Annotated in this window: 63 protein-coding genes (2 of these 63 only partly in view); 34 read left to right on the forward strand and 29 right to left on the reverse strand. The window is 71.6% G+C overall.

The genetic code is table 11. The annotated features are described in order from the left end of the window. From QSJ60_RS17975 to QSJ60_RS18030, 12 genes are all read left to right on the forward strand, one after another. On the forward strand, positions 1-50 hold the end of the coding sequence (locus tag QSJ60_RS17975) for a hypothetical protein (RefSeq protein WP_285465005.1). Its footprint begins 301 nt before the window's first position; only the last 50 of its 351 coding nucleotides appear in the window; its start codon lies off the left edge, out of view; it ends in the stop codon at positions 48-50. A 3-nt stretch (positions 51-53) separates the two neighbouring features. Beyond that, complete coding sequence (locus tag QSJ60_RS17980; protein WP_285465007.1) at positions 54-473, forward strand: head-tail connector protein; 420 nt, start codon at positions 54-56, stop codon at positions 471-473. 8 nt (positions 474-481) lie between these two features. Beyond that, positions 482-748 carry a ubiquitination-like system serine protease family protein gene (locus tag QSJ60_RS17985; RefSeq protein ID WP_285465009.1) on the forward strand — a complete coding sequence of 89 codons (267 nt, stop codon included), beginning with the start codon at positions 482-484 and terminating at the stop codon, positions 746-748. Positions 749-757: 9 nt separating this feature from the next. Continuing rightward, positions 758-1,102 carry a hypothetical protein gene (locus tag QSJ60_RS17990; protein ID WP_285465011.1) on the forward strand — a complete coding sequence of 115 codons (345 nt, stop codon included), beginning with the start codon at positions 758-760 and terminating at the stop codon, positions 1,100-1,102. 9 nt (positions 1,103-1,111) lie between these two features. Beyond that, positions 1,112-1,468, forward strand: coding sequence for a hypothetical protein (locus tag QSJ60_RS17995; protein ID WP_285465013.1), 357 nt, complete (start codon positions 1,112-1,114; stop codon positions 1,466-1,468). Then, on the forward strand, positions 1,461-1,877 hold the full coding sequence (locus tag QSJ60_RS18000) for a hypothetical protein (RefSeq protein WP_285465015.1): 417 nt from the start codon (positions 1,461-1,463) through the stop codon (positions 1,875-1,877). The genes QSJ60_RS17995 and QSJ60_RS18000 overlap by 8 nt, the downstream gene beginning before the upstream one ends. Before the next feature lie 48 nt (positions 1,878-1,925). Further along, positions 1,926-2,678: an IPT/TIG domain-containing protein gene (locus QSJ60_RS18005; RefSeq protein ID WP_285465017.1), complete on the forward strand. Its 753-nt coding sequence runs from the start codon at positions 1,926-1,928 to the stop codon at positions 2,676-2,678. A 22-nt stretch (positions 2,679-2,700) separates the two neighbouring features. Further along, positions 2,701-3,273 (forward strand): hypothetical protein, encoded by a 573-nt coding sequence (locus tag QSJ60_RS18010; RefSeq protein ID WP_285465019.1) that lies wholly within the window; start codon positions 2,701-2,703, stop codon positions 3,271-3,273. A 183-nt stretch (positions 3,274-3,456) separates the two neighbouring features. Further along, entirely contained in the window at positions 3,457-6,381 is a 2,925-nt protein-coding gene (locus QSJ60_RS18015) for a phage tail tape measure protein (protein ID WP_285465021.1), read from the forward strand. Next, positions 6,378-7,217, forward strand: a complete 840-nt coding sequence (locus tag QSJ60_RS18020) for a phage tail family protein (protein ID WP_285465023.1) — start codon at positions 6,378-6,380, stop codon at positions 7,215-7,217. Before QSJ60_RS18015 ends, QSJ60_RS18020 begins: the two co-directional genes overlap by 4 nt. Next, positions 7,109-8,362 (forward strand): hypothetical protein, encoded by a 1,254-nt coding sequence (locus tag QSJ60_RS18025; RefSeq protein WP_285465025.1) that lies wholly within the window; start codon positions 7,109-7,111, stop codon positions 8,360-8,362. Before QSJ60_RS18020 ends, QSJ60_RS18025 begins: the two co-directional genes overlap by 109 nt. Beyond that, positions 8,359-9,078, forward strand: coding sequence for a tail fiber domain-containing protein (locus QSJ60_RS18030; protein WP_285465026.1), 720 nt, complete (start codon positions 8,359-8,361; stop codon positions 9,076-9,078). Before QSJ60_RS18025 ends, QSJ60_RS18030 begins: the two co-directional genes overlap by 4 nt. Here the strand turns inward: QSJ60_RS18030 and QSJ60_RS18035 are convergent. Next, on the reverse strand, positions 9,075-9,539 hold the full coding sequence (locus tag QSJ60_RS18035; RefSeq protein WP_285465028.1) for a hypothetical protein: 465 nt from the start codon (positions 9,537-9,539) through the stop codon (positions 9,075-9,077). The genes QSJ60_RS18030 and QSJ60_RS18035 overlap by 4 nt on opposite strands. Positions 9,540-9,603: 64 nt before the next feature. Between QSJ60_RS18035 and QSJ60_RS18040 the strand changes: the two genes are divergently transcribed. Genes QSJ60_RS18040 through QSJ60_RS18055 form a run of 4 tightly spaced genes read left to right on the forward strand, consistent with a single transcriptional unit; the run spans position 9,604 to position 12,503 of the window. Then, positions 9,604-10,734, forward strand: coding sequence for a hypothetical protein (locus QSJ60_RS18040; RefSeq protein WP_285465030.1), 1,131 nt, complete (start codon positions 9,604-9,606; stop codon positions 10,732-10,734). A 9-nt stretch (positions 10,735-10,743) separates the two neighbouring features. Continuing rightward, a complete protein-coding gene (locus tag QSJ60_RS18045; protein ID WP_285465032.1) occupies positions 10,744-11,562 on the forward strand; it encodes a M23 family metallopeptidase in 819 nt (272 codons plus the stop codon). Between the two features lie 22 nt (positions 11,563-11,584). Continuing rightward, complete coding sequence (locus QSJ60_RS18050) at positions 11,585-12,001, forward strand: hypothetical protein (protein WP_285465033.1); 417 nt, start codon at positions 11,585-11,587, stop codon at positions 11,999-12,001. 7 nt (positions 12,002-12,008) lie between these two features. Then, a complete protein-coding gene (locus QSJ60_RS18055; protein WP_285465034.1) occupies positions 12,009-12,503 on the forward strand; it encodes a hypothetical protein in 495 nt (164 codons plus the stop codon). 20 nt (positions 12,504-12,523) lie between these two features. Here QSJ60_RS18055 and QSJ60_RS18060 read toward each other — a convergent pair whose 3' ends face one another. Further along, on the reverse strand, positions 12,524-12,850 hold the full coding sequence (locus tag QSJ60_RS18060; protein WP_285465035.1) for a hypothetical protein: 327 nt from the start codon (positions 12,848-12,850) through the stop codon (positions 12,524-12,526). Continuing rightward, positions 12,837-13,115, reverse strand: a complete 279-nt coding sequence (locus QSJ60_RS18065; RefSeq protein ID WP_285465036.1) for a hypothetical protein — start codon at positions 13,113-13,115, stop codon at positions 12,837-12,839. Before QSJ60_RS18065 ends, QSJ60_RS18060 begins: the two co-directional genes overlap by 14 nt. A 100-nt stretch (positions 13,116-13,215) precedes the next feature. Between QSJ60_RS18065 and QSJ60_RS18070 the strand changes: the two genes are divergently transcribed. Continuing rightward, complete coding sequence (locus QSJ60_RS18070; RefSeq protein ID WP_285465037.1) at positions 13,216-13,479, forward strand: hypothetical protein; 264 nt, start codon at positions 13,216-13,218, stop codon at positions 13,477-13,479. Between the two features lie 4 nt (positions 13,480-13,483). Here the strand turns inward: QSJ60_RS18070 and QSJ60_RS18075 are convergent, their stop codons facing one another. The 3 genes from QSJ60_RS18075 to QSJ60_RS18085 form a co-directional block, all read right to left on the reverse strand. Next, positions 13,484-13,771, reverse strand: a complete 288-nt coding sequence (locus QSJ60_RS18075; protein ID WP_285465038.1) for a hypothetical protein — start codon at positions 13,769-13,771, stop codon at positions 13,484-13,486. A 31-nt stretch (positions 13,772-13,802) separates the two neighbouring features. Beyond that, positions 13,803-14,246 carry a hypothetical protein gene (locus tag QSJ60_RS18080; protein ID WP_285465040.1) on the reverse strand — a complete coding sequence of 148 codons (444 nt, stop codon included), beginning with the start codon at positions 14,244-14,246 and terminating at the stop codon, positions 13,803-13,805. Between the two features lie 70 nt (positions 14,247-14,316). Continuing rightward, on the reverse strand, positions 14,317-14,571 hold the full coding sequence (locus QSJ60_RS18085; RefSeq protein ID WP_285465042.1) for a hypothetical protein: 255 nt from the start codon (positions 14,569-14,571) through the stop codon (positions 14,317-14,319). Positions 14,572-14,637: 66 nt separating this feature from the next. Between QSJ60_RS18085 and QSJ60_RS18090 the strand changes: the two genes are divergently transcribed. Further along, positions 14,638-15,123: a YajQ family cyclic di-GMP-binding protein gene (locus QSJ60_RS18090; protein WP_285465044.1), complete on the forward strand. Its 486-nt coding sequence runs from the start codon at positions 14,638-14,640 to the stop codon at positions 15,121-15,123. 33 nt (positions 15,124-15,156) lie between these two features. On the opposite strand, the gene QSJ60_RS18095 is transcribed toward QSJ60_RS18090, so the two are convergent. The 5 genes from QSJ60_RS18095 to QSJ60_RS18115 all read right to left on the reverse strand — a co-directional run bounded on the left by QSJ60_RS18095 (position 15,157) and on the right by QSJ60_RS18115 (position 20,266). Beyond that, positions 15,157-16,152, reverse strand: coding sequence for an alpha/beta hydrolase (locus tag QSJ60_RS18095; protein ID WP_285465046.1), 996 nt, complete (start codon positions 16,150-16,152; stop codon positions 15,157-15,159). Further along, positions 16,149-16,847: a prepilin peptidase gene (locus tag QSJ60_RS18100; protein WP_230767749.1), complete on the reverse strand. Its 699-nt coding sequence runs from the start codon at positions 16,845-16,847 to the stop codon at positions 16,149-16,151. Before QSJ60_RS18100 ends, QSJ60_RS18095 begins: the two co-directional genes overlap by 4 nt. 58 nt (positions 16,848-16,905) lie before the next feature. After that, complete coding sequence (locus QSJ60_RS18105) at positions 16,906-18,285, reverse strand: FAD-dependent oxidoreductase (protein ID WP_285465048.1); 1,380 nt, start codon at positions 18,283-18,285, stop codon at positions 16,906-16,908. Positions 18,286-18,310: 25 nt separating this feature from the next. Next, positions 18,311-19,432 carry a polyprenyl synthetase family protein gene (locus tag QSJ60_RS18110; protein ID WP_230767751.1) on the reverse strand — a complete coding sequence of 374 codons (1,122 nt, stop codon included), beginning with the start codon at positions 19,430-19,432 and terminating at the stop codon, positions 18,311-18,313. Positions 19,433-19,537: 105 nt separating this feature from the next. Beyond that, positions 19,538-20,266 carry a demethylmenaquinone methyltransferase gene (locus QSJ60_RS18115; protein ID WP_285465049.1) on the reverse strand — a complete coding sequence of 243 codons (729 nt, stop codon included), beginning with the start codon at positions 20,264-20,266 and terminating at the stop codon, positions 19,538-19,540. Positions 20,267-20,337: 71 nt separating this feature from the next. Here QSJ60_RS18115 and QSJ60_RS18120 point away from each other — a divergent pair, with 71 nt between their 5' ends. Next, entirely contained in the window at positions 20,338-21,642 is a 1,305-nt protein-coding gene (locus tag QSJ60_RS18120) for an isochorismate synthase (protein ID WP_285465050.1), read from the forward strand. A 72-nt stretch (positions 21,643-21,714) separates the two neighbouring features. On the opposite strand, the gene QSJ60_RS18125 is transcribed toward QSJ60_RS18120, so the two are convergent. From QSJ60_RS18125 to QSJ60_RS18135, 3 genes are all read right to left on the reverse strand, one after another. After that, positions 21,715-22,572, reverse strand: coding sequence for a polyphosphate kinase 2 family protein (locus tag QSJ60_RS18125; protein WP_285465051.1), 858 nt, complete (start codon positions 22,570-22,572; stop codon positions 21,715-21,717). A gap of 88 nt (positions 22,573-22,660) precedes the next feature. Continuing rightward, positions 22,661-24,634 (reverse strand): 2-succinyl-5-enolpyruvyl-6-hydroxy-3-cyclohexene-1-carboxylic-acid synthase, encoded by a 1,974-nt coding sequence (gene menD / locus QSJ60_RS18130; RefSeq protein WP_285465053.1) that lies wholly within the window; start codon positions 24,632-24,634, stop codon positions 22,661-22,663. After that, positions 24,627-25,058 (reverse strand): PLD nuclease N-terminal domain-containing protein, encoded by a 432-nt coding sequence (locus tag QSJ60_RS18135; RefSeq protein ID WP_230767760.1) that lies wholly within the window; start codon positions 25,056-25,058, stop codon positions 24,627-24,629. The genes menD and QSJ60_RS18135 overlap by 8 nt, the downstream gene beginning before the upstream one ends. A 98-nt stretch (positions 25,059-25,156) precedes the next feature. Between QSJ60_RS18135 and QSJ60_RS18140 the strand changes: the two genes are divergently transcribed. Next, complete coding sequence (locus tag QSJ60_RS18140) at positions 25,157-25,465, forward strand: DUF4229 domain-containing protein (RefSeq protein WP_189085506.1); 309 nt, start codon at positions 25,157-25,159, stop codon at positions 25,463-25,465. Between the two features lie 32 nt (positions 25,466-25,497). Here QSJ60_RS18140 and QSJ60_RS18145 read toward each other — a convergent pair whose 3' ends face one another. From QSJ60_RS18145 to QSJ60_RS18155, 3 genes are read right to left on the reverse strand one after another with little or no spacing between them, the layout of a single operon-like run. Beyond that, positions 25,498-26,490, reverse strand: a complete 993-nt coding sequence (locus tag QSJ60_RS18145) for a 1,4-dihydroxy-2-naphthoate polyprenyltransferase (RefSeq protein WP_308085315.1) — start codon at positions 26,488-26,490, stop codon at positions 25,498-25,500. A gap of 23 nt (positions 26,491-26,513) precedes the next feature. Further along, positions 26,514-27,719, reverse strand: coding sequence for an AMP-binding protein (locus QSJ60_RS18150; RefSeq protein WP_285465056.1), 1,206 nt, complete (start codon positions 27,717-27,719; stop codon positions 26,514-26,516). Positions 27,720-27,744: 25 nt separating this feature from the next. After that, positions 27,745-28,695 carry a 1,4-dihydroxy-2-naphthoyl-CoA synthase gene (locus QSJ60_RS18155; protein ID WP_285465058.1) on the reverse strand — a complete coding sequence of 317 codons (951 nt, stop codon included), beginning with the start codon at positions 28,693-28,695 and terminating at the stop codon, positions 27,745-27,747. Between the two features lie 54 nt (positions 28,696-28,749). Between QSJ60_RS18155 and QSJ60_RS18160 the strand changes: the two genes are divergently transcribed. Beyond that, on the forward strand, positions 28,750-29,733 hold the full coding sequence (locus tag QSJ60_RS18160; protein WP_285465059.1) for an o-succinylbenzoate synthase: 984 nt from the start codon (positions 28,750-28,752) through the stop codon (positions 29,731-29,733). Here QSJ60_RS18160 and QSJ60_RS18165 read toward each other — a convergent pair. Further along, positions 29,723-30,085 (reverse strand): MerR family transcriptional regulator, encoded by a 363-nt coding sequence (locus QSJ60_RS18165; RefSeq protein WP_230767768.1) that lies wholly within the window; start codon positions 30,083-30,085, stop codon positions 29,723-29,725. The genes QSJ60_RS18160 and QSJ60_RS18165 overlap by 11 nt on opposite strands. A gap of 60 nt (positions 30,086-30,145) precedes the next feature. On the opposite strand from QSJ60_RS18165, the gene QSJ60_RS18170 reads away from it, so the two are divergent. Then, a complete protein-coding gene (locus tag QSJ60_RS18170; protein ID WP_285465062.1) occupies positions 30,146-31,375 on the forward strand; it encodes an MFS transporter in 1,230 nt (409 codons plus the stop codon). Between the two features lie 112 nt (positions 31,376-31,487). On the opposite strand, the gene ccsB is transcribed toward QSJ60_RS18170, so the two are convergent. From ccsB to QSJ60_RS18195, 5 genes are read right to left on the reverse strand one after another with little or no spacing between them, the layout of a single operon-like run. Continuing rightward, positions 31,488-32,531, reverse strand: a complete 1,044-nt coding sequence (gene ccsB, locus QSJ60_RS18175) for a c-type cytochrome biogenesis protein CcsB (RefSeq protein ID WP_285465372.1) — start codon at positions 32,529-32,531, stop codon at positions 31,488-31,490. Between the two features lie 54 nt (positions 32,532-32,585). Then, a complete protein-coding gene (resB, locus tag QSJ60_RS18180) occupies positions 32,586-34,337 on the reverse strand; it encodes a cytochrome c biogenesis protein ResB (RefSeq protein ID WP_285465063.1) in 1,752 nt (583 codons plus the stop codon). Then, positions 34,315-35,067, reverse strand: a complete 753-nt coding sequence (locus QSJ60_RS18185; protein WP_230767774.1) for a cytochrome c biogenesis CcdA family protein — start codon at positions 35,065-35,067, stop codon at positions 34,315-34,317. The genes resB and QSJ60_RS18185 overlap by 23 nt, the downstream gene beginning before the upstream one ends. 28 nt (positions 35,068-35,095) lie before the next feature. Next, complete coding sequence (locus QSJ60_RS18190; protein ID WP_230767775.1) at positions 35,096-35,692, reverse strand: TlpA family protein disulfide reductase; 597 nt, start codon at positions 35,690-35,692, stop codon at positions 35,096-35,098. Then, positions 35,692-36,345 carry a histidine phosphatase family protein gene (locus QSJ60_RS18195; RefSeq protein ID WP_285465067.1) on the reverse strand — a complete coding sequence of 218 codons (654 nt, stop codon included), beginning with the start codon at positions 36,343-36,345 and terminating at the stop codon, positions 35,692-35,694. The genes QSJ60_RS18190 and QSJ60_RS18195 overlap by 1 nt, the downstream gene beginning before the upstream one ends. A 77-nt stretch (positions 36,346-36,422) precedes the next feature. On the opposite strand from QSJ60_RS18195, the gene aspS reads away from it, so the two are divergent. Both aspS and QSJ60_RS18205 read left to right on the forward strand, forming a co-directional pair. Continuing rightward, entirely contained in the window at positions 36,423-37,793 is a 1,371-nt protein-coding gene (gene aspS / locus QSJ60_RS18200; protein WP_285465068.1) for an aspartate--tRNA(Asn) ligase, read from the forward strand. A gap of 141 nt (positions 37,794-37,934) precedes the next feature. Then, entirely contained in the window at positions 37,935-38,894 is a 960-nt protein-coding gene (locus QSJ60_RS18205) for a formylglycine-generating enzyme family protein (protein ID WP_285465070.1), read from the forward strand. A gap of 87 nt (positions 38,895-38,981) precedes the next feature. Here QSJ60_RS18205 and QSJ60_RS18210 read toward each other — a convergent pair whose 3' ends face one another. The 5 genes from QSJ60_RS18210 to QSJ60_RS18230 form a co-directional block, all read right to left on the reverse strand. Next, on the reverse strand, positions 38,982-40,613 hold the full coding sequence (locus QSJ60_RS18210; RefSeq protein ID WP_285465072.1) for a SulP family inorganic anion transporter: 1,632 nt from the start codon (positions 40,611-40,613) through the stop codon (positions 38,982-38,984). A gap of 4 nt (positions 40,614-40,617) precedes the next feature. Beyond that, positions 40,618-41,541 (reverse strand): HAD family hydrolase, encoded by a 924-nt coding sequence (locus QSJ60_RS18215; protein ID WP_285465073.1) that lies wholly within the window; start codon positions 41,539-41,541, stop codon positions 40,618-40,620. A 4-nt stretch (positions 41,542-41,545) separates the two neighbouring features. Further along, the gene (locus QSJ60_RS18220; RefSeq protein WP_285465074.1) at positions 41,546-43,888 is read right to left on the reverse strand and encodes an arylsulfatase; all 2,343 of its coding nucleotides are present in this window, start codon (positions 43,886-43,888) and stop codon (positions 41,546-41,548) included. A gap of 99 nt (positions 43,889-43,987) precedes the next feature. Next, entirely contained in the window at positions 43,988-44,254 is a 267-nt protein-coding gene (locus tag QSJ60_RS18225; protein ID WP_285465076.1) for a glutaredoxin family protein, read from the reverse strand. A gap of 219 nt (positions 44,255-44,473) precedes the next feature. Next, on the reverse strand, positions 44,474-44,572 hold the full coding sequence (locus tag QSJ60_RS18230) for a 30S ribosomal protein bS22 (RefSeq protein ID WP_003792170.1): 99 nt from the start codon (positions 44,570-44,572) through the stop codon (positions 44,474-44,476). 121 nt (positions 44,573-44,693) lie between these two features. Between QSJ60_RS18230 and QSJ60_RS18235 the strand changes: the two genes are divergently transcribed. Next, complete coding sequence (locus QSJ60_RS18235; protein WP_285465079.1) at positions 44,694-45,203, forward strand: GNAT family N-acetyltransferase; 510 nt, start codon at positions 44,694-44,696, stop codon at positions 45,201-45,203. Positions 45,204-45,376: 173 nt separating this feature from the next. Here QSJ60_RS18235 and QSJ60_RS18240 read toward each other — a convergent pair whose 3' ends face one another. Then, positions 45,377-45,796 carry an ArsR/SmtB family transcription factor gene (locus tag QSJ60_RS18240; protein WP_285465080.1) on the reverse strand — a complete coding sequence of 140 codons (420 nt, stop codon included), beginning with the start codon at positions 45,794-45,796 and terminating at the stop codon, positions 45,377-45,379. A 70-nt stretch (positions 45,797-45,866) separates the two neighbouring features. On the opposite strand from QSJ60_RS18240, the gene QSJ60_RS18245 reads away from it, so the two are divergent. The 9 genes from QSJ60_RS18245 to kdpB all read left to right on the forward strand — a co-directional run. After that, the gene (locus tag QSJ60_RS18245) at positions 45,867-47,312 is read left to right on the forward strand and encodes a TrkH family potassium uptake protein (RefSeq protein ID WP_230767800.1); all 1,446 of its coding nucleotides are present in this window, start codon (positions 45,867-45,869) and stop codon (positions 47,310-47,312) included. After that, positions 47,305-47,973 carry a potassium channel family protein gene (locus QSJ60_RS18250; protein ID WP_230767802.1) on the forward strand — a complete coding sequence of 223 codons (669 nt, stop codon included), beginning with the start codon at positions 47,305-47,307 and terminating at the stop codon, positions 47,971-47,973. Before QSJ60_RS18245 ends, QSJ60_RS18250 begins: the two co-directional genes overlap by 8 nt. A gap of 78 nt (positions 47,974-48,051) precedes the next feature. Then, positions 48,052-49,044 carry an ABC transporter ATP-binding protein gene (locus tag QSJ60_RS18255; RefSeq protein WP_285465082.1) on the forward strand — a complete coding sequence of 331 codons (993 nt, stop codon included), beginning with the start codon at positions 48,052-48,054 and terminating at the stop codon, positions 49,042-49,044. Beyond that, the gene (locus QSJ60_RS18260; RefSeq protein WP_285465083.1) at positions 49,041-50,660 is read left to right on the forward strand and encodes an ABC transporter permease; all 1,620 of its coding nucleotides are present in this window, start codon (positions 49,041-49,043) and stop codon (positions 50,658-50,660) included. The genes QSJ60_RS18255 and QSJ60_RS18260 overlap by 4 nt, the downstream gene beginning before the upstream one ends. A gap of 27 nt (positions 50,661-50,687) precedes the next feature. Then, positions 50,688-51,176 (forward strand): GbsR/MarR family transcriptional regulator, encoded by a 489-nt coding sequence (locus QSJ60_RS18265; RefSeq protein WP_230767807.1) that lies wholly within the window; start codon positions 50,688-50,690, stop codon positions 51,174-51,176. A gap of 215 nt (positions 51,177-51,391) precedes the next feature. After that, on the forward strand, positions 51,392-51,550 hold the full coding sequence (locus tag QSJ60_RS18270) for a hypothetical protein (RefSeq protein WP_285465088.1): 159 nt from the start codon (positions 51,392-51,394) through the stop codon (positions 51,548-51,550). Further along, positions 51,547-51,636 (forward strand): potassium-transporting ATPase subunit F, encoded by a 90-nt coding sequence (locus tag QSJ60_RS18275; protein ID WP_189085485.1) that lies wholly within the window; start codon positions 51,547-51,549, stop codon positions 51,634-51,636. Before QSJ60_RS18270 ends, QSJ60_RS18275 begins: the two co-directional genes overlap by 4 nt. Next, a complete protein-coding gene (gene kdpA / locus QSJ60_RS18280; protein WP_285465090.1) occupies positions 51,636-53,309 on the forward strand; it encodes a potassium-transporting ATPase subunit KdpA in 1,674 nt (557 codons plus the stop codon). The genes QSJ60_RS18275 and kdpA overlap by 1 nt, the downstream gene beginning before the upstream one ends. A 3-nt stretch (positions 53,310-53,312) precedes the next feature. Then, positions 53,313-53,881, forward strand: partial view of a potassium-transporting ATPase subunit KdpB gene (gene kdpB, locus QSJ60_RS18285; RefSeq protein WP_285465092.1) — the 5' portion only. The gene runs 1,537 nt beyond the window's last position; the window shows 569 of its 2,106 coding nt (coding positions 1-569); its start codon is at positions 53,313-53,315; the stop codon falls past the right edge of the window.

The following is a 53,881-nucleotide window of genomic DNA, read 5'->3' on the forward strand; positions in this document are numbered from 1 at the left end:
CGCAGTCGCGCCGGGAGTTCGATGACGCACCCGAGAAGGGGCAGGTGTAGCCGATGGCGATGCGCGTCTACGCGACCGCGGAGGAGTACGCGGGCCTCGCTGAGGAGCCGTGGGACGGCGCCCCGGAAGCGCTCGTGAAGCGTCTCCGCTCGGCGTCGATCGAGGTGGAGAAGCTCACCCGCCGCACGGTCTACGCGACCGACGCCGACGGGTACCCCACCGATCCGGACATCGACGACGCGTTCATGGAAGCGACGTGCGCGATCACCGAGTACTGGGCGGAGACGGACGACCCGGCCGGCGCCGCGCAGTACGAAGGCGCGGTGAAGATCGGCAGCGTCTCCCTCGGCACGACGTCGTCGAGCTCGGAGGGCCTCACCGAGCGGGAGAAGCTCGAACGCCGCATCGGCACGAAGGCGATCTCGATCCTGACCAACGCGGGCCTCATCGGCTCGGCCGTCGCGCACACGTAGGGATCACGGTGAAGGCCCACGAGACGGGCGGCCAGCCGTCGCACTGCTTCTGGTGCCCCGGCTGCGACATGGCCCACTGCATCAACGACACGATGTGGTCATTCAACGGAGACCTCGAGCGGCCCACGTTCCAGCCGTCGGTGCTCGTCCAGGGCGGCGCCGCCGACGTGCACTGCCACTCGTTCGTCACTGACGGGCGCATCCAGTTCCTCACCGACTCGCGGCATGCGCTCGCCGGCAAGACCGTCGATCTGCCCGACTGGCCGCTCACCTAGGAGGTCCCCGTGGCCCGCCTCCGCAAGAAGCACCTCCCCCACCAGGTCGACCTCGTGCGCTTCCTCGGCGACGGCGCCGAGGGCGACATCTGGGCCAGCCCGGTCCCTGATCGGCCGGCGTACGTCGAGCAGAAGTCCCGCCTCGTGGTCGACCGTCGCTCGACGTCGCCCTCGTCCGGCCAGGAGGTCACGTCGACCACGTTCGTCGTGCTGCTCCTCTCCGATGACGTGCAGCCCCGCACGAAGGTGACCGTATGGAAGGGCACCCCGCGCGAGCGGACCTCCGAGGTCATCGACTCCGCGTACTTCGAGTACCGCGGCACCCCATCGCACGTCGAGCTCTACCTCGAGTAGGAGGCTGCCATGGGCGTCAGCGCCTCAGTGACGATGTCCGGTCGAGGCTTCGCGGCCGCGGGCGCCGAAGCGCTGCAGCGTCTCGCGCGGGGCGAGACGCTCGCCGCCGAGCGTCTCCTCGCGCTCTCGGCGGAAGTCGTGCCTCTCGACCAGGGCACTCTCCTCGGGTCCGGATCGGTGACGCCCGCGACCGACCCCGAGGAAGGCGCGGCGGTGACGTACGACACGCCGTACGCGGCTCGCCTGCACGAGCACCCCGAGTACAACTTCCAGGGCGGCCGTCAGGGCAAGTACCTCGAAGGCCCCGCGCTCGAGCACCGGAAGGAGCTCGGCGACATCATCCGCAAGGAGGTGCGCGGTGGCTGACGCCCCCGAGACGATCCTCAACCGGGCGCTCGCCCGGCTACTCCACGACGCGGGCCTCGCGATCTACGCGACCGGGCCCGGCCCGATCCCCGAGCGCGGCATCCGCATCGACGGCGTCATGCCGACCGGCGTGAACGAGTTCACCCTCCTCACCCCGCTGCAGCCCGTCTCCGATGGTCGGGCCAACGTGATCTACCGCACGCAGTTCTACACGCGCCGCGCCGGGTCGCCGCTCGTCGCGCGCGCGTGGGCGGCTGGCCTGCGCGGCGTGCTCGACCAGGTCGAGTACACACCGAACGTGCTCGGCATCTCGTGGGCACAGGAGTTCTCCGCCCTCGACTTCGAACCCGACTCGCAGGGCCGCTCCGCGGTCGCCGCGACGTACACCTTCCGCGGCCGCCGGCCGTAGGAACCGCCGGAAGCGCCGGCACCCCCACCAACCAGAAGGAGACCGGCCATGGCCGACACCACCCTCTACGACACGACGGCGCCCTCCGAGGGTTCCCTCGCGCTCGCCCACCAGCGGCTCATCCGCCTCAAGCAGGCAGGCGTGTTCGCGAACATCACGGGCGACGTCAACAACCTCGCCATGAACCCGACGCCGATCACCGTGCAGCGAGAGGTGTACGGCCAGAAGGGCCGCACCTCGCAGGACATCATCGGCTACAACTTCGGCCCGACGTTCAACGTCGAGGTCGTCCGCGACCCGGTCACGAAGCAGATCGTCGCCGCACAGTCGTGGTTCAAGGACCTCGTGGTCGCGGCGTTCTCCGAGGGCGACGCGAACAAGCGCGAGTTCCAGCTGTTCACCGACGCGCTCGACGAGGACATGCCCGTGTTCGAGGGTTCGTTCTCGGTCGCGTACAGCGAGGCGAACACCGGCTTCTCCGACAAGGGCGTCGTCACCTTCACGCTCGCGAACGACGGCGTGGTGGATCAGATCCCCTCGCCGCTCGCGAGCGACGGCAAGCCGATCCTCGAGTCCGCCACCCCGGCCGGGCAGACCGTCGGGGACCTCATCGTCGTCCGCGGCTACAAGCTCGGCACCACCGTGTCCGCCACCATCGACGGCCAGAACGTCGCCGAGCTCCGCATCGTCGACGACTACACGGTCGTGCTGCTCATCCCCGCGACGGTCGCCGGTTCGGCGCCGATCGTGGTCACCAACGCCGCCGGCGCGTCGAACTCGCTGCCGTACACGGCCCTCTGATCCGAAGGAGTTGCAGGGACTCATGACGATCCACGCGGAGCAGGTCGGTCGCGACCTGCACATCACCCTGGAGGGGGTCGAGCAGCCGTTTGTTGTTCGCCCCCTCCCCGGCCGCGCCGGCCTCCAGGTGACGAGCACGTTCCTCGGCGTCTCTGGCGGGTTCGGATCGACCGAGCAGCTCGCCGAGATGATGATCATGTGCGTCGATGGCGCCGTCTACGACGCCGAGACCGACACGTGGTCACCGGTGCCCGAAGGGCAGCGCACGAACTACACCCGCCTCGGGTTCGAGCTGTCGCAGAAGGAAGCCGACGACGTCCTCTACCCGGCGTTCTTCTGGCAGTCGGTCCTCGGCATCGACGGCGTCAACGCCTACCTCGAGGCAGGTGGAGGGCTCCCCGGCGCCCTAAAAGCGACGGGGGCGCTGGCGGTCCGGTTGGGTCGCTTGCCCCGTCCGACATCGCCCAGTTCGGAATCGGGAAGCCCGACGAGCGGGGCATCTACCCCGAGTACGCCATCCCGCTCTGGTGGCGGCAGCAACGCGAAGAAGCCGCAGGACAGGCTGCCCAAGAAGGGCAAGAAGCGGAAGGGCTGAGCGCGCGCGAGCTGTGGCAACTCATCCACCCGGAGCTGTTCGGGCAGATCGAGATCGACCTCGCGCAGACCGGCCTAATCCCCGACCTCGACCAGGCGCTCGACGGCCGCCCGTGGCACTTCATCCGGGCGGCCGTTGAGCGGCTCACGACCATCGACAACACCTGGCTGAGAGGGGCTGTCCATGGGCGGGTTCGACGCGGGCGCACTGCTCTTCAAGATCCAGGCCGTCGGGGCGCAGATCTTCACCCGGGACATGGCGGAGGCCGACCGGGCGGTTGAGAAGACCGGCCGGTCTATGCAGGGCGCGGCGAAGCAGACCGACGAGCTAGGCAACTCGACCGATCAGACGGGCAAGAAGGCGCGCGCCGCGAAGGGCAGCCTCGACGAGCAGGCGAAGGCGACGAAGGGCGCCGGCGAAGAGGCTGCCCGTGCGAAGCCGAAGCAGGAAGACCAGGCGAAGGCGTCCGAGCGGCAGGCGGAGACCGCGCAGAAGCTCTCCGTCGCGCTCCTCGCCGCAGGTGTCGCTGTTGGGGCGCTCGTCGGACTCTCGGTGGCGAAGTTCGCCGAGTTCGACCAGGGCATGTCGCAGGTCGCCGCGGCGACCATGGCGACCGCCGAGGAGCAGCGCGACCTCGCCGACGCTGCGCTCGAAGCAGGCGCCGACACGGCGTACTCCGCCCGTGAGGCTGCCGGCGCGCAGGAGGAGCTCGCGAAAGCGGGCATCAGCACGTCACAGATCATCGGCGGCGCCCTCACCGGCTCCCTCGCGCTCGCAGCTGCTGGGCAGCTCGAGGTCGCCCGGTCCGCGACGATCATGGCGACCACGCTCAAGCAGTTCAAGCTGCCCGCCGAGCAGGCCGGCCACGTGTCCGACCTCCTCGCCGCCGGTGCAGGGAAGGCGCAGGGCTCGGTCGACGACCTCGCACTCGCGCTGCAGTACGTCGGCCCCGTCGCTGCCGGCCTCGGCCTCTCGCTCGAGGAGACGACGGGCACGCTGGCGCTGTTCGCGGAGCAGGGGCAGCTCGGCGAACGCGCGGGCACGGGCCTGCGCGGCGTGCTCATGGCACTCACCGCACCGTCCGCTCTCGCCGCGAAGACGATGCAGCAGTACAACGTCGAGATCTTCGACGGCCAGGGCCGGATGAAGTCGCTCGCCGCCGTCTCGCAGGAGCTCAAGCGAGCTTTCGGGAACCTCACCGAGGCGGAGCGGTCCGAAGCGCTCGGCCGGATCTTCGGCAACGAGCAGATCACCGCCGCCCGCGTCCTCTACGAGGGCGGCGCCGAGGCCGTGAACAAGTGGACCGACGAGGTCAACGACAGTGGCTACGCCGCCGAGCAGGCCGCGATGCGGCAGGACAACCTCGCCGGCGACATCGAGAAGCTCGGCGGCGCGTTCGACACCGCTCTGATCAAGACGGGGTCCGGCGCGAACGACGTCCTGCGCGACATGGTGCAGTCCGTCACTGCCCTCGTCGACTGGTACGGCGAGCTCCCGGACGAGGTCCAGTCGACCGCGCTCGGTATCGGCGTCGCCGCGGCGGCAGCGCTGCTGTTCTCGGGCACCGCGCTCGGTCTGATCGGCCGCTTCCAGGAACTCAAGAAGGTCCTCGACGGCGCGAACATGTCGATGGGCAAGACTGCGCTCATCGCGGGCGGTGTAGGCATTGCTCTCACCGGTCTGCTCGCGATCGTCGGCGCCATCGCGTCGGCTCAGGCGGAGGCGCAACAGAAGGCGAAGGGGTACGCGGACACGCTCGAGCAGTCGACGCAGAAGATCACCGACTCGACGCGGGAGATGGCGAAGGAAGCCCTCGCGACTGAGAAGTCGTGGCTGTGGATCTCACAGGGTTCCGCGTTCGACAACGCGGAGAAGCTCGGGTTCAGCCTCGACACGGTCACGGATGCCGCGCTCGGTCAGAAGGACGCCATCGACGCGCTGTCGCTCGCCTACCGGGCTGCCGCGCTCGACGGTGAAGCCATCGACGAGCTCGCGAAGCGGAACGGGATCTCGGCATCCGAGGCCGAGGTCGCGGCGCGCAACCTTACCGAGGCTCTGGGCGCGGAGAACAGTGCGCGCGAGCGCGGTGTCGAGATCTCTCGTCAGAAGAACGCCGCGACAGAGGAGGGTGTGCCGGTCACGAAGTCGGCCGCCGAGGCGTACCTCGAAGCAGCCGACGGCGCGGACGAGCTCACCTCCACGCTGGACCAGCTCATCAGCAAGATCAACGAGGCGAACGGGATCGGGCAGGACGCGATCTCCGCGAACCTCGACTACCAGAACGCCCTCGCGAAGGTCGATGAGCAGATCCAGTCCGCGCGCGACGGGGTTGAGGGGTACGCCCTCACGCTCGACACCAACACCCAGGCCGGGCGCGACAACATGGACATGCTCGTCGGTCTCGCCGAGCAGTCGCAGCAGGCCGCCGACAAGCAGTTCGCCCTCGACGGCAACACGGCGAACTACAAGGCGACGCTGGAAGCGGGCAGGCAGGCCCTCATCGACCGCGCGACCCAGCTCGGCATGAACGCGGACGAGGCTGCTGCGCTCGCGGACCAGATCTACCGCATTCCGTCGGCGACGGAGTGGGAGGCGATCATCCAGACGCGCGCGGCTCAGGATCGAGTCGACCAGTTCATCTGGAAGAACGACGGCCGCAGCCTCACGCTGAACGTCGACGTCGTCGGCCGCCGCAACACGGTCGGCAACTCCGGCGGCAGCGACGGTGGGTTTGGGTTCGCCGACGGCGGCCACTTCGACGGCCGCCGCCCGGTGCAGTACTTCGCCTCCGGCGGGGAGAACCACGTCGCGCAGTTCGCGCGCGCGGGCTCCTACCGAGTGTGGGCGGAGGACGAGACCGAGGGTGAGTGGTACTACCCGGAGGCCCCGTCGAAGCGGGCTCGCTCGCTGCAGCTCGCGGAGAAGATGCTCGCCGGGTGGGGGTACAGCATGGTTCCCGCCGGCGCGGGCTCGTCCCGCAGCAGTGGTGGCGGCCGGCCTGGCGTGTCCATCGAGCAGCACTTCCACGGAGTCGGTCTGAACGCCGACCAGATCGCCGACAAGGCCGCTCAGAAGGCAGTCGAAGCTGTGGAGGAGAGGCTCCGATGATCTCGATCACGCTTCCGACGCGGACGCTCGTCAACGTGGCATCCGCGTCGGAACCGTACCTCCGCAGCCTCGACGGCGTCCTCGACTCCTTCGGCGTCGTCGGCGCCTACGAGCAGCGCCCCAACGCGCGCGGGTTCTTCGACGACGACACCCCCGAGTCGCCCGGCCGACAGATCACCGTGTTCGGCGAGTACCGCGTGCACGGCGGCGACTGGATGGCTCTTCGGCGCGAGGTCACCGGGCTCGCCAGCCGCGGGATGTTCGCGATGCAGATTGCCGTGGATGGGCTCACCCGCACTGTCGAGGTCCGCATCGATGGCCGGGTAACGTTCGAGCTGATCGACGAGAACGGCTACGCCGACTTCTCGATCCCGCTCGTCGCTCCGGACCCCGTGCTGTACGGCCCGTGGCAGTCACGCTCGAACGGCCTGCCCGCTGCGGGCGGCGGGGTCCAGTCCCCGCTCACGTCGCCCCTGACGGAGCTTGGAGGCGGCAACCCCGGCCGGGTGACGCTCACGAACGCGGGGAGCACGGACACGGCGCCCGAGTTCCTCATCTCGGGAGGCGGCCTCGCCGGCGGGGTGGAGCTGACACGGATCGAAACCGGTCAGCGCCTCCGCCTCGAATGGCCGATCCTCCCGACGAACGTCGTCAGATTCGACAGCGCCGAGGGGCAGGTCTGGCTCGACGAGCAATCGCCGATCACAGGACGACTCACGCGCGGCGAGTGGTGGACGCTCGGCCCCGGGGAAACCGCGACGGTTCAGATCGGCGCGATCGGCACCGTGACCGGTGCCCCGCAGCTGACCGCACGATGGAGGGACAGCGACGCATGAGGTTCTTCCTGGCCGACGCGAAGACCGGTCGCAACCTGATCCCGATCACAGCCACCGGCGGGCGGTGGGAGGTCCGTCGAAACCGCGCTGGCGACACCGTGTGCACGATCCCGCTGTCGAACAAGGAGCACCGTCGCCTCAATCTCTACGAGACCGCCACGCCTGGCGCGACGATACTCGGCATCGGGGAGGGCTCGTGGATCGCAGAGGCGGGGCCGATCTGGGAGCACGACTTCGACGAGGACCGACAGGAACTCGTTCTCACCGCCGAGGGCATGTGGTCGATGCTGATGCGGCGGTACGTGCTGCCTCCCGCGGTGGAGACGACGAGTCTCCTCCTCACGTCGGGCGATGATTCAGGAAAACCGAACCCCGCCGTCGCAACGAGCTTCACCGGCAAGTCCTGGCCGTTCATCGTTCGCACCCTCCTGCAGCAGGGCATGAGCCGCACTGGGGGCGCCCTGCCGCTCGTGTTCGGCCCGGACGGAACTGGCGCGCACGACAAGACGTACGACGCGGCCAGCTTCAAGACTCAGGGCGAAGCGCTCCTCGACCTCACGGAGCTCGAGAACGGGCCCGAGATCGACCTCCGCCCGCGCTACACGGCAGACGGCCTCGGAATCGAGGTCCTCGTCCGTGTCGGCGACGATGCGAAGCTGCAGCTCTCCAGCGTGGGCGACCCACACGTCTTCGACTTCTCGGTACCGAAGCGAACCGTCCGCGGGCTCAAGGTGAAGCGCTCGGCGAAGATGCTCGCGAGCGAGGCGTGGGCGTCAGGCGGACGTCAGGCTGCGATTGCGCTGATCGCCCGGGCCGCGTCCTCGGTGCTGTTGGAGGCAGGCTTCCCCCGCATGGAGAGCCTGTCGAGCGCGCACTCGACGGTGACCGAGCAAGCCACGCTCGATGCCTACGCCGCCGGCGAGCTCTCCGCGTCGCAGAAGGCACACGAGTGGTGGTCGTTCGAGACGAACATCGACAAAGTGCCGAAGCTCGGCTCGTTCTGGCTCGGCGACTACTGCAACGTCATCATGCGGAACTCGTCCTACGTACCCGACGGCACCTATCGACGGCGGATCGCCGCGATCTCCGGCAGCCTGAGCAGCCGCTGGGTGCGCATCACAACTGACGAGGCGGTCGACGCATGAGGTCCCAGGTCCCTCCGTCGGAGCACTTCGGAAAGCAGAACGCGGAGCGCGAGCAGCAACGCCGCGACGTCGACGACGCACTCCGCATCGATGGCTCGCAGTTCGTCCGCCTCTACGAGAAGATGCAGGCCCTCATCGCGAACTTGCAGACCACCGTCACGGATCTCGTCAACGCGCTCACATACACCAAGCCGCAGATCGACTCGAAGATCACGAACCCCGGCAACATCAGCCCCGGCAATGTGTCCGCGAGCGGTCGCGGCACCTTCCCGGCCGGTGTGACGTCGACGGGCGTTTACAACACCCTCCTCACGTACGGTGGCCCCTACTCGTCACAGTACGTGCACCAGGACGGCACCATGGGCTTTGTGCCCTCGTCGCGCCGCTTCAAGCAGGACATCGAATCGTGGACGTTCGATCCCGCGACTATCAGCTACCTACGAGTCGTGACCTTTCGGTACATCGACGCTGTCGAGCGCCTCGGCGACGACGCCGCATCCGAGCTCGGCCTCATCGCGGAGGAGGTCCATGAACTCGGCCTGCACTGGCTCGTGGACTACAAGCTGATCTACACCGACGAGGGGGCGAAGGCCGTTCCTCCCTACCAAGGCGAACGCGCCATCCTGCCGTTCGGAGTGAAGATCGAGCGGATCTCGCTCGTTCTCGTCAGCTGGGCGCAGAGCATCGAGGCGCGCCTCGACGCCGCGGGTATCTAGCCGACGCAGATCGGGGTGCCGTCAGGGCCGCTCTCGAAGCGCCCGGATGCGCATCCGCTGGTGTCCCAGTCGCCCCCGTTGCGGTTGTTCGGATCTTCGGACGGAACCCAGGGCGCAGGCTCCCCCTCAGGGTCACCGCCGAGAACGCCGGGATCGGAATCCTCGCCGACCGGCTGTTGCTCAGTTGCGACGCGTGCCGCCTCGGCCGCAGCCGCCTGCGCCGCAGCCTGCTCAGCAGCGACCCTCGTGGCTTCGGCGACGCGGGCATCACGGTCCGCGGTCGACGTCGCAACGGCGGAGGCCCGGTCGTACTCGGCGCCGTAGTCGAGCGTCGCGACGGTCGCCGGCTCAGCGTCGGGCGTCTGCGCTGCACTCACAGCTGCGATCGCGCCGGCGGCGATCACGCTCGTCAGTCCGACCGCGACGACGGCGGCGACGGCCTTCCCCCAATTGATCCGCATACCGCGGATTTAAGCGCGACCCGGCGACGTTCCGCAACCGGGCAACCTCTGATTGGAGCAATCCATGGCTGCACGCCCTGGCTTCCCCGCGGTCTCCGGGGCCGCCACGTTCGACGACATCCGCCGCGCCATGGCAGGCGACTTCGCCCGCAACGCTGCCGGAGCGCTGCGCCCTGGCATCCTCCCCCACACCGATGCTCCGCTCATCACCGGCAAGGCATCGATGGCCGTCGACGTGGCGATGGTGAACCTTCTCATCGATCGGTCCGGTGCAGTCCGGCTCTCGAACGACGGCACCGTCAGCGTCACCATCTCGGCCGCGCCCGCCTCGGGCTCCCGGTGGTCCGTCATCTACGCCCGCCAGCGCGAAGCCACCAAGGGTGACGGGGCCGACGGCCCCATCATCGACAAGGTCGAGCAGACAAGCCTCTCCGCGGCTCGTGCGCTGCTTCCCGCGGGAGCCCTGGAGCTCGGACACGTGCAGGTGCCCGCCGGGTCGGGAACGACCAACGCCGCGGGCGTCATCATCACGCAGACAGCGCTCTACACGGCATCGTCCGGCGGTGTCGTGTGGCTTCGCAACCAGACGGAGGAGAGCGGCTGGACGCCGGCCGACGGCTCGCTCGCCTACCGGCTCGACACGAAGGCCCTTCTCATCCGCCGAGGCGGCGCCTGGGCCCGAGTAAACGACGGCCTGAACCTGATCACCACGGTGCAGATCGCTGCCGGTTCCACGGAGCTCGTGCTCGACAACATCTTCAGCGATCCGTTCTTCGACAACTACCTCGTCCAGCTCGACATCGAAGCAACCGCGTCCCGGAACCTGCAAGCGCAGCTTCGCGCCGGCGGCGCAACGAAGACCAGCTCGTACTGGACGCAGGTGTTCTACGGCGGCGGCGGGAGCGCGGCCGCAGCCGCGCAGGCCAACGTCGCACAGTGGCAGCTCACCGGCGTCGCCGGCCAGATCCACGGCATCGACCTCAAGGTGCGCCGCCCCTTCGATGCGGCATGGCGGACCATGGCGCTCACCGAAGGCACCGCGACCGACCTCGGAGGCCCCAGCCTCGGCAAGAACGAGAACGGCCACTGGTACGGCACCAGCGAGGCCCACGACGGGCTCCGGATCTCCCTCGTCGCCCCGTCCGGCGCCACCTTCAAAGGCACCGCCGCCGTCTACGGCTACTACAAGGGATAGGAGCCTGACGTGGTCACCATCATCAAGACCGCCCGCGGCCGCATCACCACCCGCCACGGCGAGGACATCGGCCGCGACGCATACACCGGAGCGAAGGGGCACGTCGGCATCGACATCGGCCACGGCGACGCCACAGCCGAGGATCTGCGACTCGTTGCCCCGGCCTCGGGCAAGATCACCGCGGCCGGCCGCTACGGCAGCTACGGGAACCGGGTCGTCATCGCGCACGGCGACGGGACGTGGTCCCTCATCGCGCACATGGCACGCATCCTCGTCTCCGCCGGCGACGACGTCGGCCAGGGGCAGGACATCGGCGTCATGGGAAACACCGGCACGGTGTTCGTCCACGCCCACCAGGAGTACCACCGTGCGGACGGGTCGGCCGTCGACCCGCTCGCGTACATGAGCACCACCGCCGGCGGACCCGGCACTGAGATAGGAGATGAGTTCGACATGGCAACACTCGATGACCTTCGGCAGATCGTCAACGGCGCCGTCCAGGAGGTACGCAACGACGTCGGCTGGATCAACAACGGCAAGGGGAACCCGAACTCGCTGCAGTCGATCCGCGGCGCGATCGACGGCGGGCGGGCGGATCTCGACTACATCCACCAGCGCTCGCCGTACTCGCTCAAGCAGGTGCGGCAGGCGCAGGCCAACGGACAGATCGCCCTGACGAAGGAGCAGCTCGGCGAGCTGAGCAACCAGCTCCTCGCATCGGTGCCCGCCGTGCTCCGCGACGCGCTCGAGGAGAACGAAGCCGCCGTGCTCGCGGCCATCAAGCAGATGCCGGCCGCGTTCCTCACCACCCTCAAGGCCGCGCTCTAACCCCGACTCGGAAGGGGCTGGAATGCCCGAATGGCTCTTCGGCGGTCTCGTCACCGCCGGTGTCGGGATCATCGGAACGATCGGCATCGTCATCGGCTACTTCGTGTCCGCGAAGACCGCGCGCACGACGGCCGCGACGCAGGCAGCGTCCCAGGTCGAGATCGCGAAGCAGACCGCGGCGACCACGGCTGCAGTGGCGGAGAAGTCGAACGAGCAGCAGCTCATCGACCAGCTGCAGGAGGAACTCACTGCCCACCGTGCCGAGCAGACCGAACGCACGGCCCGTCTCGAAGAGCGGATGCAGAAAGTCGACGACCGCAACCACGACCTCATGCGCGAGCGCGACGGGTACCGCACCCATGCGCACGAACTGCGCGCCCACATCTGGGACGGCAAACCCCCGCCCCCGCCCGAATGGCCCGACGGCCTACCCCGATAGGAGAACCATGAACGTCCTCGATGCCGTGGTGCGCACGCTCACGGCCTACATCGTCGGCGCCGTGTGCGCCGCTCTGCTGCTCGCCAACATCGCTGTGCCCGAGGAGGGTGCGGTCGGCCTCGCGGGCGTCCTCGCGATCGTGTTCGCGAACGCCTACTACCTGCTCGTCACGTTCCTCGCGAAGCTGTGGCCGCCGATCGGGTACCTGCTCGTCATCCCGACCGAACCGACCTACGGCGCCGGCGCCGACCTGCTGTGGGCCTTCCTTCGCACCCTGATCCCGTCGATCGTCGGCTACCTCCTCTCGCTCATCCCGACGAGCATCATCGTGATCGACCCCGCCCTGCAGACCACCCTCGTGCTCGGCATCATCGGCTCCACCCAGTCGGCCTACTACGCCGTGCTCAAGTGGGCCGAGACCCGCTGGCCGTGGCTGTCGATCCTTCTCGGCGGCAGACCCTCCGCCCAGCCCCGCTACGTCCCGCGCCACCGCGCCACCTGACGGCCTTGCAGCGCCCCCTCTCACCTTCGGGTGGGAGGGGGCGCGTTCGTCGTTCCTGGGGTCGCTGGCGGTGCCGACCACCCGATCGGGCCGCGGCTGCCGTGCGAGGCGACGTACGCGCGGTGCACACGCTCGCAGGATGCCCGCAGCGAGGTGAAGTGCCCGACGAGACGCACCGGCCCGTCGAGCGGCTTCACGTGCGCCTCGTAGCCTCGCTCGCCGCTGATCTCGACGAGTCGGATGCGCCCGTAGTCGCGGCCCGACGTGTCGACGAGGTACCACGTCCCGGGCTCGCGCTCGTCCGTGGCGAGGAGCGGGTGCCAGCGCGGCGGCTCAGGCTGCGGCACGGGCTCGGCCTCGGCTTTTCCGGGCGTCGATCGCGGCCTGGTACACCTCCCACACCATCTCCGCGGCCAGGCGGAGCTCGTCGACAGGGAAGTAGCCGAGGAACTCGCGCGCGAGCGGGTCGTCGGCCCAGGTGTCGGCGCGGAGGAGTTCGCGGGGCGGGTGGCCGGCGCCGATGCGGCGGATGATCGCGATGCGGCGCCCGCGGTCGAACTGGACCCATTCGCCGTCACGGACGGTTCGGAGCTTCGGGGTCCAGTAGCGCATCGGGGGAACCTCTTGACGGTCGAGCGGTGGGGCGTATGCTGCTTAACTCTCGAACACAACTTCGAATCATGCAAGCCCACTGAGCCACATGGAGATCATCATGCTGACCATGACCGACCACGTCACCCTCTGGCTCGAGCAGGACCGCCCGGTCCGCCTGTACTGGCGCGAGCAGCGGTGGCGCGTCACCGACACCCCGACCCCGATCTACGCCGACGCGGACGACGTCCCGCCGATGATCACCCACCCCGGGAAGGTGCAGGCCGGCTGGCGCTTCCAGGCCACGAGCGAGGCTGGGGAGTCGTTCGTGCTCGACGCGCTCCGCGACGGGTCAGGGTGGGCCGTCGTGCACGCTTACTCGTGAACGATCAGATGATGGTGCGGCCGAGCAGCACGTAGCCCTCGGGCACCTGTGCCTCGAGCGCAGCGTTCGCGGCCGCGTAGTCGGCGCCCTCGACTTCGATCGTCTCGGGCCGGTCGGGGCGGATGGTGCCGCGCACGGTCGTCACGCCGGCTTTCATCGAGAAGTGCGCCTGGATCAGCTCATGCCCGGCCGGGACCAGTGCTTCGAGTGCTTCGTAGGCGGAGCCTCGGTCGTGTCCCTCGGCGACGAGCTCGGTCCTCGCGGTGGGGCGGATGGTTCCGATAAGGCGCATGACTCGAGCCTAGGTCCGCGGGACGAGGGGCCTACTTCTGGACGAGGATGACGTCGAGGCCTTCATCAGGGTGGTACGTCCATGTCGCGGTGATGTCGTCCCACTCGGCGGTCTGCTTGCCGTCGAGTGCGCGCGTCGAGTCCATCTGCGAGAGCACAGCGTCGGAGACGTTCAGCTCGGCGAGGGCGCAGACCACATCCTCGATCGGGAGCCCGGACCCACCATCGACCTTCATGTCGAGGATGAGCGTCTTCCCCTCGTCACCGATCGCGAGCGCGGAAATCTCGCACTTCTCGGCAGCCGCCTCGAGCTTCGTGGGCTGGTTCGCAGCGATCGCGATCCACACCCCGACGAGGACAACGACGAGGCCGGCGGGCACGGCGAACTTGACCCAGAGTGGCACCTTCGACCAGAAGGACGGGGCTGGCACCTCAGTCTCGACCTCGGGTGCGGGGATGGCCTGCTCGTCGCTCATGCCCGCAGCCTATCCGGAGGTGGCGCACCGGTTCGGTGCCCCATTCGCGGGGCGCCAACTCCCGGGCCAATTAGTACAGCTCCCGCGGTGGGATGAGTTTGCCGTTCGGGAGGATCGCGAAGCCGCAGGCCGTGAGGGGCAGACCCTGGAACTCTGGCCGCATCGGGCGTGGCCACTCCGAGTCAGGGTCGATGCCGATATGGCACGGCTCGCACCACCGGCTCGGACGTTCGGGCGAAAGCACCGCCGCGCCAAAGCGGTCGCGGCCGAGATGCACCTGTTCAGTGCCGCGCTCGCGGCCGCAGTCGGGGCACGGGTTGCTCATGCCCGTGACCATAGCGGCAACGTCAGACACTCAGTCCGCCCATGCATCCGTGCTAGAAACGACGGTATGGACAGCACTTTCGACATCGTCTCCAAGGTCGACAAGATGGAGGCCGACAACGCGGTCAACCAGGCCCGCAAGGAGATCGAGCAGCGCTACGACTTCAAGGGCGTCGGCGCCTCGGTCGAGTGGAGCGGTGAGAAGATCCTGCTCAAGGCCTCCTCGGACGAGCGCGTCAAGGCCGTGCTCGACGTGGTGCAGTCGAAGTTCATCAAGCGCGGCATCACGCTGAAGAGCCTCGACGCGGGCGAGCCCTACGCCTCGGGCAAGGAGTTCCGCATCGAGATCGCCCTGAAGCAGGGCATCGATCAGAAGGCCGCGAAGGAGATCGGCAAGATCATCCGCGAGCAGGGCCCGAAGACGGTGAAGTCGCAGATCCAGGGCGACGAGCTCCGGGTGTCGTCGAAGAGCCGCGACGACCTGCAGGAGGTCATCCGCATCCTGAAGGCGGCCGATCTCGAGGTCGACCTGCAGTTTGTCAACTTCCGCTGACCCCGGGCCGCGCCTGCGTCCGGCGGGGGCGGCTCAGCGCGGCGCGTAGCCGCGCAGCCAGCGGCTGATCGAGGCGTAGGCGGCCGCGCGGGCGGGTTCCCGCGAGAGAGTGACGTCGTGCAGTGCGCCGTCGATGCGCGACACGGTGACCTCGGGGCCGAGCTTCAGCGCGCGCTCGGCGATCTCGTCGACCACGAGCACGCTGTCGCTGGTACGCATCGACTCGTCCCAGCGGGTGAGGATGCTCGACCTGGCCGAGAGCAGGGTCAGCGCCGGCGAGCCGACGTCGATGCCCGCGGCGACGCGCGCGTGGCCGGCGAGGATCGCGTTCAGCCAGACGGGGCTCGTCGCGAAGCCCCGGTCGGGCCGCCAGCGGTGGTCGTACTCCCACTCGCCACCCTGCTCCTTCGCGACGGCCCGGGTGTAGAAGCCGAGGTCGACGTTCGGCAGCGGCGCGAGCGGGTGCACGCGGGCGCCGAGGGCGAAGACGGGGGCGAGTGCCTCGCGGCCCACGCGGCTCAGCTGGAACTCGAGCCACGGGCTGTTCAGCACCAGCGCGCGTGCGCGGCCGCGGTGCCGGTCGGCCCAGAGCGAGAGCGTCAGCCCGCCGGTGGAGTGCCCCATCAGGATGAGCGGTCGGGCCGGTCCGCCGGCCCGCATCGCGGTCAGCGCGGCGTCGAGGTCGGCGTCGTAGTCGGCGAGGTCGGTGATGAGGCCGGGCGTCTGTCCCGGGCGGAGGCTTCGGCCGTACTTGCGCAGGTCGAGGGCGAAGAAGCGGGCTCCCTGCGCGGCCCAGAAGCGGGCGAGCTCGGGGTTGAAGAAGTAGTCGCTCCAGCCGTGCACCGAGAGCACGTCGCAGCCGGCGACCGGCCCCCGCGGGGTGCGGGCAAACGGCCACCAGCCGGATGCCGCCGGCGGGGTGTAGCGCACGAGGGTGGCGACGAGCTCGCCCTCGTCGTCGGAGCCGAGCGGCAGCGTCAGCTGCTCGAACCCGGGCCCGAGCACGTCGGGGCGCCACGCGGCGGTCATGGCCCCAGGGTAGCGGGCACCGCGACGACGGCGAGGAGCGCCCCGGCGAGCATCGCGGGACCGAACGGGATCGCCCCGCCTGGCGGCACTCGCCGCAGGCTCAGGCCGACGACGGCGACGAGGCCGCCGATGAGGAACATGGCGACGACGCCGACCGCCCAGCTCGTGAGCCCGCCCCAGCCGAGCACACCGCCGACGAGGGCCGCGAGCTTCACGTCGCCCATGCCCATCGCCCGCGGCGAGACGAGGGCGACGGCGAGGAAGAGCGCGAAGAGCACGGCGGCGCCGACGGCCGCCGAGAGCGCCCGGCCGGGCCCGGCGCCTGCACCGTCGAGCGCCGCCGCGACGCCGAGCAGGGCGGCGACGGTGAGCCCGGCCGGTCCGAGCACCGCGTTCGGCAGCCGGTGCTCGAGCACGTCGATGACGGCGAGCACCGTTGCGGCGGCCGCGAACACGAGGAGCGCGCCGAGCACAGCGAGGCTCGAGGCATCCATCTCCGGCCGAGCGAAGCGCCAGCCGAGCGCGCCGAACGCGGCCGCGGCGAGCGCGGCGCTCGTCGCGGCGACGGCGCGGACGCCTCGCGGCGGCGGCCCGTACAGGCTCCGCGTCGCCCACGCGGCGAGCGGCCACCAGCCGAGCAGGCCGCCCAGCGCGGCGAGACCGAGCGTGGCGATCAGCTGCGGAGCGAGGGGCACCGCCCGAGGCTAGCCGCGGACGCGGCGCAGAGGCGCCCCGCTGTCCACAAGGGGCGGCCTACGCCTCGCCGCGGGAGAGGTCGACCATCTCGTCGCGGGGCACGACCTTGATGCGAACGCGCCCCTCCGCCTCGCCGAGCGCGAGCTCGTGCTCGTCGAGGCGGTGCCAGCCGTCGAGGTCGGTCCAGCGGATGCCGCGCGACTCGAGCAGCTCGACGATCGCCTCCTCCTCGGGGTGCTCCGGCTGCCACCAATTGCCGAGGTCGTTGATGACGTGCTTCACCGTCTCCATGGCGTCGGACTTCGTGTGCCCGATGAGCCCGACCGGTCCGCGCTTGATCCAGCCCGTGGCGTACACGCCGTAGAGCTGGCGCGGCTCGCCGGTCTCCTCGTCGCGGATCATCACCTGACCCTCGTGGTTCGGGATGACGCCGAACTTCTCGTCGAACGGCACGCCCGGCAACGGCGAACCGAAGTAGCCGACCGCGCGGTACACGGCCTGCACCGGCAGCTCGCGGATCTCGCCCGTGCCGACGACGCCGCCGGCCCCGTCGGACTTCGTGCGCTCGTAGCGGATCGCGCCGACCCGACCGGTGCCGTCGTCGACGAACTCCAGCGGCTTCGCGAAGAAGTGCAGGTGCAGCCGTCGCGACGCCTGCCCGACCTCGCGCTGGCGCCACTGCTGCAGCACCTTGTCGATGACGAAGACCTGCTTGTTGCCCGCGACCGCCGCCTTCGCGGCATCGTCGTAGTCGAAGTCCTCGTCGTAGACGATCATGTCGACGTCGCGCAGCTCGCCCAGTTCGCGGAGCTCGAGCGGGGTGAACTTCACCGAGGTCGGGCCGCGACGGCCGAACACGTGCACGTCGGTGACGGGCGAGGCCGCGAGGCCCTCGGCGACGTTCGCCGGGATCTCGGTGACCATCAGGTCCTCGACGTGCTTCGCGAGGATCCGGGCGCTGTCGAGGGCGACGTTGCCGTTGCCGATGACGGCGACCTGCTTCGCGTCGAGCGGCCAGGTGCGCGGCACGTCGGGGTGCCCGTCGAACCAGCTCACGAAGTCTGCGGCGCCGTACGAGCCCTCGAGCTCGACCCCGGGGATGTGCAGCGGGGCGTCGCGCACCGCGCCCGTCGCGAAGATGACGGCGTGGTAGTGCTGCTGCAGGTCGTCGAGAGTGAGGTCCCGTCCGAAGCGGACGTTGCCGAAGATGCGGATGTCGCCGCGGTCGAGCACCTCGCGCAGCGCGGTGATGATGCCCTTGATGCGGGGGTGGTCGGGCGCGACGCCGTAGCGGACCAGCCCGTAGGGCGCCGGCAGGTGATCGAAGAGATCGATCGAGACGTCGAAGTTGCGCTCCGCTTTCAGCATGATGTCCGCGGCGTAGATGCCGGCGGGGCCGGCTCCGACGATCGCCAGGCGCAGCTTGTTCTTCGTCACGTGCTCGTTCTCCTCTCGCCCGAGCTCAGCTCGAGCGCTCCACGATGGTCTCGGCGAATCGCGTCAGCGCCTTCTTCACGCTGCCCTCGGGCAGCGGCGCGAGCGCGGCGACCGCCTCGTCCGCCCAGCGGTGCGCCTCGGCGAGCGTCACCCTGGTGGCCTCGTGCTCACGCAGCTCCGCCACGATGGCGTCGACCGTCTCCTTCGACGGCACGATCCTCGCGGCCTGCGTGTTGGTGTCGAGCGGGTCGCCCACGGCGTCGGCCGGGACGGGGAGCACGTCGCGCTCGATGCGCGCGAGCAGGGATGCCGCCTCGGCATCGCGCTTGGCGAGCTCGCGCAGGCGCAGCAGCGGCAGGGTCACGACCCCGGCGCGCAGGTCGGTGCCGGGCACTTTGCCCGTCTCGGCGGGGCGCGGCGACAGGTCGATGACGTCGTCGATGAGCTGGAAGGCGACGCCGATCTTCTCGCCGAACTCGACGAGCGGCGCCTCGAACGCCGGGTCGGCGTTCGAGAAGATCACGCCCGACTGCGCGGCCGCCGCGATGAGCGAGCCCGTCTTGTCGGCGAGCACCTGGATGTAGTGCGCCACCGGATCGTCGCCCGGCTGCGGCCCCACGGTCTCGTGCAGCTGACCGAGCACGAGGCGCTCGAAGGTGTCGGCCTGCATGCGGATGGCGCGCTCGCCGAGCCGGGCCATGAGCTGGCTCGCCCGGGCGAACAGCAGGTCGCCGGTGAGGATCGCGATCGAGTTGCCCCACACCGCGTGCGCGCTGGGCACCCCGCGGCGGCGGTCGGACTCGTCCATGACGTCGTCGTGGTACAGGCTCGCGAGGTGCGTGATCTCGATGGCCTCGGCCGCGATGACGACCTCGTCGGTCACCCCGTCGCCGAGCTGCGCCGCGAGCAGTGTCAGCATGGGGCGCACCCGCTTGCCCCCGGCCTCGAGCAGGTAGCGCGTCGAGGCATCCGCCACCGGTGCGGTGAAGCGCACCTCGTCGACGAGCCCCGCCTCGACCCGATCGAGCCCGTCGTCGATGGCCCGAGCCATCGCCCGATCGGCTGCGGACGCGAAGACGCGCTCGCTCAGACCGAGGTTGGCGGCGAGGGAGGACCCGCGACGCGCGCCCTGGAGGCTCGATTTCACGCTGTCCAGCCTACCTGTGCGTCGGAGCCCGCTCGCGTATCGGCCGTGGCGAAGGCGGGCCGGAGACATCGCCGGGCGGGCGAGCCGGCCACGCGGGACAACCGCCTACTCGGGCGAGCCCGCTGCCGCGGCGCGCGGCTTGCGCCCGCGGTGCAGGGCCACCACGCCGAGCGTCAGGTTGCGCCAGGCGACGTCGCGCCAGCCCGCCTCGCGCAGCCAGGCCGCGAGCTCGGACTGCACGGGCCAGGCGTTGATCGACTCGTTCAGGTACTCGTAGGCCGTGTCGTTCGAGCTGGAGAGCTTCACGAGCGGCGGCATCACCCAGCGCTGGTAGGCGCCGTAGCCGGCGCGCACGAGCGAGGCCTGCGGGTGCGAGAACTCGCAGATGACGAGCCGCCCGCCGGGCTTCGTCACGCGCAGGAACTCCCGGATCGCCTGCTTCGGGTCGCTGACGTTGCGCAGCCCGAAGGAGATGGTGACCGCATCGAACTCGTCGTCGTCGAACGGCAGCCGCATGGCGTCGGCCTCGACGAAGACGAGGTTCTGCACGTGCGCCTGCCTGCGGCGGCCGACCTCGATCATGCCGGGCGAGAAGTCGGCGGCGACGACCGAGGCGCCGCTGCGGGCGAGGCTCGCGCTCGAGGTGCCGGTGCCCGCGGCGATGTCGAGGATGCGCTCACCCGGCTTCGGGTCGACCGCCCGGGTCGTGGCGATGCGCCAGAGCGGGGCGTTGCCCATCGACAGCAGGGTGTTGGTGCGGTCGTAGTTGGCCGCCACCCGGTCGAACATGGCCGAGACCTGCTCCGGGTGCTTGCCGAGGTCTGCGCGGGTCATCCTCCGAGTCTACGACCGCACCCTGGGTGCCCGGCGGCTGCCCCCGGCCGGTGCGGGCGTAGGCTGGGGCGGTGAGCCAGCATGCCGCCGCTTCCCCCGCCTCCGCGGGCTCGCGGCTCATCGTTCGCACGACCGCGGTCGACGAGACCGAGCCGCTGATCCCTCGCACCGACCCGCGCAACCCGCTCGTCTGGTTACGGCGCGGCGAGGGCGTCGTCGGCCTCGGCGAGGTGCTCCGCATCGAATCCAACGGCGAGCACCGGATCGAGGATGCCGCGGCCGCCTGGACTTCGATCGCAGCCGCCGCCGACCTCGACGACCGGGTCGGCCTGCCCGGCACCGGCCTCGTCGCCTTCGGCGCCTTCGCGTTCGCCGCGCACTCCGCCGCGACGAGCGTGCTCATCGTCCCCGAGCTCGTCCTCGGCCGTCGCGACGGCCGCTCCTGGATCACCCGCATCGCCCTCGCCGATTCCGCCGAGGGGCAGGCGCTCGCCGACGCGACCGCCGGCGAGGAGACCGCCGCGCTGCTGCCGACGCCGGCACCGAAGCGCCAGGTGCCGCGGGTCGCGTTCGCTCCCGGCAGCATGAACCCCGCCGGCTACGAGACGGCCGTCGCTGAGGCCGTGCGCCGCATCGACGCCGGCGAGCTCGAGAAGGTCGTGCTCGCCCGCCAGCTGGTCGGCGCGCTCGACGAGGACGCGGGGCTCCGCGCCACCATCAACCGGCTCGCCGAGGACTACCCCGACACCTGGGTGTTCGCCGTCGACGGCCTCATCGGGGCGAGCCCCGAGACCCTCGTCCGCGTCGACCACGGCACCGTCTCGGCCCGGGTGCTCGCGGGGACGGCCCCGCGGGGGGCCGGCGAAGCATCCGACCGCGACCACGCCGCGCAGCTCGCCGCGAGCGAGAAGAACCTCGCCGAGCACGCGCTCGCCGTCGCGAGCGCCGTGCAGCGGCTCGCTCCGCACACCCGCCGCCTCGACTCGAGCCCGGAGCCGTTCACCCTGCAGCTGCCGAACCTGTGGCACCTCGCGACCGACCTCAAGGGCACCCTCGGCGACGGCTCGAACTCGCTCGACCTCGTGCGGGCGGTGCACCCGACGGCGGCCGTCGCCGGTACGCCCCGGAGCGTCGCCCTCGACGTCCTCGCCGAGCTCGAGGGTTTCGACCGCGGACGCTACGCCGGCCCGGTGGGCTGGGTCGACGGCGCGGGCGACGGCGAGTGGGCGATCGCGCTGCGCTGCGCGCAGGTCGACGGCGACGGCACCGTCACGGCCTACGCGGGCTGCGGCATCGTGCACGACTCGGTGCCGGCCGAGGAGCTCGCCGAGACCGAGATGAAGTTCCGCCCGATCGTCGAGGCCTTCGGCGGCTGACGCCGCACATCTTCTCGACTTGCCCGACTTTCATGAAAGTCGGGCAAGTCGAGGGGTGGTGCGGGGCGGCGGTCAGGATGCCGCGAGCCGGCGCTGCTGCTCCGCGACGTCGTAGTCGGCCTTCGGCCAGTCGAGGTCCATCCGCTCCAGGGCGTCGATGACGAGGTGCTGCACCGCGAGCCGGGCGTACCACTTGCGGTCGGCGGGCACGACGAACCACGGGGCATCCGCCGTCGCCGTGCGCTCGAAGACGAGCTGATACGCCTCCTGGTAGTCGTCCCACCTGGCGCGCTCGTCGATGTCGCTCGGGTTGAACTTCCAGTGCTTGTCGGGCCTGGCCAGTCGGTCGGCGAGGCGCTCGCGCTGCTCGTCCTTCGAGAGGTGCAGCATGACCTTCACGATGGAGGTGCCGGTGCGGGCGAGCTCCTCCTCGAAGTCGTTGATCGCGCCGTAGCGCCGCTCGATCTCCTCGGGCGGGGCGAGTTCACGCACGCGTCCGATGAGCACGTCCTCGTAGTGCGAGCGGTCGAACACCCCGATCTGACCGGCCGCGGGGACCTGCTTGTGGATGCGCCAGAGGAAATCGTGCTGCAGCTCCTCGGCCGTCGGCTTCTTGAACGCGGCGAGGTGCACGCCCTGCGGATCCACGGCGCCCATGACGTGGTTCACGATGCCGCCCTTGCCGGCGGAGTCCATCGCCTGCAGCACGAGCAGCACGCGCCGCTCGTCGCCGTTCACGACGTTGTTCGCGAAGAGCTGCTCCTGCAGGCGGTTCAGCACGGCGGCGCCCTCGGCGAGCGCGGCCTGGCCCGCGACCTTGTCGCCGTCGAAGCCCGGGTGCGCGTTCGTGTCGACGTCGGCGAGGCGGAAGCCCGGGCCGACGCGGAGCAGCTCGGCGGGGTCCGCCGTCCAGAACGATTCGCGGTCCATTCGGTTCCCCCTCGGCGCGTCGGCGGCGGATGCCGCGTGGGCTCCATCATGGCGCGCGCGGGAGGGGCGGGCCAAGCCTTCGCGCGCCTCAGCGGTTGAGCGGGACCTCGAGGATGGTGGGCTCGGTCACGGCCTCGCCGAGCGCGGCCTCGAGCTCCGAGCGGACGGCGGCCCGCCGGTACCGCCAGCCGTAGGCGCGGGCGAGGGCCTCGAGGTCGACCGACTGCGGGGTGTACTGCACGCGGTCGAACGCCTCGGCGGGCGCGGAGGCGGCGACCTCGAGCGAGTCGAAGATCGTGCCGCCGCCGTCGTTCCCCACGATGACGAGGATCCGCGGGCGGGTCTCCCCCGCGCCGAGCAGCAGCGAGCCGACGTCGTGCAGCAGGGTGAGGTCGCCGAGGAGCACCCGGGTCACGCTCGACTCGGCTCGGGCGCGGGCCTCCTGGGCGGCGCGGCCGGCCTTCGCCTCGGCGAGCTGCTGCTCGACCTCGGCGGCGCGGGCGAGCATGGCGGCGAGCCCGTCGCCGGCGGACGGGTCGAAGCCGTCGGACGCGGCCGACGCCGGAGCGGAGGATGCCTCGGCCACCGCCTCCGCCGGTTCGCCGGCCGCGGCCGGCTGCTGACTGGCGATCGCGATGCCGAGCGCCGTCGCGACCGTGCCGTCGATGCCAGAGAGTCCGCGGTTGGCGTGCGCGTGGATGCGGCGCCCGGGCACGACGCGGTCGGCGTCGCGGATCAGCCGGGATGCCCCGAGCACGAGCCGGTCGTGCGGCCAGCTCGCCGCCCAGACCGACTCGGCGAGCAGTCGGCGGCCGACGGGCTCGCGCATGCGGCCGAGCTGCGCGTCGAGGAAGGCGCGCTGCGCGGCGAAGTCGGTGACGTGGCCGGTTTCGTCGACCCCGGTGCGGACGGCGTCCGGCTCGGCGGGCGCGCTCGCGGCGGCCAGCGCCCGGCCCGTCTGCAGCCAGCGGCCGAGCCAGGCGCGCTCCCCCTCGGCCGGCGCTCCGGGTTCGACGTGCACGGCGCGCTCGAAACGCCGGGCCCGGTGGCCGGGGTTGAACCACTCGACGCCGCTCGGCGCGACGACGACGGTCTCGACGCCCTCGCGCTGCACGAGCGCGGGCAGCTCTCGCGACAGCGTCGGGTGCCCGAACACGATGAGCCGCTCGACGGCGTCGCCGAGGCCGGGCTCGGCGAGCACCTCGCGGTAGGCGGGCACGAGGTTCGGCCCGAAGCGGGCGCCGCTCGTGATCTCGGCGATGAGCGGCCAGCCGCCCGCGCGGGCGAGCGCCTCGGCGGCGGGGCCCGCCCCGGCACCCGCGACCACGACGGTGCGCGGTCCGCGGGCGAGCGCTCCCGCCTGCCCGCTGGGGGCGGCGCCATCAGCACCGGGCGACACCGGCGGCATCGGCTCGCCGGCGGCGGGCGGCAGCGCCGCCACCGCTGACAGCGGCTCGCGCAGCTGCAGGTTCAGCAGCACCGGGCCCGGGCCGGGATGCGGCACCGACTCGCCCGTGCCATCCCGTCCCTCCGCCGCGGCGACCGCGAGCCGCGCGAGCTCGGCGGCCGTCTCGGCCTCGCCGGGCGCGCCCTCGGGCGCGGAGACGTCGCGCTCGAGGCGCACCGCTCCGGCGAAGATGCCGGGCTGCATGGTGGTCTGGTTCGAGCGGATGCCGCGGAGCTCCGCCGGCCGGTCGGCGGCGAGCACGAGCAGCGGCACACCCGCGTGGTGCGCCTCGAGCACCGCGGGGTGCAGGTTCGCGACGGCCGTGCCCGAGGTCGCGACGACCGCGGCGGGATGCCCCGACTCCACGCCGAGGCCGAGCGCGAGGAAGCCCGCGCTGCGCTCGTCGATGCGCACGTGCAGCCGCAGCCGGCCGGCGCGCTCGAACTCGGCGGCCGCCAGCGCGAGCGCCTGCGAGCGGGAGCCGGGGGCGACGACCACGTCGCGCACGCCGAGCCGTTCGAGCTCGGCGAGGAGGGCCACGGCGAACTCGCTCGCGGGGCTCCGCCGGTGCTCGGATGCCTCGGGCGCAGCGCCCACGGCACCCGGGTCAGTCATGCGGTCGACCGGGCTGGCCGGGCTCTCCCGGCGCCTCGGGGTCGTGCGGGCCGCGGTCGCCGCGGCTCGGATGGCCCGCCCCGGAGTCGTGCCCCTCGTCGCCAGTGCCTGGGTCGTCGTCGAGATCGGCGAGCTCCTGCTCGAGGCGGCGGATGCGCTCCTCCTGCACGGCGTCGGAGCCGAGCCGGCGCAGGAACTCCGCGTCGTCGTCGGGCGCGAGCGAACGGCCGCTGCGGGTGCGGCGACCCCGGCCGATCACGAACCAGAGCACGCCGCCGACGACCGGCACGAGGATCACGAGGGCGACCCACCAGCCCTTGCGGAGGCCGCGCACGCGCAGCCGATCGAACAGCGCGCAATCGACGATCGTGTAGATCCAGAAGACGATCGCGGCTGCCACGACGATGACAGCGAGCCTCGGCATGCCCCCAGTCTAGGCGCGCCAGATCACGGCAGGCTGGGAGAGCCCGGTGCACCGCGGTCCCGCAGCCCGCGCTCAGCCGCCGCGCCTACACTGGCAGGGTGAAATCGGTGCCCGTCTGGATCTGGTACACCGCGCTGCGCATCCTGCTCTTCGCGGTGCCGCTCGCCGTGCTGCTCATCGCGAACGTGAACGTCTGGGTGTCGACCCTCGTCGCGGCGGTGTTCGGACTGAGCGCCTCGCTCCTGTTCCTGCGCAAGCCGCGCGAGGCCCTCTCGGGCGATCTGTACGCCGCCCGCCACCGCGAGCAGCCGCTCGTGCGCGACGACGACGCCGCGGAGGACGCGGCCGTCGAGGCCGTCGAGCACGAGGCATCCGCGCACCCGGCCGACGCGAAGCGCGCCGAATAGCCGAGCGCGCCGCGTAGCGTCGCGCGCCGCGCTCAGAGCGCGAAGACGAGCCCCAGGCCGACGCCGTAGACGAGCGCCGTGAGGCTCGCGAGCTGCAGCGCGATGAGCAGCTCCTTCGCCGTGCGCGCGGTGATCACGATGACGCACGCCGGCAGCGCCGCGAGCAGCGCGAACAGTACGAGCCATCCGGTCGGGTAGAGCAGCGCCCAGAAGGCGGCGATGCCGAACGGCACGAGCATGAACACGCAGAACAGCGCGCGCCCGACGGGAGCGCCGACGAGCACCGCGAGCGTGCGCTTGCCGGAGGCGCGGTCCTGCTCGACGTCGCGCAGATTGTTCGCCATCAGGACGGCGCAGGCGAGGAGCCCCGCGCCGACGCCCCCCGACCACGCCTCGAGGTTCACGTCGAGGGCCTGCACGAACGCCGAGCCGGCGGTCGCGACGAGGCCGAAGAACACGAAGACGAAGAGCTCGCCGAGGCCCGCGTAGCCGTAGGGCCGCTTGCCGCCGGTGTAGAACCAGGCGGCCACGATCGCGGCCGCGCCGACGGCGAGCAGCCACCACTGCTGCGTGATGACGACGAGGGCGAGGCCGGCGAGCGCGGCGATGCCGAGGAAGGCGAGCGCGACCGCGAGCACGTGCTTGGGCTTCGCGAGACCGGAGCCGGTGAGCCGCGCGGGGCCGACGCGGTGGTCGTCGGTGCCGCGGATGCCGTCCGAGTAGTCGTTCGCGTAGTTCACGCCGATCTGCAGGGCGAGCGCGACGATGAGCGCGAGCACGGCGCGGGTCGGATGCCACGGGCCGTCCGCGATGGCGACGACGCCCGCGCCCGTGCCGAGCGCGACCGGCGCGATCGCGAGGGGCAGGGTGCGCAGCCGGGCGCCCGAGATCCAGTCGCCGACGGTCGCCGGACCGCGCGCGGCGACCGGGCCCTGGGCGGCGCGGGCGGGATTGCCGCTGCGGCCGTAGCTCTTCGCGCGGCGGGTGACGGCGGGATCGGGGCGCTGGGGCTTCTGGCGTACCACGGCCCTCAGCCTAGTTCCGCACGCTATGCGCCCGCCGCGAGCAGGGCGGCGACGGCTTTGCGGTCGGGCTTGCCGGAGTCGAGGCGGGGCATCGCCTGCAGGGCCGCGAGCCGCACCGGCCGGCCGGCCGGCGGCAGCCCGGCGGCGTCGACGGCGCTCGCGAGCGCGGCGAGCTGCCACTGCACGGCGTCGTCGCCGAGCCCCGCGAACGCGGCCGCCTCGACGGCCACGCCCGGCCGCTCCCCCCACTCGGCGTCGGCCACGGCGACGACGACGGCCTCGGCGAAGCCGGGCAGCCCCCGCACCGCGCGCTCGACCTCGCCGAGCGCGACCTTCACGCCGCCGGAGACGATGACGTCGTCGGCGCGACCGCGGATGCGCAGTCGCCCCTCGGCCGTCAGCTCACCGAGGTCGCCGGTGCGGTACCAGCGCTCGCCCCGCTCGGCGAGGAAGGCTCGGGCGGTGCGCTCCGGGTCGCCGAGGTAGCCGCGGGCGAGCGTTGGGCCGCCGAGCTGCACCTCGCCGTCGACGACGCGCAGGCGGACCCCGTCGAGCGGCCGGCCGTCGTAGACGCATCCGCCGGCCGTCTCGCTGGAGCCGTAGGTGCGCACGATCCTCGCGCCGAGCGCCTCGGCCCGTTCGGCGAGCTCGGCGCCGAGCGCCTGGCCGCCGACGAGCACGGCGTCGAAGGAGCGCAGCGCCGCGGCGACGAAGGGGTCGCGGTCGGCGCCCTCGACGAGGCGGGCGAGTTGCACGGGCACGAGCGAGGCGTAGTGCGGCACCTCGGGCAGCATGGTCGCGGCGGCGGCCGCGAAGCCCGGCGCGGTGAACGGCCCGTCGGGCACGGTCACGGGGTCGAGCCCGGCGAGGGACGAACGGACGAGCACCTGCGCGCCCGCGATGTAGTGCCCGGGCAGCGCGAGCAGCCACTGGCCCTGGCCGCCGAGGGCGTCGTGCGTCGCCTCGGCGCTGGCCACGAGCGCAGCGGCACTGAGGGCGACCCGCTTCGGCGCGGCGGTCGAGCCGCTCGTCTCCACGACGAGGGCGACCTCGTCCGCGACCTCCCGGAGCACGGGATCGACGGCGGATGCCTCGTCGGGCGCACCGGCCGCACCGACCGCGTCGGCATCCGCCACCGGCCAGACCGCCGGACCGCCGTCGAGCGCCGCGGCGAGCGCGGATCGCAGCCGCGGCAGCTCGCCCGACGGAACCCGATGAAGCGGTTTCACGGCGCCGGCTCCGCCGCGCGGCGGCTCAGAAGTGCCACGGGTACGGCCCCCAGTCGGGTGCGCGCTTCTCGAGGAAGGCGTCACGGCCCTCGACGGCCTCGTCGGTGCCGTAGGCGAGCCGCGTCGCCTCGCCCGCGAAGACCTGCTGGCCGACCATGCCGTCGTCGACGGCGTTGAAGGCGAACTTCAGCATGCGGATCGCCGTCGGCGACTTGGTGAGGATCGTGCGCGCCATGGCGATCGCCTCGCGCTCGAGCTCGGCGTGAGGCACGACCCGGTTCACGGCGCCCATCTCGTACGCCCGCTCGGCCGAGTACTCCTCGGCGAGGAAGAACACCTCGCGCGCGAACTTCTGCCCGATCTGCCGGGCGAAGTAGGCGGAGCCGTAGCCCGCGTCGAACGAGCCGACGTCGGCGTCCGTCTGCTTGAAGCGGCCGTGCTCGCGGCTCGCGATCGTGAGGTCGCAGACGACGTGCAGGGAGTGCCCGCCGCCGGCCGCCCACCCCGGGACGACCGCGATGACGACCTTCGGCATGAAGCGGATGAGGCGCTGCACCTCGAGGATGTGCAGGCGCCCGACGGCCGCGTGCCCGTGCGGATCGGCGGTGCCGCCCGCGCCGTCGACGATCGCGGTCTCGGCGTCGGAGTACTTGTAGCCGTCGCGGCCGCGGATGCGCTGGTCGCCGCCGGAGCAGAACGCCCAGCCGCCGTCCTTCGCGCTCGGCCCGTTGCCGGTGAGCAGCACGACGCCGATGCGCGGGTTCGTGCGGGCGTCCTCGAGGGCGCGGTACAGCTCGTCGACGGTGTGCGGCCGGAAGGCGTTGCGCACCTCGGGGCGGTCGAAGGCGACCCGGGCGATGCGCCCGTCCTTCGAGTGGTGATACGTGAGGTCGGTGAAGCCCTCGGGCCCCGCGAGGGCGGGCGCGGCATCCACCCACTCGCTCGGATCGAACAGCTCGGACACCTCGGCGCTCATGCCCTCCAGCCTATTCCCGCTGCGGGCCGCGCCGGGGTGCGCGAGACTGGGCGCATGGTCCAGCCGTCGCTGCATGAGCTCCTCGCCACCGCCCGCGTCGTCGCCCTGCCGCTCGTGACCCGCTTCCGCGGCATCGACGTGCGCGAGGCGCTGCTCCTCGAGGGCCCGGAGGGCTGGACCGAGTTCAGCCCCTTCGCCGAGTACGAGGACGAGGAGGCCGCGGTCTGGCTCGCCGCCGCGATCGACTTCGGCTGGACGGCGCCGCCCGCCCCGCTGCGCGACCGGATCCCGGTGAACGCGACGGTGCCCGCCGTCGACCCCGACAGCGTGCCCGCCGTGCTCGCCCGCTTCCCGGGCTGCCGCACGGCGAAGGTGAAGGTCGCGGCGGCCGATCAGACCCTCGCGCAGGACGTCGCGCGGGTCGCGGCCGTGCGCCGGGCGCTGGGCCCCGAGGGGCGGGTGCGGCTCGACGCGAACGGCGGCTGGACGGTCGACGAGGCCGAACGGGCCGTGCACGCCCTCGCCGAGTACGACCTCGAGTACCTCGAGCAGCCGTGCGCGACGGTCGAGGAGCTCGCCGAGATCCGCGAGCGCACCGCCTACCTGGATATCCCGGTCGCCGCCGACGAGAGCGTGCGCCGGGCGGCCGATCCGCTCGCCGTCGCCGAGGCGGGCGCTGCGGACCTCCTCGTCGTCAAGGCGGCGCCGCTCGGCGGCATCCGCCGCGCGCTCGAGATCGTCGAGCGCGCCGGCCTGCCGGTGAACGTGTCGAGCGCGCTCGACACGAGCGTCGGGCTCGCGATGGGCGCGCACCTCGCCGCAGCGGTTCCGGAGCTCCCGTTCGACTGCGGGCTCGGCACCGCCTCGCTCCTGGCGGCGGATGTCACGGCGGAGCCGTTGTTCCCCGAGGACGGCGCCGTCCCGGTGCGACGGGTCGTGCCGGACCCCGTGCTGCTCGACCGCTACGCGGCCGACGCGGAGCGCACCGGCTGGTGGCTCGCCCGGCTCGAACGCTGCGCCGCGCTGCTCAGCGGGTGATCGTCGCGCGGTCGAGATAGGCGCTGATCGCGTCGCGGTTCCGCGCGAGGCAGCCGATGCGCTGCTCGAGCTGCGCGCGCCGCTCGGCGAGCGTCTCGGCGAGCTCCTGCGCGATGACCGGGGCTTCGACCACGGAGGTGCTCGCGAGGCAGGGCAGCATGTCGAGGATGACGGCGGTCGGGATGCCCGCCTCGATGAGCCCGCGCACCTGGTTCACCCGCTCGACGGCGGGCTCCGGGTAGTCGCGGTAGCCGTTCGATTCGCGGCTCGAGGAGACGAGCCCCTGCTCCTCGTAGTAGCGGAGCAGCCGGGTCGACACCCCGGTGCGCTCCGCGAGTTCGCCGATGCGCATGACGCCCTCCGTTCATCCGGCTTGACCTTCACACTAGTGTCAAGGTTTCAGACTTGCGACATGACCGCTCCGATCACCGATTCCACGCCCGCCGTCGAGCCGCGGCGGACGGCCGAGGCATCCGCCCGCTCCGGCCGTCGTCTGCCCTACAACGGGCTGCTCGCCCTCGCCGCGATCGTCTTCACCGGCGTCGTGACCGAGATCATGCCGGCCGGCCTGCTGCCGCTCATGAGCGCCGAGCTCGGCGTCTCCGAATCACAGATCGGCTCCCTCGTCGCGGTGTACGCGCTGACCACCGCGGTCACCGCCATCCCGCTCACGGCGCTGACCCGGGGCATCCCGCGCAAGCCGCTGCTGCTCGCCCTCGTCGCGGGCTTCGTGCTCGTGAACGCGGTGACCGCGCTCGCCGGCGACTACCTCACGATCCTCGTCGCCCGCGTCGTCGGCGGCATGCTCGCCGGCCTGCTCTGGGCGATGGCCGCGGGCTACGCGATGCGCATGGTGCCGCCCGCCCACTCCGGCCGGGCGCTGTCCGTCGCGATGGTCGGCACGCCGCTCGCCTTCGCCTTCGGGCTGCCGATCGCGACGAGCCTCGGCACGGCGCTCGGCTGGCGGGCCGCCTTCGCGCTGATGGCGGCCCTCGCCGCCGGCCTCGCGATCTGGGCCCTCCTCGCGCTGCCCGCCTTCCGCGGCGAACGCGCGGCCGAGCGCCCCGGGCTCCGGCAGGTGCTGCGTCTGCCCGGCCTCGCCGCCGTGCTCGCGACGACCGCCGCGTTCGTGCTCGCACACAACGTGGCATATACGTACATCGCCCCGCTCACGGTCGCCTCCGGCGTCGCCGCGCACCTCGATCTCGCCCTGCTGCTCTTCGGCGGCTTCGCGGTCGCGGGCGTGCTGACCGCTGGCGCCCTCGTCGACCGGCACCTTCGCGCGATGGTGCTGATCTCCTCGGCCGCGCTCGGCGTCGCCATGGTCGCGATCGGGCTCGCCGCGGCGCAGCCCGTCGTCGTGCTCATCGCGATCGCGCTCTGGGGACTCGCCTACGGCGGCGCGCCCACGCTGCTGCAGGCCGCGCCCGCCCGGATCGCCGGCGAGGCCGCCGACGTCGCCCAGTCGATGGTCGTCGCGTCCTGGAACGGCTCGATCGCCATCGGCGCCCTGCTCGGCGGGCTCGCGCTCGACACGCTCGGCATCGGCTCGCTGCCGTGGCTCGCACTCGGGCTCGTCGCGGTCGCCGCGCTCATCGCCGGGACCGTGCGGACCGCCTTCGCCCGCCTGCCGCGCGACTGATCCCGGCTGAGCACCGCCGAGGGGGTCGATTTCCGACATCCGCACGCCGGAACGGCAGGCGGGATGTCGGAAAGCGACCCCCTCGAGGTGCGAGGACGCGCGGCGCCGCGGCTCAGAGGCCGGAGTAGGCGTGCAGGCCCTTGAAGAACAGGTTCACGACGGTGAAGTTGAACAGCACCGTGGAGAAGCCGATGATCGCCAGCCACGCCGAGCGGGAGCCGCGCCAGCCGCGCGTCGCCCGGGCGTGGATGTAGCCGGCGTAGACCACCCAGATGATGAAGGTCCACACCTCCTTGGTGTCCCAGCCCCAGTAGCGGCCCCACGCGGCTTCGGCCCAGATCGACCCGGCCATGAGGGTGAACGTCCACAGGATGAAGCCGACGATGGTGACCCGGTACGCCAGGTTCTCGAGCGTTGTCGAGTCGGGCAGCGTCGCGAGGAACGACTTCTTCACGGCCTTCGCCGAGGCGACGAGCGACTCCCGGCGGGACTGCATGAGCTGCACCACCGAGAGCGCGAAGCTGAGCGCGAAGAAGCCGACGGAGGCGGTCGCCACGAACACGTGGATGACGAGCCAGGCCGACTGCAACGCCGGCGGCAGCGGCACGACCGAGACGTAGAAGTTCACCGTGGCGACGCCGAGCAGCACGAGCACGAGCCCGGTGACGAAGGTGCCGAGGAAGCGCAGATCGTGCTTGGCAACGACGAGCACGACGAGGAACACCGTCGTGATGATGAGCGTGCCGGTGAGGGCGAACTCGTACATGTTGGCCCACGGCACACGGCCGGCCGCGAAGCCGCGCAGCAGGGTCGCCGTGAGGTGCAGCAGCCACGCGAGCACGGTCATCGCGACGCCGACCCGCAGCGCGGGCGAGCGCCCGTAGGCGACGCTCGCGCCGTCGGCGGTCGCGCTGCGCCAGCGCGAACCGCGACCGGAGGCCTCGCCGGCACCGGTGCCGCCGGTGCCCGCGTCGGCGCTCACCGAGCCCTTCGCCGTCGCGGCGGCCTGCAGCACGCCGACGCGCTCGCGCTCGGCGGCGGGCAGCTCCCCGCCGTCCTGGGCCAGCCGGAGTTCGTCGGCGGCCTTGGCCGCGGCAGCCCCGCGCTTCGCGAGGTCGATCGAGAAGGCGATGAAGGCGATGGCGTACACGGCCATGGCCGAGTACACGCTGAGCACTGAGATTTCATCGAGGCTGGGCACGGATCTACCTTACGTCGTGGGCTTCGCGGTGTCGTGGGTGGGCTCTGATTCGGCCGCGGGTCCGGCGAGCTTGTCGGCGAGGGCGGAGACCGCCTGTTCGAGCCCGGGGTCCTCGCCGCGGGCGAGGCCCGCGAACTCGAGCACCCGGCTGCCGTCGCGCCGGGTCGCCACCTTCACCCACATGCGGCGGCGCGGCACGAAGAGCGAGGCGAGCAGGCCCGCGAGGATCAGGATGGCGAACACCAGCACCCAGACCTGGGTCGGGTCGTGGTGGATGTCGAAGGAGGCGAAGCGCTTCACCGACTGCGCGTAGTCGCGGTCGGCGGCGCTCCCGGCGGGCACCGCCGCGGGCGCATCGGGGCTGTCGTCGACGAACTCGACGGTGCCGCGGCCGCCGGGCAGCTCGGTCACCTCGCCCGGCTTCAGCTCGATCGAGTCGACGCCCGTCTCGCCGCCGGTGAGCTGATCCATGCCGGAGGGGTCGAGCGTGTACACCGAGGTCGGGGTGCCGCTGTTGATCCCGAGGTCGCCCTCGTAGACGTTCAGCGTGAGCACCGGCAGCACGAGGTCGGGGTAGGTCGAGGCGTACGCGCCGGTGCCGAGCACGTCCTGCGTGGGGTAGAAGAAGCCGACCATGCCGAGCTGCTCGTCGAGCCCGTCGGGCACCTTCACGACGCCGATCGAGGTGAGGTTCGCGTCCTGCGGCAGGAACGGCACCGCGTCGTCGAACACGATCTCTCCCTCGGAGTCGCGGACGACGATGTGCGGTGCGTACCCGTTGCCGAGGAGGAAGACGTCGGTGCCGTGCGTTCGCAGCGGCTCGTTGACCTTGACCTGGCCGTCCTCCGCCGGGCCGCCCTGGTCGGTGATCGTCACGTGCGCCGTGAAGTCGATCGGCTGGCCGAGCGCGTCCTGGTTCTGCGTCTCGTAGACCGCGTCGAGCTCGCGCAGCGAGAGCTTGTACGGCGCGAGCGAGCTCGGGTCGAAGAAGCGGCCCGGATTGAAGGAGTCGAAGGCGGCGAGGGTGTTCACGAAGGACTGCCCCTCGACGATGACGCGCTGGCCCGCGAAGCCGAAGCCGCCACCGACGCCGACCGCGACCAGGATGCCGAGCATCGCGGTGTGGAACACGAGGTTGCCGGTCTCGCGCAGGTAGCCGCGCTCGGCCGAGACGCTCGGCTCCCCTCGCAGTTCGTAGCGCTCGACCCGGTAGCGCGCCTGCTTCAAGAGCTTCGTCGCCTCGGCGACGGCGGTCTCGGCATCCACCCCGTCCGGGAGCGGGCGCGTCGTGTAGCCGGCGAGCCGGCCGAGTCGCACCGGCGTGCGCGGCGGGCGCGCCCGCATCGCCTCGAAGTGGTGCTTGGTGCGCGGGATGATGCAGCCGATCAGCGAGACGAACAGCAGCAGGTACACCGCCGAGAACCACGCTGAGGTGTAGACGTCGAACATCTGGAACGAGTCCAGCACCGGCGCCGTGTCCGGGTGGTCGGTGAAGTACTGCGTGACGCCGTTCGGGTCGCTCGAGCGCTGCGGCACGAGCGAGCCGGGCACGGCCGCGATCGCGAGCAGCAGGAGCAGCAGGATGGCCGTGCGCATGCTCGTGAGCTGGCGCCAGCCGAAGCGCAGCCAGCCGACGAAGCCGAGCTTCGGCTGGGCCACGCCGGGGCCGTCGCCCGGTGCGGGCTCGGGCGAGTCGACGTGGTCGGCCGGCCGCAGCGGGTCGACGCCGCCGTCGCGGTCAGAGGACGAGGTCGATACCACTCATCACCCCTTGCAGATCGCTCATCCACGCCGTCCAGAGCCCCGACACCATGATCACGCCGATCAGGATGAGCAGGCCGCCGCCGATGAGGTTGATGGTGCGGATGTGCCGGCGCAGGAACGCCAGCGCCCCGGTCGCCCAGCCGAAGCCGAACGCGACGAGGAGGAACGGGATGCCGAGGCCCACGCAGTAGGCGAGGCCGAGCAGCGCCCCGCGCCACGCCGACTCCGCGTTCAGGCTGAGGCTCAGCACGGCCGCGAGCGCCGGGCCGATGCACGGCGTCCAGCCGATGCCGAACACGACGCCGAGCAGCGGCGCCCCGGCGAGGCCGGTGGCCGGCCGCCAGCTCGGCTTCAGCTGCCGCTGCAGGAAGGTGAACTGGCCGACGAAGACGAGCCCCATCACGATCATGACGACGCCGAGCACCCGGGTGATCGGGTCCTGCCAGGCCCGCAGCCACGCACCCGCCGCCCCGGCGAGCGAGGTGTAGACGAGGAACACCACGGTGAAGCCGGCGATGAAGAGCAGCACGCCGAGCAGCAGTCGCCGACGGTTGCGCCGTTCGGCGGCGGCATCGGCGGAGGCGTCGGTGAAGCCGCCGAGGTAGCCGAGGTAGCCCGGAACGAGCGGCAGCACGCACGGCGAGAGGAAGGAGATGATGCCGGCGGCCATCGCGATCGGGATCGCCACGAGCAGCTGCCCGCTGAAGACGAGCTCGCCGGGCGTCATCGCCGGCCTCCGGGATCGGCCACGTGCGTCACTGCTCCTCGAGGAGCTTGTCGACGAGGCCGCGCAGGATCGAAGCGTCCTGCAGCTGGCCGAGCACGCGTGCCGCGACGCGGCCCTCGCGGTCGAGCACGAGCGTCGTCGGGACGGCGGCCGGGGGCACGTCGCCCGCGAAGGCGAGCTGCGCGTCGCCGGAGTCGACGTCGAGGATGGAGGGGTAGTGCACGCCGTAGTCCTGCTCGAAGGAGTTCGCGGTGCCCGCCTGGTCGCGCACGTTCACGCCGACGAAGGTCACCTCGCCCTCGCCGGAGTCGTACTCCTCGAAGACGTCCTGCAGGATGGGCGCCTCGACGCGGCAGGGCGCGCAGCCCGCGTACCAGAAGTTCACGACGGTCACGTCGCCGACGGAATCCGCGGAGTCGAAGCTGCCGCCGTCGACGGTGGTGCCGGAGAACGACACCGGCTCGCCGCGCGAGGCCTCGTCGAACTCGGAGATGGTGCCGTCGCCGGCGATGTAGTTCTTGCCGCTGCCCTCGCGGTACTGCTCGGCGAGGGGGTCGCTCGTGCAGCCGGCCAGCACCACGATCGAGGCCGCCGCGAGGGCTGCGGCGGCCACCAGCTTCTTCATCAGACTGCTCCTACATCGCTCGCGCCGGCCGCGAGGGCGGCGGCCGGGTCCCGGTACCCGATCTCGACGAGGCCGCGCGCCGCCGACGAGGAGGGCTCGAGCGTCGTGATGCTCGACAGCGCGCAGCGGCGCCGCCTCGGGTCGTGCGCGAGCGGCTGCCCGGCGAGGTGCAGGTGGGTCATCCAGATCGGCATCTGGTGGCTCACGACGACCACGTCGCCGCCGTCGACCGAGGCCGAGGCATCCACGATCGCCGCCACCATCCGTGCCACGACGGCGCGGTACGGCTCGCCCCAGCCGGGGCGCCACGGGTTCATCAGCGCCGGCCAGTTCGCGGGCCGGCGGAGCGAGCCGCCGGGGCCGCGCATGCGCGTGCCCTCGAATCGGTTCGTCGGCTCGATGACCCGCTCGTCGATGATCGGCTCGAGCTCGAAGGCCGCCGCGATCGGCGCGGCGGACTCGCGGGTGCGCTGGAGCGGCGAGACGACGATCGCGCTGACCGGGCGCCGGCGGGAGACGAGGTCGGCCGCGGCCGCCTCGGCCATGCGGAGGCCGAGATCCGAGAGCCCGTAGCCCGGCAGCCGACCGTAGAGCACGCCCTGGGGGTTCGACACCTCGCCATGGCGCACGAGATGGATCTGCTCGGCCGGCACGGGTCCAAGTCTAGGTTGGCGCTCCCTTTGAATCCGCCGAGACTCCGCCTTCGGCGGCACGCCGGTAGGATAGTGCGGTGACTCACCGCACCCTCATCCAGGACCTGGCCGCGCTTCCCGACGGCCCCGTGACCGTCGCCGGATGGGTGGAGACCGTCCGCGATCAGAAGAAGGTGCAGTTCATCATCCTGCGCGACGAGTCGGGCGCCGCTCAGCTCGTGAACCCGGCGACGCGCCCTTCGACGGACTCAGGGGCCCAGGAGCCGAGCGAGGCGCCCGCCGAGGGCCCCGGCTCCGCCGCCGCGCTCGCGCTGACCGAGTCCATCTCGGCCCTCTCGCACGGCACCTTCGTGCGCGTCACGGGCGAGCTGAAGCACGACGAGCGCGTGAAGCTCGGCGGGCTCGAGGTGAAGATCGGCTCGCTCGAGGTCGTGAGCGAGGCGCTCGAGACGCCCATCGCCGCCGACTCCTCGCTCGACAAGCGGCTCGACTGGCGCTTCCTCGACCTGCGCCAGCCGAAGCAGAGCCTCATCTTCCGGGTGCAGACCACCTTCCTGCACGCGCTGCGCACCGTCTGGGTCGAGAAGGGATTCATCGAGATCCAGACCCCGAAGCTCATGGCGAGCGCGTCCGAGTCGCGCGCCGAGCTGTTCCAGCTCGAGTACTTCGAGACCGTCGCGTACCTCGCGCAGAGCCCGCAGTTCTTCAAGCAGATGGCCCAGTCGGCCGGCTTCGGCGGCATCTTCGAGGTCGGGCCGGCGTTCCGCGCCGACCCCTCCTTCACCTCCCGGCACGCGACCGAGTTCACCTCGATCGACACCGAGTTCAGCTGGATCGACTCGCACGAGGACGTCATGGCGCTCCACGAGGAACTCCTCGTCGCGGGCTTCCAGGCGGTCGCCGACACGCACGGCGACGAGATCCGCGAGCTCTTCGACGTCGAGGTGACGGTGCCGCAGCGCCCGTTCCCGCGCATCCCGCTCGCCGAGGCGAAGCGCATCGTCGCCGAGCAGGGCTACGTCATCCCCCGCGCCGACGACGACATGGACCCCGAGGGCGAGCGCCGCATCTCGCAGTATGTGCGCGAGACGTACGGCCACGAGTTCGTGTTCCTCACCGACTACGCGTCGAGCATCCGGCCGTTCTACCACATGCGTCACGAGGGCGACCCGTCGCTCACGAACTCGTACGACCTGATCTTCAACGGCGTCGAGATCTCGACCGGCGCGCAGCGCGAGCACCGCGTCGAGGTGCTCGAGGCCCAGGCGCGCGAGAAGGGGCTCGAGCCCGAGGAGCTCTCCTTCTACCTCGACTTCTTCCGCTACGGCGTGCCGCCGCACGGCGGCTTCGGCATGGGCCTCGCGCGCGTGCTGATGCTGATGCTGGGCGAGTCGTCCATCCGCGAGACGACGTACCTCTTCCGCGGCCCGACCCGCCTGCTGCCCTAGGCGCCGGCCCTTCGCGCTCCGCGCTCCGCAAGCGGTCAGTATTTGCGGGTGCCGATCGCCGCGCACCCGCAAATACTGACCGCTTGCCGGTCGAGGGGCCGGCCGGGAGCGGATGGCCCGCGCCGGCCGTAGGCTCGGAGCATGACGGTCGCCACCACGCCCATGCTCCGGATCGAGGGCGGCACGTTCCGCATGGGCTCGAACGAGTTCTACGCCGACGAGTCACCCGTGCACGAGCGCACCGTCGACGGCTTCGAGCTCGACCTGCACCCGGTCACGACCGAGCAGTTCGCCGCGTTCGTCGAGGACACGGGCTACGTGACGGTCGCCGAGCGTCCGCTCGACCCTGCCGACTTCCCCGGCGCCGACCCGGCCGAGCTCGTGCCCGGCGGACTCGTCTTCACCCCCACGGCCGGCCCGGTCGACCTCCGGGACTGGCGGCAGTGGTGGCGCTGGGGCCCCGGCGCGAGCTGGCGGCATCCCTTCGGCGCGGCTCCCGAGGGCGAGCCGGGCTTCGACGCCCTCGTCGAGCGGCCGACGCATCCGGTCGTCCAGGTCTCCTTCGAGGATGCCTCGGCCTACGCGGCCTGGGCCGGCAAGCGCCTGCCCACCGAGGCCGAGTTCGAGTTCGCCGCGCGCGGCGGCCTCGACGGCGCCCGCTTCGCCTGGGGCGACGAGGAGTTCCCGCGCGATGCGGAGCATCCCGACGGTCGGTTGATGGTGAACCGCTGGCAGGGTTCCTTCCCCTACCGCAACACCGGCGCGGCCGGCTGGGTGGGCACGAGCCCGGTGATGACGTTCCCGGCGAATGGCTACGGCCTCTTCGACGTGACCGGCAACGTCTGGGAGTGGACGAGCGACTACTACACCGAGCGGCACGTCGTGCCCGGTGCGGCCGATGCCGCCGTCGACGCCGGCGCCCGGCCGAACCTGCTCGCCGCGGCGTCCGCCGAGCCCGGCTCGCGCATCCCGCGCCGGGTGCTGAAGGGCGGCTCGCACCTCTGCTCGCCCGACTACTGCCTGCGCTACCGGCCGTCGGCCCGCTCCCCGCAGGCCGACGACTCGGCGACGACGCACATCGGCTTCCGCTGCGCCCGCTGAACGACGGCGCCCGCTGAACGACGGCGCCCGCTGAGCGGCGGCAGCCGAGCGGCGTTCGCCGAGCCGCCGGCGCGCGCATCGGGTCGGCTACCCCGCCGTCGCCGCCTCGAGCGTCGGGTAGACCCGCCCCGCGCGCTCCATCCCCGCGAACCACGCACCGCGCCTGGCCATCGCCGCCCCGGACTCGGGCACCGCGGCGAGCCGCAGCTCGACGCCCATGCCGCCGAGCTCGCGGTCGAGGTCGGCGAGCATGTCGAGCACGGTGATCGAGGTCGTCTCGAGCCGCGTGAGCTCGAGCGCCACCGCCCGGATCGGGTGCTCCCCCGACACGGCCTCGCCCGCCCGGGCGAGCACCGCCTGCTCGTAGGCGAGCGCGTTGGCGGTGAACATGCCGCCGAGGAGCCGCACCGGCAGCACCCCGCCCCACGGCTCCCCCGCCTCGATGCGCACCCGGCTGAGCTCCCGGAGGATCACGACGAAGGTCGCGACGAGGCCGACGAGCACGGCGTAGAGCAGCCCGGTGGTGAGCCCGACGACCGCGGTGAGCGTCGCGATCCAGAAGTCGTTCCGGCTCGTGCGCCAGAGCTCGACGATCGCGCCGATCTCGACGAGCCCGATCACGGCGACGAAGACGAGCGAGGCGAGCGTCGCCTGCGGCAGGAGGCTCAGCACCGGTCCGAGGAACAGGGCGACGAGCACCGCGAGCGCGACCGTCGTCAGCGAGGCGAGCTGCGAGCGCGCCCCCGCCCCCTGGTTCACGGCGCTCTGCGAGAAGCCGCCCGCGGCCGGCAGCGTCTGGAAGAAGGCGCCGAGGGTGTTCGCCGCGCCGGTCGCGAACAGCTCCCGGTTGCTGTCGATCTGCGGCTCGCCGGGCTTGCGGATGCCGCGCGCCACCGCCGCGGACTCGAGGAACGCCATCACGGCGATCGCGAGCGCGCCCGGCAGCATGCCGCCGAAGTGTGCGAAGGAGGGCAGTTCGAACGGCGGGAAGCCCTGCGGCACCGCCGCGATGAGCTCGACCCCGAGCCCGTCGATGCCGGCGAGCCAGACGAGCAGGATGCCGACCACCACGACCACGAGCGGCCCTGGCACCCGCTTCGCGAAGCGCTTGAGCAGGAACAGCACGAGGATCGAGCCCGCCGACAGCAGCACGGTCGGCAGGTTCGCGCCCGGCAGCGCCTCGACGGCGGCGGCGATCGAGCGGAGGAAGCCGTGCCCGGTGAACTCCGCGTCCTCGCCGAGCAGCTTCGGCAGCTGGCCGACCGCGACCGTCGCGCCGACGCCGACCTGCACCCCGATGATGGTCGCCTTCGAGATGTACTCGACGGCGGACCCCGCCTTCAGCAGCCGGGCGAGCAGCAGCAGGACGCCGACCAGCAGCGTCAGCGCCATGAGGTCGGGCACCGGGTCGTCGGAGCCGGCGGCGACCCCGGCACTCACGAGGGTCGTCGCCGTGAGCGTCGCGATCGTCGACGTCGTCGACACGCTCATCGCCCGGGAGCCGCCGAGCATGGCGTAGACGAACATCGGCACCATGCAGGTGTAGAGCCCGAGCTGCACGGGCAGGTTCGCGATGGTGGCGTACGCCATCGCCTGCGGCACGACGACCGCACCGGCCGTCAGCCCGGCCAGCAGATCCCGCGGGATCGAGGCGGCCCGGTACCCCTCCAGCGTCGGCAGCAGGAGGCGCCCGCGGCGGGCGACGGCGGCGCGGGCCATCCGCTCAGCCCTCCGGGAAGATGCGCGACCAGTCGCGCTTCACGCTCACCACGGTGATCCCGCGATCGGATGCCTCGGCGAGCGCGCGCTCGGCGCCCGTGTCGTACGGCTGGTCGCCGCGGCCGGCGTCGTCGTCGTGGTGCACGAGGATCGCGAACCCGCCGCCCGCCCGCGCGTACGCGAGCATCGGGAGGTCGCCGTTCGAGTTGCCGCCGGCGAAGAGCGGGCGCCGGCCGATCCGGCTCCAGATCCGAACGGGCTTCTCGGGGCCGTCGTCGAAGAAGTCGAGGCCTGCGGTGTACCGGACGTCGCCGGTCTCGGCGTCGAAACTCAGTCCGAGCGCGGAGCCGACGACGCGCTCCGGCGGGATGCCGTAGTACCGCTCGGTCATCGGGCGCATGAAGTCCCGCTCGCCCCCCGACACCAGGTACACGGTGAAGCCGTTCGCCTCGAGCTCGCGGAGCAACTCGATCATCGGGGCGTAGACGGCATCGGCGTACGGGGTGCCGAGGGTGAGGTGCTTCGCCTCCTCGTAGAAGCGCGACACCGAGGCGGCGTAGTCCTCGACGCTCATGCCGGCGGTGACGCCGACGACGGCACCGATCAGGATCTTCAGATCGGTGTCGTCGCCCTGGTAGTGCCGTTCGACGGCGCCGCCGAGCCAGCCGTAGTCGCCCGTCACGGCGGCCCGGTACGGCTGACGCTCGGCGAGCGACGGATCGGCTTCGGCCTGCCGCTTCCACTGCTCCACGATGTAGTGCAGCTGCGTCGGCATGGGCTTCTCGGTCCACAGGGTGCCGTCGTTGTCGAAGACCGCGACGCGCTCGGCCTCGGGCACGGCGTCCGGGCCGTGCGCGACGCGGTCGATGAACGCGAGGATGGCGTCACGGGTCGGGGTGTCGGCCCACGAGGGCAGGCGCTCCGGCATCCGCTCAGTCCCGTGCGTAGGCCGCGGCGAGATGCGCCTCGAGGTCGAGGTAGGCGTCGTCGGCGATGTCGAAGACCACCTGCGCGATCTCGCCGCCAGTGAAGTCGAAGCCGTAGCCGTACAACGACGAGACCGGGTCGGCGCTGTCCCGGCCGATCGTGAGGCCCTCGCCGCAGAGCGAGAAGTGCCCGAGCACGGTGCGGATCCGCTGCTCGCCGACCTGCTGGTCGTCGAGGTAGAGCCTCACCGGGCCGACCCCCTCGCGGTATTCGCCCATGCCCTCCTTCACGAACTCCACACCGATGATGTGTCTGCCCGAGGTGGGTGCGGGCGCCGAGACCCGGTCCTCCGGCGGGATGCCGAGGAAGTTGTAGACGTAGTGCACCTGGCCGTCCTTCACGACGAGCGCGTGCCCGCCGAAGCGGGAGCCGTGGGCGAAGATCACGCCCTCGGTCTCGGGGGTGAACTCCACCTCGGCGGCGATCTTGTACGAGACGCCGTGCACGTTCGCCGCGCTGCGCTCGGGCACCTCGCTCGTGCCCGGGTAGTACACGTAGCGGCCCGATGGCGGCGCGGGCTGGTGGTACTCCATGTGCATGAAGGTGTCGAAGTCCTTCGGGTTGCCGAGCACCTGCAGATCGTTCAGCGGCAGCACGTTGTTCTGCTTCGCCTCGGCCATCCAGAGCGCCTTCAGCTCCTCGAGCTTCTCGGGGTGCTCCGCCGCGAGGTCGTGCGACTCGGAGCGGTCGACCTCGGTGTGGTACAGCTCCCACACGTCGTCGTCGAAGTTGCCCTTGCCGCTCACCGGCCCGTGCACGGTGACCGCCTTCCAACCCTGGTGCCAGATGCCGCGCTGGCCGAACATCTCGTAGTACTGCGTCTGCTTGTTCGAGGGGGCGTCGGGCGCCGCGTCGAAGGAGGGCACCATGGACACTCCGGACAACGGCGTCTGCTCGACGCCGTTGTACGTGTCGGGGAACGTGACGCCGCAGGCCTCGAGGATCGTCGGAACGATGTCGGTGGAGTGGTGGTACTGGTGGCGCACTTCGCCGCGCGCGGCGATGCCCTTCGGCCACGAGATCACGAGCGGGTCGGCGACTCCGCCCTGGTAGGTGTAGCGCTTGAACATCTTGTAGGGCGTGGAGAAGGCCGCCGCCCAGCCGGTCGGGTAGTGGCCGTAGGTGTTGGGGCTGCCGAGCTCGTCGACCATCGCGAGGTTCTGCTGCAGATCGTCGGGGTAGCCGCCGAACACCTTGCCCTCGTTGACCGAGCCGTTCGGGCTGCCCTCGCCCGAGGCGCCGTTGTCGGCGCAGTAGATGACGAACGTGTTGTCGAGCTGGCCCGACTCCTCCAGGTAGTCGATGATGCGGCCGACCTGCGCGTCGGTGTACTCGCTGAAGCCGGCGTAGACCTCGGCCATCCGGCTGAACAGGGCGCGCTCCTCGGCGTCGAGCTCGGCCCACGGCCGCACCGCGTCCGCCGGGGTGAAGGTGCCGTCGGGCATGGGGTTCAGCTCGGTGAGGGCGGTGCCCTCGGGCAGGATGCCGCGCTCGATCATGCGCGGCAGGACCCACTCGCGGTAGGCCTCGTAGCCGTCGTCGAACTTGCCCTGGTATTTGGCGATGTACTCCTCGGGCGCGTGGTGCGGCGCGTGGTTCGCGCCGGGGCAGAACCAGAGGTACCAGGGTTTGTCGGGCTCGGTCTGCTTGACGTCGCGGATCATCTTCAGCGCCTGGTCGGCGAGGTCTTTCGAGAGGTGGTAGCCGTCCTCGGGCAGGTAGGGCTGGTCGATGTAGCGGTTGTCCTCGGCGAGCGAGGGGTACCAGTTGTTCGTCTCGCCGCCGATGAAGCCGTAGAAGCGGTCGTAGCCCTGGGCGAGCGGCCAGTTCTTCTTCGAGGCGCCCGCGGTCCACTCGTCGATCGGCACGTTGTGGTTCTTGCCGACCCAGAACGTCGACCAGCCGGCATCCCGCAGCACGTTCGCCATCGTCGCGTTCGACGGCGGGATGTGCGAGTTGTAGCCGGGGAACCCGGTCGAGGACTCGGAGATCGTCGCGAAGCCGTTGAGGTGGTGGTTGCGGCCGGTGAGGAACGTGGAGCGCGTGGGCGAGCAGAGCGCCGTCGTGTGCCACTGCGAGTACGTCAGACCGTTCTTCGCGAGCCGTTCCATCGTCGGCATCTGGATCCGCCCGCCGTACGGCGACCAGGCCGCCATCCCCGTGTCGTCGTAGAGCACGACGAGCACGTTCGGCGAGCCCTCGGGCGCCTTGCTCGGCAGGAAGGCCTCCCAGTCCGCCTGCGAGTCGCGCACGTCCAGCTCGATGCGTCCACGGAATTCACGCGCCACGATGTCCCCCCGGATCATCCCGGGCGGACGCGGTCGTCCGCCCTCCTGGGGCAAACCTAGCCAGCAGAACGGGCCCGTGGCTAGAAGAGAACTGCCGGTTCAGCCGAGCAGCGCCGCCTTCAGGCGGACCGGATCGACCCGCCAGTAGGTGTGCACCTCGCCGTCGATGAGCACGACGGGGATCTCCTCGGCGAAGCGCTGCGCGAGCGCATCGTCGTCGAGGATCGATTGCTCGTCGAAGGCGATCACCGGGCCGTCGGGCAGGGCGGCGAGCTCCTCGCGCACGGCCTGAACGACCTCGCGGGCGTCGTCGCAGAGGTGGCAGCCGGGCTTGCCGACGAGGGTGAGGCGGAGGTCTCGGGCCATCCCCTCAGCCTACGCGGCGGCCTGGTTCCCCGAGCCCGTCGAGGGGTCCGTTGGTTCCCCGAGCTTGTCGAGGGGTCCGTTGGTTCCCCGAGCTTGTCGAGGGGCGAGGGGCGCTTCGACAAGCTCAGCGAACCATCCGGGAACAGGCTCAGCGAACCATCCGGAGACAGCGAAAAGCGCCAGGCCCGCAGACCTGACGCTCAGCCGTAGTCGGAGCGACTACTTCTTGTTGCGACGCTGGTGGCGCGTCTTGCGAAGAAGCTTGCGGTGCTTCTTCTTCGCCATGCGCTTGCGACGCTTCTTGATGACGGAACCCATCGAAACCTCACTGAAGATCGTGTCGGCCGCGCGTGCCGCAGCCGAGGGCCCAAAGAGCCTCGGAGTAGTCTACCCGATCCATCCGCATGCCCCGACCGCGGGCCTCGGGTAGCGTCGGAGGATGCCTGGCGCGCCGTTCACCGTCCGTTCCACCCGCGAGGACGACTGGCGCGAGGTGCGCGCCCTCCGCCTCGAGATGCTCCGCGACGAACCGATCGCCTACGCCGAGACGCTCGAGCACGCGCTCGACGTCGACGAGGCGGGCTGGCGGCTCCGCGCCCGCCGCGGCGAGACGGACGGGCAGACCGCGCTCGTCGCGGTCGAGGGCGCGCGCTGGATCGGCACGATGGGCGGCTACGTGCCGGATGCCGCGACGGGACCGATGCTCGTCGGCGTCTTCGTCGCCCCCGACCGCCGCGGCGACGGGCACGGGGTCGCCCGTGAGCTCCTCGACGGGGTGGAGCGCTGGGCGCTCGGGCTCGGCGACACCCTGCGGCTCGAGGTGCACGAGACGAATGCGCGAGCCCGACGGTTCTACGAGAAGCTCGGCTTCACGCTCACCGGCCGCAGCCGCCAGTACGAGCTGGCACCCGGCGGCCTCGAGCTGGAGATGATCAAGCCGCTGCGCTGAGCTGGTTCGCTGAGCTTGTCGAAGCGGCCCCTCGACGAGCTCGGGGAACCACCTGGTTCGCTGAGCTTGTCGAAGCGGCCCCTCGACGAGCTCGGGGAACCACCTGGTTCGCTGAGCTTGTCGAAGCGGCCCCTCGACAGGCTCGGCCCCTCGACGAGCTCGGGGAACCGGGGCTACTTGCGCTTGACCGCCTGCGTGACGCGCTGAGCGGTCTCGGCGAACGCGGCGCCGAGGCGCGAGGCGAAGGCGCGCTGGTCGTCGTTCAGCGAGATCGCGGCGCTCGCGAGGGTCGCGGCATCGGCGGCGGCATCGGATGCCGTGAACGGAATGAGCCAGTCCTCGATCGTCTCGAGCGGCTCCCGGTCGAGCCGGTAATAGCGGTGCTGGCCCTCCTCGCGCACGGCGACGAGCCCCGCCTCGCGGAGCACCTTCAGGTGCTTCGACACGGTCGGCTGGCTCACGCCGAGGGCGGCGACGATCTCCGAGACGCTGATCTCGCCGCCGGACGACGGCTCGCTCTGCTCGCGTTCGAGGAGCACGGCGAGGATGTCTCGCCGGGTCGAGTCCGCCACCACGTCGAAGATGTCCGCCATGGTGCAAGGGTAGCCACTCGCGCCGGGGAGTACCATGACACACGCGTCACGCAAGGCTGGAGGGGGCTCGATGCACGCACGGCCGACGATCGGGAACCCCGGTCGCGGGAGCCGCAGCTGGCTCGGGGTCGTCCGCGACGCCGTCGACGGCCTGGTCAAGCACTCGCCGTCGCGGTTCGCGATCCTCGTCTTCGCGGCCCTGATCCTCGTCTTCACGCTGCTGTTCTCGCTGCCGATCGCGCGTGCCGGCGAGGCATCCTCCGCGCCGCTGCACGACGCGCTGTTCACCGCCGTCTCGGTCATCTGCGTGACGGGTCTGTCGACCGTGGACATGGCGACCTACTGGTCGCCGTTCGGGCACGGGCTCGTCTACCTCGGCGTGAACATCGGCGGCATCGGCGTGCTGACGCTCGCGACGACCCTCGGCTTCGTCATCTCGCGGCGCCTGGGCCTGCGGGCGAAGCTCATGGCCGCGAGCGACACGAACCCCTCGCGGCTGCACGTCGGCCCCGTGGCGGAGCGCCAGGCGATCCGCCTCGGCGAGGTCGGCGGGCTGTTGTTCACCGTCGCGGTGAGCGCCCTCGTCATCGAGGCGGCGCTCGCGATCGGCCTCATGCCGAGCATGCTCGCCGCGGGATACGACGTCGGCCACTCGATCTGGTACAGCCTGTACTACTCGGCGATGGCGTTCACGAACACCGGCTTCTCGCCGAACCCGGGCGGGCTCGCGCCCTTCGAGCACGACTACTGGATGCAGTCGCTGCTCATGGTCGGGGTGTTCCTCGGCAGCCTCGGCTTCCCCGTGATCTTCGCGCTCGCGAAGGCGTGGCGCAGCCCGCGCAAGTGGAGCGTGCACGTCAAGCTCACGCTCACCACGACCGTGATCCTGTTCATCGCCGGCGCGGCGATGTTCATCCTGCTCGAGCACGCCAACCCGAAGACCTACGGGCACCTCGACGCGGGGCCGACGATCTTCCAGTCGTTCTTCATGTCGGCGATGACGAGATCCGGCGGCTTCGCGACCGTCGACATGCACGACCTGTACGGCTCCAGCCAGCTCGTCAGCAGCATGCTGATGTTCATCGGCGGCGGCTCCGCGTCGACGGCGGGCGGCATCAAGGTGACGACGCTCGCCGTGCTGTTCCTCGCGGCGGTCGCCGAGGCGCGCGGCGCCCCCTCGATGGAGGCGTTCGGCCGACGCATCCCGCGCGACATGCTGCGCCTGTCGGTCTCCGTCGTCCTCTGGGGCGCGACCATCGTCGCGGCGGCCTCCATCGCGATCCTGCAGATCACGAAGGCGCCGTTCGAGAACGTGCTCTTCGACGTCATCTCGGCCTTCGCCACCTGCGGACTGTCGACCGGGCTCACCGCCGAACTGCCGCCGGAGGGCGTCTACGTCATGGCCGGCACGATGTTCATGGGACGGGTCGGCACCGTCACCCTCGCCGCGGCGCTCGCCGCGAGCACCCGCCGGCAGCTGTTCAAACGACCGGAAGAGAGGCCCATCGTTGGTTGATCGCATCAAGCACAACGCCCCCGTCCTCGTGATCGGGCTCGGCCGCTTCGGCGCCGCGACCGCGGGCCAGCTGGACCGGCTCGGCCGCGAGGTGCTCGCCGTCGACACCGACGAGTCCCTCGTGCAGAAGTGGGCCGAGCGGGTCACGCACGCCGTCGTCGCCGACGCGAAGAACATCGACGCGCTGAAGCAGATCGGCGCGCAGGACTTCTCGACCGCGGTCTGCGCGGTCGGCTCCTCGATCGAGGCGTCCGTGCTCATCACGGCGAACCTCGTCGACCTCGGCGTCCCGCAGATCTGGGCGAAGGCGATCTCCGCCTCGCACGGCAAGATCCTGCAGCGCATCGGCGCGAACCACGTCATCTACCCGGAGCGCGAGGCGGGCGAGCGCACGGCGCACCTCGTGAGCGGGCGGATGCTCGACTTCATCGAGTTCGACGACGACTTCGCGCTCGTGAAGATGTACCCGCCGAAGCCGATCCGCGGCAAGAACCTGACCGAGTCGGGCGTGCGCACGAAGCACAACGTCACGGTGGTCGGGGTGAAGAGCCCGGGCAAGCCGTTCACCTACGCGACCGAGAAGACCGTCGTGTCGAACCACGACCTCATCATCGTGACCGGCACCGAGAGCGACATCGAGAAGTTCGCCGCGCTCGAATAGCCGCGGCCGGGGCCGGGGCCCGTAAGGATTCCGTTAGGAAGATTCACGAATTCGTGAAATCGGCGTAGCGTCGCGCGCATGACCACCGTCATCCGCACCAGCGACCTCGTGAAGCGCTACGGTCGCACCCGCGCCCTCGACGGGCTCGACCTCGAGGTCGACGCCGGCCAGGTGCACGGATTCCTCGGCCCGAACGGCGCGGGGAAGTCCACGACCCTCCGCATCCTGCTCGGCCTCGCCCGCGCGAGCTCCGGGGTGGTGAGCGTCTTCGACGCGCACCCCTGGCGCGACGCCGTCGCCCTGCACCGGCGGATCGCCTACGTGCCCGGCGACGTCAGCGTCTGGCCGAACCTCTCCGGCGGGGAGGCCGTCGACTTCCTCGCCCGGCTGCGCGGCGCCGCGCACCGCGACCCCGGCTACCGGGCGGAGAAGGCCCGCCTCGTCGAGGCCTTCCAGTTCAACCCGCGCAAGAAGGGCCGCGCGTACTCGAAGGGCAACCGGCAGAAAGTCGCGCTCATCGCCGCGTTCGCGGTGCCAGCCGAGCTCTACATCCTCGACGAGCCGACGAGCGGCCTCGACCCGCTGATGGAGCTCGTCTTCCGCCGCGAGGTCGCGCGCGTGCGCGCCGCGGGCGCGACCGTGCTGCTGTCGAGCCACATCTTGTCGGAGGTGGAGCAGCTCTGCGACCGGGTGTCGATCATCCGCGCGGGCCGCGTCGTCGAGAGCGGCACGCTCGCCGAACTTCGCCACCTCACTCGCACCGAGGTGTCCTTCGACGCGGGGAACGGGGCGGATGCCTCGGCCGACGCCGCGTTCGCCGGCCTCCCCGACATCCACGACACCGCCGTCGCCGACGGACGGGCTCGGTTCACCGTCGACAGCGACCGCGTCGCCGGCATCCTGCCCGCCCTCGCGAGCCGGAACGTGCGCGGCCTGCGCGTCGAGCCGCCCTCGCTCGAGGAGCTGTTCCTGCGGCACTACGGCGACGAGATCGGCGACGGCGGGGCATCCGCCGACGCGGCATCCGCCGCGGGGTCCGCGCCCGCCGCCCGGGAGGGTGCGCGGCGATGAGCGCCATCGGCGCGCTGCTCGGCGAGCGTCTGCGCCGCGACCGCTGGCAGCTCGTGCTCTGGGTCGGCGGCACCGCGCTGCTCGCGATCGCCGCCGTCGGCGGGGTGCAGCAGTCCTACGGGACCGAGGCCGACCGGCAGGAGGTGCTCGCCGCCGTCGCCGCGAACCCCGTCATCATGCTCTTCCGCGGGCTGCCGTCCGGGGCGGAGTTCGACGCCTTCACGCTGTTCCTGATCCTGCCGTTCCTCGCGATGATGGCGGCGTTCATGTCGAGCTTCCTCGCCGTGCGGCACAGCCGCATGGACGAGGAGCTGGGCCGAGCGGAGCTCGTCGCCGCGACCCCGGCCGGGCGCACCGCGCCGCTCGTCGCGACGGTGCTGCACGGCATCGGCGCGAACCTCGCGCTCGCCGTGCTCGTCGCCGCCTGCTTCGCCGGGGCGGGCTACGCCCCGCTCGGCTCGATCGTGTCCGGGGTCTCCGCGGCCGCCGTCGGGCTCGTGTTCCTCGGCCTCGGCCTCGTGGCCGCGCAGCTCATGCGCACCTCGCGCGGCGCGAACTCGCTCGGCGTCTGGGTGCTGCTCGGGAGCTTCCTCGTCTGCGGGCTCGGCAACGCCCTCGGCACGCCGTCGAGCGATCTGCAGCGCATCGAGAGCTCCTGGCTCACCTGGCTCTCCCCCTTCGGCTGGGCGGAGAACGCGCGGCCCTTCGCCGACGACGTCTGGTGGCCGATCGCCCTCTGCGCCGCCGTCGCCGTCGCGCTCACCGCGCTCGCCTTCGCGCTGCAGCGGGTGCGCGACCTCGACGGGAGCTTCATCGCCGAACGCGCCGGTCGGCTGGCAGCGCCCGCGAGTCTCGGCTCGCCGCTCGGCCTGGTCTGGCGGCTCGCGCGCGGCTCCGTCGTCGGCTGGGCCGTCGGCGGCCTGCTCACCGGGGTGCTCGCCACGAGCCTCGGCGCGGTGATCGACGAGATCGGCACGAAGATCCCCGCCGTCGAGGAACTCTTCGCCGCATTGTCCAAGGGCGGCAGCCTCGAACAGGGCATGGTGGTGATCTTCTTCACGATCGTCGGCGTGCTCGCCGCGTGCGCCGCCGTGCAGACCGTCACGCGCGCACGCCAGGAGGAGACGCACGGCACCGCCGAGCAGGTGCTCGCCGCGCCCGTCGGCCGGGTGCGCTGGCTTTGGGCGTTCCTCCTCGTCGGCCTCGGCGCCGCGCTCGCCGTGTGCACGGCGGCCGTGCTCAGCGCCTGGCTCGGCGTGCAGGCGAAGGGCGCCGACGCCTCGCTCGCCTGGGACGCGCTCGTCGCCGGGGCGGGGCAGCTCGCCGCGGCCGCGGTGTTCCTGGTGCTGACGGCGCTCGTGTTCGTGCTCGCGCCGCGGCTCACGATCGCGCTCGGCTGGGTGCTCGTGCTCGTCGCGCTGCTGCTGGGGATGTTCGGACCCCTGTTCGGGCTGCCCGACTGGGTGACGAACCTGTCGCCCGTCGCCGTGACGCCCGTGGCCAGCGCCGACGGGGTCGACGTCAAGGGCCTCTGGTGGCTGCTCGGGGTCGTCGCCGCGGGCGGCATGCTCGCGCTCGGCCTGATGCGACGCCGCGAGCTCGCGGCAGGCGATTGAGCCGGAGATCGACGTGAGGAGCAGCCCGTGACGGCATCCGAGGAGCACGGCCGGCACCGTGCGATCGCCGCCGCCGAGGAGGGAGCGGCGATGCTCACCGCCGCCGGGATGCCGCGGATGCCCTCGCGCGTGCTGATGGCCCTCGTGGCCTCGCCCGCCGAGGGCTCCACCGCGGCGGAGCTCGCCGAGCGGCTCGGCGTGAGCGCCGCCGCGGTGTCGGGCGCGGTGCGCTACCTGCAGACGGCGCGGATGGCCCAGCGCATCTCGAGCCCCGACAGCCGCCGCGACCGCTACCGTCTGTTCGACGACACCTGGCATGCGGTGCTCACGAGCGGGCTGCCGATCTACTCGCGGCTCGCGGAGCTCATCGACGAGATCGCCGACGACGCCCACGACGACGACGCGGCCGCGCGCGGGCGGGACATGGCCGGCTTCTTCCGCTTCATGGCGGCGCGGATGCCGGAGCTGCTCGAGGAGTGGGAGGGCGAGCGCGAGGCGCTGCGCCGCGGGGAGTAGACCGCTGGTTCCCCGAGCTCGTCGAGGGTGCCATCGCTTCGACAAGTTCAGCGAACCAGGTGGTTCCCCGAGCTCGTCGAGGGGTGCGATCGCTTCGACAAGCTCAGCGAACCAGGGCGAGCTCGGCGAACCAGGAGCGTGAGGGCCGCGTAGGGACGGGGCGGGCGGGGCGTTAGGGAACCGTGAGGACGGCCGCTCGGCCGCCGCTACGGGTGTTGCATCGCAGGTGCAGCCGAACCGCTGCCCGCCCGCCGCGACCGCGGCAGGCGGCGCCCGATCCTGGAGTCCCCGTGCTCGACGTCGTCGCCATCCTCGGCATCCTCGCCGTGTTCGCGGTCGTCGCCCTCATCGCCAAGGGGGTCGAGAAGCTGTGATCGTCTTCGAGCTCCTCGCCGCCGCGCTGGGCATCGCCGCCGTCATCTACCTGGTCATCGCCCTCGTGAAACCCGAGCGGTTCTGATGCAGGTCCTCTTCGCCGCCCTGCAGGCGGCCACCCTCGCGCTGATCCTCGCCCTCCTGTACCGCCCCCTCGGCGACTACCTGTCCCGCACCTATACGAGCGACCGCGACTGGCGCGTCGAGCGCGGCTTCTACCGCCTCATCGGCGTCGACCCGCGCGCCGAGCAGTCCTGGCCCGCATACCTCCGCGGCGTGCTCGCCTTCTCGCTCGTCGGCCTGCTGCTCGTCTACGCCCTGCAGCGCGCGCAGGCGGTGCTGCCGTACTCGCTCGGCCTGCCCGCCGTGCCGGAGGGGCTCGCGTTCAACACCGCGGCCTCCTTCGTCGCCAACACGAACTGGCAGTCGTACTCCCCCGAGCTGACGGTGGGCTACACCGTGCAGCTCGCCGGCCTCGCCGTGCAGAACTTCGTCTCGGCAGCCGTCGGCATCGCCGTCGCGATCGCGCTCGTGCGCGGCTTCGCCCGGCACGGCTCCACCACGATCGGCAACTTCTGGGTCGACCTGGTGCGCGGCTGCCTGCGGGTGCTGCTGCCGCTCGCGATCGTCGGCGCCGTCGTGCTCCTCACCGGCGGTGTCGTGCAGAACTTCGCGGGATTCACCGAGGTGCAGACCCTCTCCGGCGGCAGCCAGCAGCTGCCCGGCGGCCCGGTCGCGAGCCAGGAGGTCATCAAGCTGCTCGGCACGAACGGCGGCGGCTTCTTCAACGCGAACTCGGCGCACCCCTTCGAGAACCCCACCGCGTGGACGAACCTGTTCGAGACCGTGCTCATGCTCGCCATCCCCTTCGCCCTGCCGCGCGCCTTCGGTCGCATGGTGGGATCGAACAAGCAGGGCTACGCGATCCTCGCGGTCATGGCGACGCTGTTCGTGCTCTCGCTCGTCGCGCTGAGCGCCCTCGAAGCCGCCGGCCGCGGCACGGCGCCCGAGCTCGCCGGCGGCGCGATGGAGGGCAAGGAGACCCGCTTCGGCATCTTCGGCTCGACGCTGTTCGGCACGACCTCGACGCTCACCTCGACGGGCGCCGTGAACTCGATGCACGACTCCTACACCGCGCTCGGCGGCATGCTGCCGATGCTGAACATGATGCTCGGCGAGGTCGCCCCCGGCGGCGTCGGCTCCGGCCTCTACGGCATGCTCGTGCTCGCCGTGATCGCGGTGTTCATCGCGGGGCTGCTCGTCGGCCGCACGCCCGAGTACCTCGGCAAGAAGATCGGGCCGCGCGAGATCAAGCTCGCGAGCCTCTACATCCTCGTCACGCCGACGCTCGTGCTCGCGGGCACCGCCCTGAGCTTCGCGCTCCCGGGCGTGCGGGAGGACGTGGAGTCGACCTCGATCTGGAACCCCGGCATCCACGGCATGAGCGAGGTGCTCTACGCCTTCACCAGCGCGTCGAACAACAACGGCTCGGCCTTCGCCGGACTGACGGCGAACACGCCGTGGTTCAACATCGCGCTCGGCGTGGCGATGCTGCTCGGCCGCTTCGTGCCGATCGTGCTCGTGCTCGCCCTCGCCGGCTCGCTCGCGGCGCAGCGGAAGGTCCCGGCCACCGCCGGCACCCTGCCGACGCACCGACCGCAGTTCGTCGGCCTCCTCCTCGGCGTCACCGTGATCGTCACGGCGCTCACCTACTTCCCCGTGCTCACCCTCGGACCCCTCGCAGAAGGGCTCAACTGACCCATGTCCCTCATCACCACCGCCCAGCTCGGGCAGGCGCTGCCCGGCGCGCTCCGCAAGCTCGACCCGCGCCGGATGTGGCGGAACCCCGTCATGTTCGTCGTCGAGCTCGGCGCCGTGCTCACCACGCTGCTCGCGATCGCCGAGCCGTTCCTCGGCGGGCCGCAGGCCTCCGGCGGCAGCGAGGTGCCCTGGTCGTTCACCTGGGCGATCGCCGCCTGGCTCTGGCTCACGGTGCTCTTCGCGAACCTCGCGGAGGCGGTCGCCGAGGGCCGCGGCAAGGCGCAGGCCGAGTCGCTCCGCCGCACCCGCAGCGACACCGTCGCGCACCGCGTCGAGCGGTACGACGAGGTCGCGGACCCGGGCGCCGAGCGCAGCCGCACGGTCGAGGTGTCCTCGGCGGCCCTTCAGCTGGGCGACCTCGTCGTCGTCACGGCGGGCGAGCTCATCCCGGGCGACGGCGACATCGTGCACGGCATCGCCTCGGTGGACGAGTCGGCGATCACGGGCGAGTCGGCCCCCGTGGTGCGCGAGTCCGGCGGCGACCGCAGCGCGGTCACGGGCGGCACCCG

The sequence above is a fragment of the Agromyces sp. NBRC 114283 genome, assembly GCF_030268405.1.
Taxonomy (GTDB): domain Bacteria; phylum Actinomycetota; class Actinomycetes; order Actinomycetales; family Microbacteriaceae; genus Agromyces; species Agromyces mediolanus.

What these genes read in the sequence shown, in the direction of transcription:
- QSJ60_RS18245 (WP_230767800.1), top strand. Translation starts at nt 45,867, where the DNA reads ATGCACGCACGGCCGACGATCGGGAACCCCGGTCGCGGGAGCCGCAGC.
- ccsB (WP_285465372.1), bottom strand. Translation starts at nt 32,531, where the DNA reads ATGGCCGTGTACGCCATCGCCTTCATCGCCTTCTCGATCGACCTCGCG.
- QSJ60_RS18205 (WP_285465070.1), top strand. Translation starts at nt 37,935, where the DNA reads ATGACGGTCGCCACCACGCCCATGCTCCGGATCGAGGGCGGCACGTTC.
- QSJ60_RS18215 (WP_285465073.1), bottom strand. Translation starts at nt 41,541, where the DNA reads ATGCCGGAGCGCCTGCCCTCGTGGGCCGACACCCCGACCCGTGACGCC.
- QSJ60_RS17980 (WP_285465007.1), top strand. Translation starts at nt 54, where the DNA reads ATGGCGATGCGCGTCTACGCGACCGCGGAGGAGTACGCGGGCCTCGCT.
- QSJ60_RS18155 (WP_285465058.1), bottom strand. Translation starts at nt 28,695, where the DNA reads ATGAGCGCCGAGGTGTCCGAGCTGTTCGATCCGAGCGAGTGGGTGGAT.
- QSJ60_RS18135 (WP_230767760.1), bottom strand. Translation starts at nt 25,058, where the DNA reads ATGCCGAGGCTCGCTGTCATCGTCGTGGCAGCCGCGATCGTCTTCTGG.
- QSJ60_RS18090 (WP_285465044.1), top strand. Translation starts at nt 14,638, where the DNA reads ATGGACAGCACTTTCGACATCGTCTCCAAGGTCGACAAGATGGAGGCC.
- QSJ60_RS18055 (WP_285465034.1), top strand. Translation starts at nt 12,009, where the DNA reads ATGAACGTCCTCGATGCCGTGGTGCGCACGCTCACGGCCTACATCGTC.
- QSJ60_RS18165 (WP_230767768.1), bottom strand. Translation starts at nt 30,085, where the DNA reads ATGCGCATCGGCGAACTCGCGGAGCGCACCGGGGTGTCGACCCGGCTG.
- QSJ60_RS18160 (WP_285465059.1), top strand. Translation starts at nt 28,750, where the DNA reads ATGGTCCAGCCGTCGCTGCATGAGCTCCTCGCCACCGCCCGCGTCGTC.
- QSJ60_RS18095 (WP_285465046.1), bottom strand. Translation starts at nt 16,152, where the DNA reads ATGACCGCCGCGTGGCGCCCCGACGTGCTCGGGCCCGGGTTCGAGCAG.
- QSJ60_RS18035 (WP_285465028.1), bottom strand. Translation starts at nt 9,539, where the DNA reads ATGCGGATCAATTGGGGGAAGGCCGTCGCCGCCGTCGTCGCGGTCGGA.
- QSJ60_RS18125 (WP_285465051.1), bottom strand. Translation starts at nt 22,572, where the DNA reads ATGGACCGCGAATCGTTCTGGACGGCGGACCCCGCCGAGCTGCTCCGC.
- QSJ60_RS18255 (WP_285465082.1), top strand. Translation starts at nt 48,052, where the DNA reads ATGACCACCGTCATCCGCACCAGCGACCTCGTGAAGCGCTACGGTCGC.
- QSJ60_RS18015 (WP_285465021.1), top strand. Translation starts at nt 3,457, where the DNA reads ATGGGCGGGTTCGACGCGGGCGCACTGCTCTTCAAGATCCAGGCCGTC.
- menD (WP_285465053.1), bottom strand. Translation starts at nt 24,634, where the DNA reads ATGACTGACCCGGGTGCCGTGGGCGCTGCGCCCGAGGCATCCGAGCAC.
- kdpA (WP_285465090.1), top strand. Translation starts at nt 51,636, where the DNA reads ATGCAGGTCCTCTTCGCCGCCCTGCAGGCGGCCACCCTCGCGCTGATC.
- QSJ60_RS18225 (WP_285465076.1), bottom strand. Translation starts at nt 44,254, where the DNA reads ATGGCCCGAGACCTCCGCCTCACCCTCGTCGGCAAGCCCGGCTGCCAC.
- QSJ60_RS18115 (WP_285465049.1), bottom strand. Translation starts at nt 20,266, where the DNA reads ATGACCCGCGCAGACCTCGGCAAGCACCCGGAGCAGGTCTCGGCCATG.
- QSJ60_RS18065 (WP_285465036.1), bottom strand. Translation starts at nt 13,115, where the DNA reads ATGCGCTACTGGACCCCGAAGCTCCGAACCGTCCGTGACGGCGAATGG.
- QSJ60_RS18020 (WP_285465023.1), top strand. Translation starts at nt 6,378, where the DNA reads ATGATCTCGATCACGCTTCCGACGCGGACGCTCGTCAACGTGGCATCC.
- QSJ60_RS18235 (WP_285465079.1), top strand. Translation starts at nt 44,694, where the DNA reads ATGCCTGGCGCGCCGTTCACCGTCCGTTCCACCCGCGAGGACGACTGG.
- QSJ60_RS18010 (WP_285465019.1), top strand. Translation starts at nt 2,701, where the DNA reads ATGACGATCCACGCGGAGCAGGTCGGTCGCGACCTGCACATCACCCTG.
- QSJ60_RS18230 (WP_003792170.1), bottom strand. Translation starts at nt 44,572, where the DNA reads ATGGGTTCCGTCATCAAGAAGCGTCGCAAGCGCATGGCGAAGAAGAAG.
- QSJ60_RS18030 (WP_285465026.1), top strand. Translation starts at nt 8,359, where the DNA reads ATGAGGTCCCAGGTCCCTCCGTCGGAGCACTTCGGAAAGCAGAACGCG.
- QSJ60_RS18080 (WP_285465040.1), bottom strand. Translation starts at nt 14,246, where the DNA reads ATGAGCGACGAGCAGGCCATCCCCGCACCCGAGGTCGAGACTGAGGTG.
- QSJ60_RS18240 (WP_285465080.1), bottom strand. Translation starts at nt 45,796, where the DNA reads ATGGCGGACATCTTCGACGTGGTGGCGGACTCGACCCGGCGAGACATC.
- QSJ60_RS18185 (WP_230767774.1), bottom strand. Translation starts at nt 35,067, where the DNA reads ATGACGCCCGGCGAGCTCGTCTTCAGCGGGCAGCTGCTCGTGGCGATC.
- QSJ60_RS18075 (WP_285465038.1), bottom strand. Translation starts at nt 13,771, where the DNA reads ATGCGCCTTATCGGAACCATCCGCCCCACCGCGAGGACCGAGCTCGTC.
- QSJ60_RS18050 (WP_285465033.1), top strand. Translation starts at nt 11,585, where the DNA reads ATGCCCGAATGGCTCTTCGGCGGTCTCGTCACCGCCGGTGTCGGGATC.
- QSJ60_RS18190 (WP_230767775.1), bottom strand. Translation starts at nt 35,692, where the DNA reads ATGAAGAAGCTGGTGGCCGCCGCAGCCCTCGCGGCGGCCTCGATCGTG.
- QSJ60_RS18210 (WP_285465072.1), bottom strand. Translation starts at nt 40,613, where the DNA reads ATGGCCCGCGCCGCCGTCGCCCGCCGCGGGCGCCTCCTGCTGCCGACG.
- QSJ60_RS17995 (WP_285465013.1), top strand. Translation starts at nt 1,112, where the DNA reads ATGGGCGTCAGCGCCTCAGTGACGATGTCCGGTCGAGGCTTCGCGGCC.
- QSJ60_RS18085 (WP_285465042.1), bottom strand. Translation starts at nt 14,571, where the DNA reads ATGAGCAACCCGTGCCCCGACTGCGGCCGCGAGCGCGGCACTGAACAG.
- QSJ60_RS18260 (WP_285465083.1), top strand. Translation starts at nt 49,041, where the DNA reads ATGAGCGCCATCGGCGCGCTGCTCGGCGAGCGTCTGCGCCGCGACCGC.
- QSJ60_RS18005 (WP_285465017.1), top strand. Translation starts at nt 1,926, where the DNA reads ATGGCCGACACCACCCTCTACGACACGACGGCGCCCTCCGAGGGTTCC.
- QSJ60_RS18040 (WP_285465030.1), top strand. Translation starts at nt 9,604, where the DNA reads ATGGCTGCACGCCCTGGCTTCCCCGCGGTCTCCGGGGCCGCCACGTTC.
- QSJ60_RS18170 (WP_285465062.1), top strand. Translation starts at nt 30,146, where the DNA reads ATGACCGCTCCGATCACCGATTCCACGCCCGCCGTCGAGCCGCGGCGG.
- QSJ60_RS18070 (WP_285465037.1), top strand. Translation starts at nt 13,216, where the DNA reads ATGCTGACCATGACCGACCACGTCACCCTCTGGCTCGAGCAGGACCGC.